The sequence below is a fragment of the Burkholderia sp. 22088 genome (genome assembly GCF_052045915.1).
GTDB classification, from domain to species: Bacteria; Pseudomonadota; Gammaproteobacteria; order Burkholderiales; family Burkholderiaceae; genus Burkholderia; species Burkholderia cepacia.
On record NZ_JBQEPY010000013.1, the window covers coordinates 168,374 to 224,372 of the forward strand.

At 67.8% G+C, this 55,999-nt stretch carries 51 protein-coding genes and 1 riboswitch (2 of these 52 cut by a window edge); of the genes, 25 read left to right on the forward strand and 26 right to left on the reverse strand.

Annotation, left to right across the window (positions count from 1 at the left end; genetic code table 11):
* Positions 1–535, forward strand: partial view of a DEAD/DEAH box helicase gene (locus ACTJLD_RS24775; protein ID WP_440659830.1) — the 3' portion only. Its footprint begins 911 nt before the window's first position; the window shows 535 of its 1,446 coding nt (coding positions 912–1,446); the start codon falls outside the window, past its left edge; it ends in the stop codon at positions 533–535.
* Here the strand turns inward: ACTJLD_RS24775 and ACTJLD_RS24780 are convergent.
* The 3 genes from ACTJLD_RS24780 to ACTJLD_RS24790 all read right to left on the reverse strand — a co-directional run bounded on the left by ACTJLD_RS24780 (position 529) and on the right by ACTJLD_RS24790 (position 3,902).
* Positions 529–1,035, reverse strand: a complete 507-nt coding sequence (locus ACTJLD_RS24780; protein ID WP_334004073.1) for a hypothetical protein — start codon at positions 1,033–1,035, stop codon at positions 529–531. The two genes, ACTJLD_RS24775 and ACTJLD_RS24780, sit on opposite strands and share 7 nt — an antisense overlap.
* Positions 1,036–1,106: 71 nt before the next feature.
* Entirely contained in the window at positions 1,107–1,934 is an 828-nt protein-coding gene (locus ACTJLD_RS24785; protein WP_027789191.1) for a ferritin-like domain-containing protein, read from the reverse strand.
* 327 nt (positions 1,935–2,261) lie between these two features.
* Positions 2,262–3,902 (reverse strand): gamma-glutamyltransferase family protein, encoded by a 1,641-nt coding sequence (locus ACTJLD_RS24790; RefSeq protein ID WP_060350321.1) that lies wholly within the window; start codon positions 3,900–3,902, stop codon positions 2,262–2,264.
* Between the two features lie 221 nt (positions 3,903–4,123).
* On the opposite strand from ACTJLD_RS24790, the gene ACTJLD_RS24795 reads away from it, so the two are divergent.
* Both ACTJLD_RS24795 and ACTJLD_RS24800 read left to right on the forward strand, forming a co-directional pair.
* A complete protein-coding gene (locus tag ACTJLD_RS24795) occupies positions 4,124–4,903 on the forward strand; it encodes a DeoR/GlpR family DNA-binding transcription regulator (RefSeq protein WP_027789189.1) in 780 nt (259 codons plus the stop codon).
* 303 nt (positions 4,904–5,206) lie between these two features.
* Complete coding sequence (locus tag ACTJLD_RS24800; protein ID WP_021160166.1) at positions 5,207–5,404, forward strand: hypothetical protein; 198 nt, start codon at positions 5,207–5,209, stop codon at positions 5,402–5,404.
* An 88-nt stretch (positions 5,405–5,492) separates the two neighbouring features.
* Here the strand turns inward: ACTJLD_RS24800 and ACTJLD_RS24805 are convergent, their stop codons facing one another.
* Entirely contained in the window at positions 5,493–5,861 is a 369-nt protein-coding gene (locus tag ACTJLD_RS24805) for a hypothetical protein (protein WP_027789188.1), read from the reverse strand.
* Positions 5,862–6,023: 162 nt separating this feature from the next.
* Between ACTJLD_RS24805 and glpD the strand changes: the two genes are divergently transcribed.
* The 3 genes from glpD to ACTJLD_RS24820 all read left to right on the forward strand — a co-directional run bounded on the left by glpD (position 6,024) and on the right by ACTJLD_RS24820 (position 9,955).
* On the forward strand, positions 6,024–7,547 hold the full coding sequence (gene glpD, locus ACTJLD_RS24810; RefSeq protein ID WP_027789187.1) for a glycerol-3-phosphate dehydrogenase: 1,524 nt from the start codon (positions 6,024–6,026) through the stop codon (positions 7,545–7,547).
* Between the two features lie 106 nt (positions 7,548–7,653).
* Positions 7,654–9,156: a glycerol kinase GlpK gene (gene glpK / locus ACTJLD_RS24815; RefSeq protein WP_027789186.1), complete on the forward strand. Its 1,503-nt coding sequence runs from the start codon at positions 7,654–7,656 to the stop codon at positions 9,154–9,156.
* Between the two features lie 82 nt (positions 9,157–9,238).
* Complete coding sequence (locus ACTJLD_RS24820; protein ID WP_021160162.1) at positions 9,239–9,955, forward strand: MIP/aquaporin family protein; 717 nt, start codon at positions 9,239–9,241, stop codon at positions 9,953–9,955.
* Between the two features lie 42 nt (positions 9,956–9,997).
* Here the strand turns inward: ACTJLD_RS24820 and ACTJLD_RS24825 are convergent, their stop codons facing one another.
* Positions 9,998–10,288 (reverse strand): hypothetical protein, encoded by a 291-nt coding sequence (locus ACTJLD_RS24825; RefSeq protein ID WP_440659831.1) that lies wholly within the window; start codon positions 10,286–10,288, stop codon positions 9,998–10,000.
* Here ACTJLD_RS24825 and ACTJLD_RS24830 point away from each other — a divergent pair.
* On the forward strand, positions 10,287–10,973 hold the full coding sequence (locus tag ACTJLD_RS24830; RefSeq protein ID WP_059699936.1) for an HAD family hydrolase: 687 nt from the start codon (positions 10,287–10,289) through the stop codon (positions 10,971–10,973). The two genes, ACTJLD_RS24825 and ACTJLD_RS24830, sit on opposite strands and share 2 nt — an antisense overlap.
* Positions 10,974–11,079: 106 nt before the next feature.
* Here ACTJLD_RS24830 and ribB read toward each other — a convergent pair whose 3' ends face one another.
* The 3 genes from ribB to ACTJLD_RS24845 all read right to left on the reverse strand — a co-directional run bounded on the left by ribB (position 11,080) and on the right by ACTJLD_RS24845 (position 14,324).
* Complete coding sequence (ribB, locus tag ACTJLD_RS24835) at positions 11,080–11,790, reverse strand: 3,4-dihydroxy-2-butanone-4-phosphate synthase (RefSeq protein WP_027789183.1); 711 nt, start codon at positions 11,788–11,790, stop codon at positions 11,080–11,082.
* A 118-nt stretch (positions 11,791–11,908) separates the two neighbouring features.
* Positions 11,909–12,057, reverse strand: a riboswitch (FMN riboswitch).
* Positions 12,058–12,245: 188 nt separating this feature from the next.
* Positions 12,246–12,938 (reverse strand): helix-turn-helix domain-containing protein, encoded by a 693-nt coding sequence (locus ACTJLD_RS24840; RefSeq protein ID WP_021160158.1) that lies wholly within the window; start codon positions 12,936–12,938, stop codon positions 12,246–12,248.
* A gap of 210 nt (positions 12,939–13,148) precedes the next feature.
* Positions 13,149–14,324, reverse strand: a complete 1,176-nt coding sequence (locus ACTJLD_RS24845; protein WP_060350337.1) for an MFS transporter — start codon at positions 14,322–14,324, stop codon at positions 13,149–13,151.
* A gap of 145 nt (positions 14,325–14,469) precedes the next feature.
* Between ACTJLD_RS24845 and ACTJLD_RS24850 the strand changes: the two genes are divergently transcribed.
* The 8 genes from ACTJLD_RS24850 (at position 14,470) to lnt (ending at position 22,789) form a co-directional block, all read left to right on the forward strand.
* Positions 14,470–15,402 carry a LysR family transcriptional regulator gene (locus ACTJLD_RS24850; protein ID WP_027789181.1) on the forward strand — a complete coding sequence of 311 codons (933 nt, stop codon included), beginning with the start codon at positions 14,470–14,472 and terminating at the stop codon, positions 15,400–15,402.
* A gap of 218 nt (positions 15,403–15,620) precedes the next feature.
* The gene (gene miaB / locus ACTJLD_RS24855) at positions 15,621–16,994 is read left to right on the forward strand and encodes a tRNA (N6-isopentenyl adenosine(37)-C2)-methylthiotransferase MiaB (RefSeq protein WP_027789180.1); all 1,374 of its coding nucleotides are present in this window, start codon (positions 15,621–15,623) and stop codon (positions 16,992–16,994) included.
* Positions 16,995–17,019: 25 nt separating this feature from the next.
* Positions 17,020–18,066, forward strand: a complete 1,047-nt coding sequence (locus tag ACTJLD_RS24860) for a PhoH family protein (RefSeq protein ID WP_059699926.1) — start codon at positions 17,020–17,022, stop codon at positions 18,064–18,066.
* Between the two features lie 147 nt (positions 18,067–18,213).
* Positions 18,214–18,990, forward strand: coding sequence for an rRNA maturation RNase YbeY (gene ybeY / locus ACTJLD_RS24865; RefSeq protein WP_027789178.1), 777 nt, complete (start codon positions 18,214–18,216; stop codon positions 18,988–18,990).
* Positions 18,991–19,002: 12 nt separating this feature from the next.
* Positions 19,003–19,635, forward strand: coding sequence for a gamma-glutamylcyclotransferase (locus ACTJLD_RS24870; protein WP_272546663.1), 633 nt, complete (start codon positions 19,003–19,005; stop codon positions 19,633–19,635).
* A 70-nt stretch (positions 19,636–19,705) separates the two neighbouring features.
* Positions 19,706–19,855 (forward strand): hypothetical protein, encoded by a 150-nt coding sequence (locus ACTJLD_RS24875; protein WP_167562603.1) that lies wholly within the window; start codon positions 19,706–19,708, stop codon positions 19,853–19,855.
* A gap of 305 nt (positions 19,856–20,160) precedes the next feature.
* Positions 20,161–21,048, forward strand: a complete 888-nt coding sequence (locus ACTJLD_RS24880; protein WP_021160150.1) for an HlyC/CorC family transporter — start codon at positions 20,161–20,163, stop codon at positions 21,046–21,048.
* 52 nt (positions 21,049–21,100) lie between these two features.
* Positions 21,101–22,789 carry an apolipoprotein N-acyltransferase gene (gene lnt, locus ACTJLD_RS24885; protein WP_060083097.1) on the forward strand — a complete coding sequence of 563 codons (1,689 nt, stop codon included), beginning with the start codon at positions 21,101–21,103 and terminating at the stop codon, positions 22,787–22,789.
* A 78-nt stretch (positions 22,790–22,867) separates the two neighbouring features.
* On the opposite strand, the gene ACTJLD_RS24890 is transcribed toward lnt, so the two are convergent.
* Entirely contained in the window at positions 22,868–24,532 is a 1,665-nt protein-coding gene (locus tag ACTJLD_RS24890) for a hypothetical protein (protein WP_440659835.1), read from the reverse strand.
* A 321-nt stretch (positions 24,533–24,853) separates the two neighbouring features.
* Between ACTJLD_RS24890 and glyQ the strand changes: the two genes are divergently transcribed.
* From glyQ to ACTJLD_RS24915, 5 genes are read left to right on the forward strand one after another with little or no spacing between them, the layout of a single operon-like run.
* Positions 24,854–25,858 (forward strand): glycine--tRNA ligase subunit alpha, encoded by a 1,005-nt coding sequence (gene glyQ, locus ACTJLD_RS24895; RefSeq protein WP_011885965.1) that lies wholly within the window; start codon positions 24,854–24,856, stop codon positions 25,856–25,858.
* Positions 25,859–25,880: 22 nt separating this feature from the next.
* Positions 25,881–27,980 (forward strand): glycine--tRNA ligase subunit beta, encoded by a 2,100-nt coding sequence (glyS, locus tag ACTJLD_RS24900; protein ID WP_124918493.1) that lies wholly within the window; start codon positions 25,881–25,883, stop codon positions 27,978–27,980.
* A gap of 10 nt (positions 27,981–27,990) precedes the next feature.
* Positions 27,991–28,554, forward strand: a complete 564-nt coding sequence (gmhB, locus tag ACTJLD_RS24905) for a D-glycero-beta-D-manno-heptose 1,7-bisphosphate 7-phosphatase (RefSeq protein WP_027789173.1) — start codon at positions 27,991–27,993, stop codon at positions 28,552–28,554.
* 43 nt (positions 28,555–28,597) lie between these two features.
* Positions 28,598–29,362 carry a lysophospholipid acyltransferase family protein gene (locus tag ACTJLD_RS24910; protein WP_021161198.1) on the forward strand — a complete coding sequence of 255 codons (765 nt, stop codon included), beginning with the start codon at positions 28,598–28,600 and terminating at the stop codon, positions 29,360–29,362.
* Positions 29,363–29,408: 46 nt separating this feature from the next.
* Entirely contained in the window at positions 29,409–30,296 is an 888-nt protein-coding gene (locus tag ACTJLD_RS24915; protein ID WP_027789172.1) for a M48 family metallopeptidase, read from the forward strand.
* 105 nt (positions 30,297–30,401) lie between these two features.
* On the opposite strand, the gene gloA is transcribed toward ACTJLD_RS24915, so the two are convergent.
* Positions 30,402–30,791, reverse strand: a complete 390-nt coding sequence (gene gloA / locus ACTJLD_RS24920; RefSeq protein WP_059525951.1) for a lactoylglutathione lyase — start codon at positions 30,789–30,791, stop codon at positions 30,402–30,404.
* A 348-nt stretch (positions 30,792–31,139) separates the two neighbouring features.
* On the opposite strand from gloA, the gene ACTJLD_RS24925 reads away from it, so the two are divergent.
* Complete coding sequence (locus ACTJLD_RS24925) at positions 31,140–32,072, forward strand: DMT family transporter (RefSeq protein ID WP_440659837.1); 933 nt, start codon at positions 31,140–31,142, stop codon at positions 32,070–32,072.
* 135 nt (positions 32,073–32,207) lie between these two features.
* Here ACTJLD_RS24925 and rsmA read toward each other — a convergent pair whose 3' ends face one another.
* The 4 genes from rsmA to ACTJLD_RS24945 are packed head-to-tail and all read right to left on the reverse strand — an operon-like array spanning position 32,208 to position 37,859.
* Complete coding sequence (gene rsmA / locus ACTJLD_RS24930; RefSeq protein ID WP_027789169.1) at positions 32,208–33,038, reverse strand: 16S rRNA (adenine(1518)-N(6)/adenine(1519)-N(6))-dimethyltransferase RsmA; 831 nt, start codon at positions 33,036–33,038, stop codon at positions 32,208–32,210.
* A 49-nt stretch (positions 33,039–33,087) separates the two neighbouring features.
* Positions 33,088–34,077, reverse strand: a complete 990-nt coding sequence (gene pdxA, locus ACTJLD_RS24935; protein WP_021161203.1) for a 4-hydroxythreonine-4-phosphate dehydrogenase PdxA — start codon at positions 34,075–34,077, stop codon at positions 33,088–33,090.
* An 11-nt stretch (positions 34,078–34,088) separates the two neighbouring features.
* Positions 34,089–35,447 (reverse strand): peptidylprolyl isomerase, encoded by a 1,359-nt coding sequence (locus ACTJLD_RS24940; protein ID WP_027789167.1) that lies wholly within the window; start codon positions 35,445–35,447, stop codon positions 34,089–34,091.
* A gap of 51 nt (positions 35,448–35,498) precedes the next feature.
* Positions 35,499–37,859: an LPS-assembly protein LptD gene (locus ACTJLD_RS24945; protein WP_059699917.1), complete on the reverse strand. Its 2,361-nt coding sequence runs from the start codon at positions 37,857–37,859 to the stop codon at positions 35,499–35,501.
* A 223-nt stretch (positions 37,860–38,082) separates the two neighbouring features.
* Between ACTJLD_RS24945 and ACTJLD_RS24950 the strand changes: the two genes are divergently transcribed.
* Together ACTJLD_RS24950 and murU are read left to right on the forward strand one after the other, a co-directional pair.
* Positions 38,083–39,132 carry an aminoglycoside phosphotransferase family protein gene (locus tag ACTJLD_RS24950; RefSeq protein ID WP_440659839.1) on the forward strand — a complete coding sequence of 350 codons (1,050 nt, stop codon included), beginning with the start codon at positions 38,083–38,085 and terminating at the stop codon, positions 39,130–39,132.
* Between the two features lie 31 nt (positions 39,133–39,163).
* Positions 39,164–39,883, forward strand: a complete 720-nt coding sequence (gene murU / locus ACTJLD_RS24955) for an N-acetylmuramate alpha-1-phosphate uridylyltransferase MurU (RefSeq protein ID WP_059699913.1) — start codon at positions 39,164–39,166, stop codon at positions 39,881–39,883.
* 272 nt (positions 39,884–40,155) lie between these two features.
* Here the strand turns inward: murU and ACTJLD_RS24960 are convergent, their stop codons facing one another.
* Entirely contained in the window at positions 40,156–42,027 is a 1,872-nt protein-coding gene (locus ACTJLD_RS24960; protein ID WP_136471228.1) for an ABCB family ABC transporter ATP-binding protein/permease, read from the reverse strand.
* 173 nt (positions 42,028–42,200) lie between these two features.
* On the opposite strand from ACTJLD_RS24960, the gene ACTJLD_RS24965 reads away from it, so the two are divergent.
* Complete coding sequence (locus ACTJLD_RS24965; protein ID WP_027789162.1) at positions 42,201–42,596, forward strand: acyl-CoA thioesterase; 396 nt, start codon at positions 42,201–42,203, stop codon at positions 42,594–42,596.
* A 47-nt stretch (positions 42,597–42,643) separates the two neighbouring features.
* Here the strand turns inward: ACTJLD_RS24965 and ACTJLD_RS24970 are convergent, their stop codons facing one another.
* Positions 42,644–43,126 (reverse strand): nitrate reductase associated protein, encoded by a 483-nt coding sequence (locus ACTJLD_RS24970; protein WP_027789161.1) that lies wholly within the window; start codon positions 43,124–43,126, stop codon positions 42,644–42,646.
* A 115-nt stretch (positions 43,127–43,241) separates the two neighbouring features.
* Here ACTJLD_RS24970 and fdhD point away from each other — a divergent pair, with 115 nt between their 5' ends.
* Positions 43,242–44,084 (forward strand): formate dehydrogenase accessory sulfurtransferase FdhD, encoded by an 843-nt coding sequence (fdhD, locus tag ACTJLD_RS24975; protein WP_371141655.1) that lies wholly within the window; start codon positions 43,242–43,244, stop codon positions 44,082–44,084.
* 51 nt (positions 44,085–44,135) lie between these two features.
* Here fdhD and ACTJLD_RS24980 read toward each other — a convergent pair whose 3' ends face one another.
* The 10 genes from ACTJLD_RS24980 to ACTJLD_RS25025 all read right to left on the reverse strand — a co-directional run.
* Positions 44,136–44,903, reverse strand: coding sequence for an enoyl-CoA hydratase (locus ACTJLD_RS24980; protein ID WP_027789159.1), 768 nt, complete (start codon positions 44,901–44,903; stop codon positions 44,136–44,138).
* Between the two features lie 92 nt (positions 44,904–44,995).
* Positions 44,996–46,195 (reverse strand): acetyl-CoA C-acyltransferase, encoded by a 1,200-nt coding sequence (locus tag ACTJLD_RS24985; RefSeq protein ID WP_048026145.1) that lies wholly within the window; start codon positions 46,193–46,195, stop codon positions 44,996–44,998.
* A gap of 26 nt (positions 46,196–46,221) precedes the next feature.
* Positions 46,222–48,657, reverse strand: coding sequence for a 3-hydroxyacyl-CoA dehydrogenase/enoyl-CoA hydratase family protein (locus ACTJLD_RS24990; protein WP_021158421.1), 2,436 nt, complete (start codon positions 48,655–48,657; stop codon positions 46,222–46,224).
* Between the two features lie 112 nt (positions 48,658–48,769).
* On the reverse strand, positions 48,770–50,557 hold the full coding sequence (locus ACTJLD_RS24995; protein WP_059699907.1) for an acyl-CoA dehydrogenase C-terminal domain-containing protein: 1,788 nt from the start codon (positions 50,555–50,557) through the stop codon (positions 48,770–48,772).
* A gap of 58 nt (positions 50,558–50,615) precedes the next feature.
* Positions 50,616–51,215, reverse strand: a complete 600-nt coding sequence (locus ACTJLD_RS25000) for a TetR/AcrR family transcriptional regulator (RefSeq protein ID WP_006751498.1) — start codon at positions 51,213–51,215, stop codon at positions 50,616–50,618.
* Between the two features lie 199 nt (positions 51,216–51,414).
* Positions 51,415–52,689, reverse strand: a complete 1,275-nt coding sequence (gene clsB / locus ACTJLD_RS25005; RefSeq protein WP_027789157.1) for a cardiolipin synthase ClsB — start codon at positions 52,687–52,689, stop codon at positions 51,415–51,417.
* Positions 52,686–53,180, reverse strand: coding sequence for a dihydroneopterin triphosphate diphosphatase (gene nudB / locus ACTJLD_RS25010; protein WP_027789156.1), 495 nt, complete (start codon positions 53,178–53,180; stop codon positions 52,686–52,688). The genes clsB and nudB overlap by 4 nt, the downstream gene beginning before the upstream one ends.
* Before the next feature lie 159 nt (positions 53,181–53,339).
* Entirely contained in the window at positions 53,340–55,142 is a 1,803-nt protein-coding gene (aspS, locus tag ACTJLD_RS25015) for an aspartate--tRNA ligase (protein WP_021158416.1), read from the reverse strand.
* A gap of 67 nt (positions 55,143–55,209) precedes the next feature.
* Positions 55,210–55,860, reverse strand: coding sequence for a DUF502 domain-containing protein (locus ACTJLD_RS25020; RefSeq protein ID WP_027789155.1), 651 nt, complete (start codon positions 55,858–55,860; stop codon positions 55,210–55,212).
* Positions 55,861–55,921: 61 nt separating this feature from the next.
* Positions 55,922–55,999, reverse strand: the final stretch of a protein-coding gene (locus ACTJLD_RS25025; RefSeq protein WP_027789154.1) for an FmdB family zinc ribbon protein. The gene runs 270 nt beyond the window's last position; only the last 78 of its 348 coding nucleotides appear in the window; its start codon lies beyond the right edge, outside the window; the stop codon is at positions 55,922–55,924.

The window sequence follows — 55,999 nt, forward strand, 5'->3', positions numbered from 1 at the left end:
TATCGCCGCGCGCGGGATCGACATCGACCAGTTGCCGCACGTCGTCAACTTCGACCTGCCGAACGTGCCGGAAGACTACGTGCACCGGATCGGCCGCACGGGCCGCGCGGGCGCGACCGGCGAAGCCGTGTCGCTCGTGTGCGTCGACGAGAAGCAGCTGCTGCGCGACATCGAGCGGCTGATCAAGCGCGAGATTCCGCAGGAAGTGATCGCGGGCTTCGAACCCGATCCGAACGCGAAGCCGGAGCCGATCCAGCAGCGCCGCGGGCAACAGCAGCCGCGCGGCGGTGGCGGCGGTGGCGGCAATCGCCAGCCGCGTGCGGGCGGCTCAGGCCAGCCGGCGGCCGCGAAACGCGACGGCAACGCACAGCCGAAAGCATCGCAGCAGAAGGCCGCGAAGCCGCGCACGCAAGGCGGCGCCGGCGGCAGCGGCGGACGCCCGGCGGGCGGCGGCAATGGCGCACGCCCCGCGAACGGCAACGCCGCGCACCCGAACCGCAACCGTTCGTCGCGCAGCGGCCAGCGCGGTCACTGAAGCCGCGCGGCCGCGCGCCGCAGGTGCTCGACCTGGCGTTGCCAGCGCTCGAGCACCGCGGCGCGCTTCCCTTCCAGCGTGAACGTGACGCCTGTCGCGAGACGCGCATAGCCGACCCGCTGCGCATCGCCATGCGCGATCGTCGCAGCGAATCCGGCCAGCCCGCCGAAGTCCCCTTCGAGCGGCTCCATCGTCAATTGCGCCTGAAAGAACGCGCCGTCCGCGACGAGCGTCAGCGCGGCCGTGCGCCGTTGCGCGATCGCGCGCGCCGCACGCGATTGCGGCCAGAGCGCAAGCAGCAGCGTGCGCGCATCGTGTGCATAGATCTCGCCGACGCCGAGCAGCGTCGTGCGCAACTGGCCGTCGTCGGTCGCGACGATCAGCGATGCGGCGAAGTCGGCATGACGCTCGAGCGCCGTGCCGTCGAACAGCGAGACGACGGCCGGCGGCCACGCATCGAACGTCCATTGTTCGAGCGCGTGGCGATGGGTATCGGTCATGATGGCGTGGCCCCGGGTGAAAAGCGGATGAACAAGCCGCAGCATACGCGCGACGGGCCGCGCCGCGGCGATCAGCGCAGGAACACGTGCCGCGTGATCTTCGTGAGCGGATAGTGGACGCCCGGCTGGATCTTCGCGGGCAGGTCGAGCGGCTTGAGCAGCATCTTCACGCACATGTCGGCCGACAGGTTGCGCCGCACCAGCTTGCTGATGCGCGCGGCGCGCTCGCGGTTGTACTGGCTGTCGCCGACGCGATCCGGATAGCGGACCGCGAACACGTGGCGCAGCGCGATCTCGGAATCCTCGTTCTTGATTTCCATCACGCGGCGCGCGAGCGCGCCGAGCACCGCGAGCCGGCCGTTGCCTTCGAGCTGGTTGTACTTCTTGAAGAACTTGAAGAAGTGCTTGTAGTGACGCACTTCGTCCGTGCGGATGTTGTCGGTGATTTCCTTCAGCACGGGCTCGTCCGAGCATTCGTTGATCGCGCGATAGAGCGTGGCCGTGCCCGTCTCGACGACGCAGCGCGCGACCATCTCGAGCGCGCGGGTCTTCTCGAATGCCTCGACCTTGCAGGTCAACGAATACTCGGCGAAGAAATTCGCGAACGCGGTATCCCAGTCGAACTCCGGCCACACGTGCGCGATGTACGCCTTCAGCGCGCGCCCGTGCTGCAATTCTTCGTGCTCCCATGCATTGTTGAGCCATGCGGAGACTTCCGGATCGTCGTTGAAGAACTGGCTCAGATTGCTCGTGTAGAGATCCGAACCGCTTTCGATGAACGACGACGCGCACAGCAGCAGCAACAGATCCTCGTTCGCGGCGGCACGCTGACGATCGATCCGGTTCAGGTCGATGTCCTCGATGCGCCACGGCATCACATGCGTCGTTTTGGTGTCCATGGTGGTGCGCTCCCAGTCGTCGCACGGGCGCCGGCCCATGCCTTCGGCACAGGCGCCGACCGACCCGCAGGCGGCGTTTTACTTGCGTTTATAGTGGATTGGTCCGGCCGAACCATGCTGGCATCTTAGCCGGACTTTGATGTTCGTGCTCCAGAGCACTGACCATACCTGACACGCGCAGTTCCACGACGTCTGTTGCCGTTCGTTAGACGAGTCCTTCAAACCGCTTGCGCCCGCTCGACGATACGGGCCGCGGCAAACGAAACGGGCGGCCGTCCGGCCGCCCGTGAAGCGCTGGAAATGCCGGTGAAAGCCGGCCGCAATCCGTCAGAAACCTGCCGCCAGGCCGTCGCGCCGGCTGTCGCTCGCGGCCACATAGCCGCGCTCGCGATCGTCGCGGTCGAGACGCCAGATGAACTGCCCGGAACCGAAATCCATGTAAGGATCGTCGATCGACTTGATCGTATGGCCGCGCGCGGCCAGCGCATCGACGGTCGCGCGATTCATCGTCGCCTCGACGTCGAGCGTGAAGTCGCGGTTGACCTTCCAGCGCGGCGCATCGCAGGCGGCCTGCGGTTGCTGCCCGTAGCCGAGCATCCGCACGACGGTCTGCAGGTGCCCCTGCGGCTGCATGTCGCCGCCCATCACGCCGAAGCTCATCACGGCTTGCGTGCGGCCGTCGGCCTCCTCGGTGACGAACGCCGGGATGATCGTGTGGAACGGCCGCTTGCCGCCCGCGACGACGTTCGGCGACGCCGGGTCCATCGAGAAGCCGTGCCCGCGATTCTGCAGCGCGATGCCGGTGCCGGGCACGACGAGCCCCGAACCGAAGCCCATGTAGTTCGACTGGATGAAGCTCACCATCATCCCGCGCTCGTCGGCCGCCGACAGGTAGATCGTGCCGCCCGAATGCGGCCGGCCGGCGCCGAAGTGCGTCGCGCGCGCGGGATCGATCAGCTTCGCGCGTTCGGCGAGATACGCGTCGTCGAGCATCTGTTCGGGCGTGACCTCCATCGCCCGCGGATCGGCGACGTAGCGATAGACATCCGCGAACGCGAGCTTCATCGCCTCGATCTGCAGATGCTGCGAGTCGACCGAATCGACCGGCCATTCCGTCACGCCCGCGTGCTCGGCGATCCCGAGCGCGATCAGCGCGGCGATGCCCTGCCCGTTCGGCGGGATCTCGTGGATCGTGTGACGGCCGAAGCGCTTGCCGATCGGCTCGACCCATTCCGGCCGGTACACTTGCAGGTCGGCCGCGGTCAGCGCGCCGCCGCCTTCGCGCGAGAACGCGGCGATGCGCTCGGCGAGCGCGCCCTCGTAGAACGCGCGGGCCCCCTCCTTCGCGAGCGTGCGCAGCGTCTGCGCATGACCGGGCAGGCACACGCGCTCGCCGACGAGCGGCGCGCGGCCGCGCGGCATGAAGGTCTCCGCGAAGCCCGGCAGCCCCTGCAGCTCGGGCACGGCGGCCGCCCACTTGTGCGCGACGATCGGCGGCACCGCATAACCGCGCTCCGCGATCTCGATCGCCGGCTCGAGCAGGTCCGCGAACGGCAGCGAACCGAACTTCGCATGCAGCGCTTCCCAGCCCGCGATCACGCCCGGTACGGTGACGGTGTCCCAGCCGCGCGTCGGCTTGTTCGCGATGCCGTTCGCCGCCTCGCCGTGGCGCTGGCGGAAATAGTCGACGTTCCACGCAGCCGGCGCGACGCCCGACGCGTTCAGCCCGGACAGCCGCTCGCCGTCCCACACGAGCGCGAACGCGTCGCCGCCGAGCCCGCACGACACGGGCTCGACGACCGTGATCGCAGCCGCGGCGGCCAGCGCCGCGTCGACCGCGTTGCCGCCCTTCCACAGCATCCGGAGCCCGGCCTGCGCGGCGAGCGGGTGCGACGTCGACACGACGTTGCGCGCGAACACCGGAATGCGAGTCGTCGGATACGGGTTGTGCCAGTTGAAGCCAGTCATCGGTTCCACCTCGTCGAAAGCTGAATGAAGCGCCGGGCGCGCACCCGCGCGCGCGGGCAGTCCGCCATTGCAGCGCGATCAGCGCAATCGCACAAATTCATTTGTCACATGAATCAATGCAATTTCCGCATGAATTGCAGGCGACCCTGCCGGCCATACCGGCCTAACGGCGTTGCCGCCCTTACAATACCCGCTCCGTCTCACGACACGACCACCGAGCCATGACCCGAGATCCCCGCCTCACCCTCAACGCGCGCCAGCAGGAACTGCTCGAATGGGTGCAGCGCGACGGCTTCGTGACCGTCGACGATCTCGCCGCGCACTTCGCGGTGACGCCGCAGACGATCCGCCGCGACGTGAACTGGCTCGCCGACCTGAACCTGCTGCGCCGCTATCACGGCGGCGCGAGCCTGCCGACCAGCTCGGAGAACGTGTCGTACACGGCGCGCCAGCGGATGTTCCATGACGAGAAGCGGCGCATCGCGGCGCTCGCGGCGTCGCACATTCCCGACCAGGCGTCGCTGTTCATCAACCTCGGCACGACCACCGAGGAAGTCGCACGCGCGCTGAACCGCCACCACGGGCTGCACGTGATCACGAACAACCTGAACGTCGCGTCGATGATGAGCGGCTACCCCGACTGCGAGGTGCTGATCACGGGCGGCATCGTGCGGCCGTGGGACAAGGGGATCGTCGGCGAACTCGCGATCGACTTCATCCGCCAGTTCAAGGTCGACTACGCGATCATCGGCACGTCGGCGATCGAGGCCGACGGCACGCTGCGCGACTTCGACACGCGCGAGGTGCGTGTGGCCGAGGCGATCATGCAGCATGCGCGCACGGTCTACCTCGTCGCCGATCATTCGAAGGTCGGCCGCCCGGCGCTGGTGCGCCAGGGCCACCTGAGCCAGGTGCACGCACTCTTCACCGACAAGCCGCTGCCGCCGGAGATGGCCGACGCGGTGGCGACCGCCGGCACGCAGGTGTACGTCGCGGAGTGACGGCCGCGATGCTGCACCGCACCTGAAACTTCAAGTGAAATCAAGAAGTTGGCGCTGCGAGCAAACCGCTTGCGCGGGGCCCGGCTGTCAAACGGAAAATTAACGGGGCACGATTTGTGGTTGCCCGCATGCTCGACTAGACTCCAGTTCCCCGGCCCGTCCGACCGTTCCGCCTGTGCCAGGGCGCGGACGAATGGCATGGCCGGCGAATGCAGCTTTTCCCCCCAAACCATACCCCGCTGGGTATCGCGCGTCGGCAGGTGCGCCGGCCGCGCGGGCTGACTGGTCGCCATGGAGAGAACGATGCTGAGTCCGCATGAATTCGCCACGCTATTGCTTGTGAAGGACGCTCCCGATCAAACCTCGATGGATCGGGACGAAATCGACGCACTGCTCGAACAGCAGCTCGTCCGCCTGGAAGGGCTCGGATCGGGGCGCAAATACTGCGTGACCGAAACCGGCGACGCCGCGCTGCGATCCATCAAATACCGCTATTCGTAAAACCACACCGTTGCCGACCTGACCGCGCGGCCCGAATTCCGGGCCGCGCGGCCGTTCCTGCTTCCCCGCCTCGTCGTCCTCAGCTGCGTCAGCCGCCGCGCAGCGTCGGATCGACCGCCGCCCGCCAGCTGATGGCCTGCGCGCGCGCGCCGTTGAAATACGCGATCCAGCCGGCACGCGCCGCCGCGTCGGGCGCCGCGTAGTGCGTCGAAAGTTCGTTTACGAACGCACAATAGTTCGCTTCGGTCAGCCCGCGATACCGTTTCGCCACGTACGCGTCGTACAGCGTCGAATAGACCGGCTGCGCGTCCGCGCCCCAGTCGCGCGCCGCGCCGCCGCACGACGTCTGCAGGTCGACGAACGACGGCGTGCGCCAGTTGCCGACGAGCGGCGGCATACCGGCACTGCACCCCGCCAGAAGGACGGCGCACACGCCGGCCCACATCCCAATACGCATGATTCACCTCGCGAAACGGTCGATTCCGCCAGTATCGTCCGGGATCGCACGGCGCGCTACTGGCCCCGCTTTATCGAACTTTACTTTTTCGATTTCGTTCGTTAAATTTCGAATTCGAACATTTTCTGTTCAACCATTTCCCTCAGACGATAAGGACAGCAGGTGACCCAACCGAATCGCTACGATCTGCTCGTCGTCGGCGGCGGCATCAACGGCGCGGGCATCGCGCGCGATGCGGCCGGCCGCGGCCTGTCGGTCCTGCTCTGCGAGCAGGACGATCTCGCGTCGCACACGTCGTCGTGCAGCACGAAGCTGATTCACGGCGGCCTGCGCTACCTCGAGTACAACGAGTTCGGGCTCGTGCGCAAGGCGCTGCAGGAGCGCGAGACGCTGCTGCGCGCGGCGCCGCACATCATGGGGCCGCTGCGTTTCGTGATGCCGCACATGCCGAACCTGCGTCCGGCCTGGCTGATCCGTCTCGGCCTGTTCCTCTACGATCACCTCGCGAAACGCGAACTGCTGCCCGGCTCGCGCGGCATCGACATGCGCCGCCATGCGGCCGGCGCGCCGCTGATCGATTCGATCAAGCGCGGTTTCGTCTATTCGGACGGCTGGGTCGACGACGCGCGCCTCGTCGTGCTGAACGCGCTGGACGCGAAGGAGCGCGGCGCCGAGATCCTGACGCGCACGAAGCTGGTATCCGCCGAACGTCGCGGCGACGAATGGGAAGCGCGGCTGCAGAACGCCGACGGTTCGATCCGCGTCGTGCATGCGCGCGCGATCGCGAACGCGGCCGGCCCGTGGGTCGGCGAACTGCTGCACGGCGCGCTCGGCCGCGGCGCACATCACAGCGTGCGGCTGGTGAAGGGCAGCCACATCGTCACGCGCCGCCTGTTCGATCACGATCACGCGTACATCTTCCAGAACCCGGACAAGCGGATCATCTTCGCGATTCCGTACGAACACGATTTCACGCTGATCGGCACGACCGACGTCGAATACACGAGCGATCCCGCGAAGGTCGCGATCGATCGCGACGAGACGCAGTACCTGTGCGATTCGATCAACCGCTACTTCAAGCGCAAGATCTCGCCGGCCGACGTGCACTGGACCTACTCGGGCGTGCGCCCGCTGCTGGAAGACGAGAACGCCGCGAACGCATCGGCCGTCACGCGCGACTACCGCCTCGAAATGGACGAAGGCGCGGGTGCGCCGCTGCTGTCGGTGTTCGGCGGCAAGATCACGACGTTCCGCAAGCTCGCGGAAGAAGCCGGCGACATGCTGAGCCGCGCGCTCGGCCGCGACGCGAAGACCTGGACGGCCGGCGTCGCGCTGCCGGGCGGCGACATCGCGAACGCGAAGTTCGACGTGTTCGCCGCCGCGTTCGCGAAACGCCACCCGTGGCTGCCCGCCGCGCTCGCGCGCCGCTATGCGCGTGCGTACGGCACGCGCGCGGAGCGCGTGATCGACGGCGCGAAGTCGCTCGCCGATCTCGGCACCGAAATCGCCCCGGGCATCCACGACGCCGAGCTGCGCTACCTGCGCGACACCGAATGGGCGACCTGCGCGCAGGACGTGCTGTGGCGCCGCTCGAAGCTCGGCCTGCACGTCGCGCCGGGCACGCTCGACGCGGTGACGGCCGCGGTCGACGCGTGGTTCGCCGCCGCGCACGCGCCGCAGGCCTGACCCGAATGCAGTAGCAGTTGCCGTACCGACGTTGACTCACCGACGCGCCGCCCCACATGCGGCGCGCATCACAACTAAGCCAAATCCACGGATGGAGATGAGAGACATGCAGGATCAGTACATCCTCGCGCTTGACCAGGGCACCACGAGTTCCCGCGCGATGCTGTTCGATCGCCAGGGCAATATCGTATCGATCGCCCAGAAGGAATTCGAGCAGATCTACCCGCAACCCGGCTGGGTCGAGCACGACCCGCAGGAAATCTGGTCGACGCAAGCCGGCGTCGCCGCCGAAGCCGTCACGCGCACGGGCCTGAACGGCACGTCGATCGCCGCGATCGGCATCACCAACCAGCGCGAAACCACGATCGTCTGGGATCGCGAGACCGGCCAGCCCGTCTACAACGCGATCGTCTGGCAGGATCGCCGCACGGCCGACTTCTGCGATTCGCTGAAAGCACAGGGCCTCGAGGCGAAGGTGCGCGCGAAGACCGGCCTGCCGATCGACTCGTACTTCTCCGGGACCAAGATCCGCTGGATCCTCGACAACGTGCCGGGCGCACGCGAGAAGGCCAGGCAGGGCAAGCTCGCATTCGGTACCGTCGACAGCTGGCTCGTATGGAACTTCACGAAGCATGAACTGCACGTGACCGACGTGACGAACGCGTCGCGCACGATGCTGTTCAACATCCACACGCGCGAGTGGGACAGCGAACTGCTCGAGCTGCTCGACATCCCGCGCAGCATGCTGCCGGACGTGAAGGCATCGTCGGAAATCTACGGTCACACGAAGACCACCGTGTTCGCGTCGAAGATCCCGCTCGCGGGCATCGCGGGCGATCAGCAGGCGGCGCTGTTCGGCCAGATGTGCACGCAGTCCGGCATGGTGAAGAACACCTACGGCACCGGCTGCTTCCTGATGATGAACACCGGCGACAAGCCGATCGAATCGAAGAACAACCTCGTCACGACGATCGCCTGGCAGATCGGCGACAACGTGCAGTACGCGCTGGAAGGCAGCATCTTCATCGCGGGCGCGGTGGTGCAGTGGCTGCGCGACGGCGTCGGCATCATCAAGTCGGCCGCCGAAATCGAGGCGCTCGCCGCGAGCGTGCCGCACACCGACGGCGTCTACCTGGTGCCCGCGTTCGCCGGCCTCGGCGCGCCGCACTGGAACGCACGGGCGCGCGGCTCGGTGTTCGGCGTCACGCGCGGCACGACCTCCGCGCACCTCGCACGGGCGGCGCTCGATTCGATCGCGTACCAGTCGCTCGACGTGCTGGCCGCGATGGAAGCCGATTCGGGCATCAGCATCGGCGAGCTGCGCGTCGACGGCGGCGCGAGCGCGAACGACCTGCTGATGCAGTTCCAGGCCGACCTGCTCGGCGTCGACGCGGTGCGTCCGCAGATCACCGAGACGACCGCGCTCGGCGCGGCCTACCTCGCGGGCCTCGCGATCGGCTACTGGAAGAACCTCGACGAAGTGCGCAGCCAGTGGCAGCTCGATCGCCGCTTCTCGCCGTCGATGCCGAAGGAGCAGGTCGAAAGCTGCATGGCCGGCTGGCAGCGCGCGGTACGCGCCGCGAAGGCGTGGGCCGACGATACCCAGTAATCGTCAGCCATCCAGACGAAATACAACAACACCGGCGGACCGCGCTCGCGCGCGAGTCCGCGATGACATACGAGAGACAACCATGTCACCTTATATTGCAGAGTTCATCGGCACAGCGATCCTCGTGCTGCTCGGCAACGGCGCGGTCGCAAACGTGCTGCTTGCAAAGACCAAGGGCAAAGGCGCGGACCTGATCGTGATCGTGATGGGCTGGGCGATGGCCGTATTCGTCGCCGTCTACGTGACCGCGTCGTTCAGCGGCGCGCACCTGAACCCGATCGTCACCATCAGTCTCGCGCTCGCGGGCAAGTTCGCGTGGTCGAAAGTCGGCGGCTACATCCTCGCGCAGATGCTCGGCGGGATGGCGGGCGCCCTGCTCGTGTGGCTCGCGTATCGCCAGCACTTCGCGAAGGAAGCCGATGCGGACCTGAAGCTCGCGGTGTTCTGCACGGCGCCCGCGATCCGCAGCGTCACGCACAACGTGCTGACCGAAGCGATCTGCACGTTCGTGCTGATCCTCGGCGTGCTGTACCTCGCGTCGCCGCAGGTCGGCCTCGGCGCGCTCGACGCGCTGCCCGTCGGCCTGCTCGTGCTCGGCATCGGCATTTCGCTCGGCGGCCCGACCGGCTACGCGATGAGCCCCGCGCGCGACCTGTCGCCGCGCATCATGCACGCGCTGCTGCCGATCCCCGGCAAGCGCGACAGCGACTGGCGCTATGCATGGGTGCCCGTCGTCGGCCCGCTGCTGGGCGGCGCCGCGGCGGCCGGCCTGTACCTGCACCTGCACGCGATGGCCTGATCTCGGCCTGACCGAAGCGCGCGGCCTCCAGCGCCGCGCGCTTCATGCTCCTTTCTTCGCGCCGCCTCCGCCACGTTCGCGCTGGCGGTCGCCCCCGGCCGACACCGGCGACTTCCGCCTCACGCCCGCATCCGCCGCGCCCCCCGGGTTCACGTCGATCCCGCGTTCGACCAGCATGCTCGCCACGCGCATTTCCTCGACGAACCCCGCCGCGCGGCCGAATCCGCGCACGGCATCGGGAAAACTTGCCGAAGCGTCGCGCGGCACGCGCGTGAAAGCACGTATGATGGCGAATTGATCTGCGTCGCCGACATTCCGCTTCTTCACCACCATGCTCGATCACCTCATCTGCGACTGCGACGGCGTGCTCGTCGACAGCGAAGTCATCGCCGACCGCGTGCTGCTCGAAACGCTGTCCTCCACGTTCCCGAACATCGATTTCGAAGCCGCCGCGAAGTCGGCGTTCGGCCAGCAGACGTCGCGCTTCCTGACCGGGATCGAATCCCGCTTCGGGATCGAGATGCCCGCCAACTTCATCGAAACGATCGAGCACAACATCGAGAGCGCGCTGGCGCAATCGCTCGCGCCGATCACCGGCGTGCGCGACGCGCTGCTGCAGGTGAGCCTGCCGGCGGCCGTCGTGTCGAACAGCCGGCTCGCGCGCGTGCGCAGTTCGCTGAAGCGCGCATCGCTCACCGAGATCTTCGGCGATCGCGTGTTCAGCTCCGAGCAGGTGGCGCGGCCGAAACCCTACCCCGACGTCTACCTGCATGCGGCGCAAACGCTCGGCGTCGCGCCGGCGCGCTGCATCGTCGTCGAAGACAGCGTGTCCGGGCTGAATGCCGCGCGTGCGGCAGGCATGAAGACGATCGCGTTCGTCGGCGCGAGCCACATCCCCGACAACTACGCGGACGCGCTGCGCGCGATGGGCATCACGCGGATCATGCGCAGGATGGACGAGCTGCCGGCGTTCGTCGAAGCCGGCATGCGCGGCGAATTCGGGGACGTACAGTCCTGACGGTCGTTCCGGCCCGGTCAGGCTGACCGGGCCTGTCCGGCGTGCGCCGCTTCACGCACGCCGTGCCACGGGCGCATGAACGCGCCCGCTTTCCCCTTCCCTTCACTCAGGCCGGTTCGCAGCAGCGCTCGCGCGCGGCGGCCAGCGCCTCGCGGAACTCGACGAGTTCCGCGATCGTCAGCATCGGCAGCCCGTGCCGCTGCGCGAAACGCTCGACATCGTCGCCGCGCGTCATCGTGCCATCGGGATTCATCAGCTCGCACAGCACGCCGGCCGGCTTCAGGCCCGCGAGGATCGACAGGTCGACCGTGCCTTCGGTGTGACCGCGGCGTGCGAGCACACCGCCCGGCTGCGCACGCAACGGAAACACGTGGCCGGGGCGCACGATGTCGTGCGGCTTCGCCCCTTCGGCGATCGCCGCGCGGATCGTCGTCACGCGATCGGCCGCCGATACGCCCGTATGCACGCCTTCGCGTGCCTCGATCGAGACGGTGAACGCGGTGCCGTTGCGGCTCTCGTTGGTCTGCACCATCGGCGGCAGCTCGAGCGCGCGCACCGTGTCGTCGGTCAGGCACAGGCACACGATGCCGCTGCACTCGCGGATCAGCAGCGCCATCGTCTCGGGCGTGATGCGCTCGGCGGCAACGATCAGGTCGGCTTCGTTCTCGCGGTCGTGGTCGTCCTGCAGCACGACCGCACGGCCTGCGCGCATCGCATCGAGCGCGGCGGCGATGCGCGGCGGCACCGGTTCGGAATCCAGCAACGGGAGATCGGCAAAGGCGTCGGCAGGTGCCGACGAAACGGACATCAAGGACATGTGAAACGCTCCTCGCAAATACGGTTTGGGCGAAAAACGTTTCAGGGCATTGCAAACAGACAGAACGACAACCCGCTTCACGCATGTGGCGAAGCGGCCCTGGCGGACATGACTATCTGCACATCTTCTCTCATCCGGACTGTGACCGTCGGCTCTGGCATTCGACCAGATCTGCTGACCCCGCGCGGATGCGCGGGCGCTCGCGGGCTCGCCGGCTTACGCCAGCCTACCGCCGGTGGGGAATTTCGCCCCGCCCTGAAGACGCACTGATTGCCGGACGGGACAACCCCGTCAGCGGCGGGCCAAGCATACAACAGCTGCGCGCGCGGCGCAGTGAACTCCAGCTAAAACCTTACCGACGACCCCGTCTAACGGCATCGTCCGAACGGCCGACGGACGGCCCGCGATCCCGCCCGAACGAGGGGAACGCGGCCCGCTCCGGACGGCCTGCGCGATCAGCCGGCCGCATGCGCGGCGTGTGCCGCATCGGGCACGAGCCAGCGCGGCGGCACCTCGGGGCTCACCGTCACGCGAAACGCGCGCGCCTCGCTGTCGCCCGGGTTGCGCAGGCTGTACGGCTGGTCGGCATCGAACACGATCGCATCGCCGGTCGCGAGCAACTGGCGGCGGTCGTGCACGCTGACTTCCAGCGTGCCCTCGCTGACGACGAGGTTGACCGTCGTGCCGGGCGCGCGGCGTGCGCCGGGCTCCGTGTGCAGCGGCGCGATCCGCAGCTCGTGGAATTCGGCCGCGGCCGGCTCGCCTTCCGGATAAAGCGCGCGCGCCGAGAAGCGGCCGTTCGAGCTGACGACGCGCGACGCGCGCTCGGCCGCCAGGTGCTCGAAGCCGTTCACCGCATGGCGGCGCAGGAAGGCGGCGACCGAAACCTTCAGCGCCGCGGCGATCTTGCAGAGGACCTTGATCGACGGCACGCTGCGCGCCGACTCGATCTGCGCGAGCATCGCGCGCGACACGCCGGACAGCCGCGCGAGCGCATCGAGCGACAACTGCCGCTCGGCACGCAACCGCGCGAGGTTCACGCCGACGACCTGCTCGAGAACATCGAGCGACGCGGACGCCCGCGCATCGGCGGCATCGCCGGACTCGAAGGAAGACACGTCGCGCACGAGCGCCAGGGATGAAGACATAGCATTGCCTCCGGGCCGCTGTGCGGCCCTGCGTATGGGGTAAGCCGGGATGGGGAATCGGGTTGCGCCAGCAACGGCGCGTATCGAAACGCTATCACCCGGCCTTGCACCGGCAAACGAAGTTATCTTCACACCGTTATCAGCATCGCGGAGGAATGCGTTTCTCGCGCCCCGTTTCCTGCCGCTATCGCGTCGCGCCGCGGGGCTCGCTCATTGCGCCGCCGGTGCCGCACCGCGCGCCGGCCCGCGCGTGTCGAGCCGCATCGCGAACCACGTGACGACGAGCGCCGCGAACGTCACCGCGACGGCGACCCACGGCAGCGCATCGAGCGCGAGGCCGTGTTCCAGCGCAAGGCCGCCGAGCCACGCGCCGCCCGCATTGCCGACGTTGAACGCGCCGATGTTGAGCGTCGACGCGAGATGCGGCGCGCTCGCGGCCTTCTCGACCATGCGCGCCTGCAGCGGCGGCACCGTCGCGAACGCGGCGATCCCCCACACGAACACGGTGACGGCGGCCGCGACCGGCAGGTGGCTCGTCTTCGCGAAGACGGCCATCACGGCCATCAGCGCGACGAGGATCGCGATCAGCGACGGCATCAGCGCGCGGTCGGCGAACTTGCCGCCGAGCGTGTTGCCGATCGTCAGCCCCGCGCCGAACAGCACGAGGATCAGCGCGACCGAGCGCGGCGAGAAACCCGACACGGTCTCGAGGATCGGCGCGATGTACGTGAACACGACGAACACGCCGCCGAAGCCGAGCACGGTCATCAACAGCGCGAGCCACACCTGCGGCTCCTTCAGCACGCGCACTTCGTGGCCGAGGCCGGCCGGCCCGCTGTCGTGACGGTTCGGCACGAGCGCGGCGACGCCGCCGAGCGCCAGCACGCCGAGCACGGCGACGATCCAGAACGACGCGCGCCAGCCGAGCAGTTGCCCGACGAACGTGCCGAACGGCACGCCGAGCACATTCGACAGCGTGAGCCCCGTGAACATCAGCGCGATCGCGCTCGCGCGCTTGTCGGCCGGCACGAGCGACGCGGCGACCACCGCGCCGATCCCGAAGAACGACCCGTGCGCGAACGACGTGACGACACGCGCGACCATCAGCATCGCGTAGCCGGACGCGGTCGCGCACAGCACGTTGCCGACGATGAAGATCGCCATCAGCAGCTGCAGCGCGGCCTTGCGCGGCATGCGGCTCGTCAGCACCGCGAGCAGCGGCGCGCCGGCCGCGACACCGAGCGCGTAGCCGGTGACCAGCAGGCCGGCCGACGGCAGCGACACGGCCAGGTCGTGCGCTACTTCGGGCAGCAGGCCCATGATGATGAACTCGGTGGTACCGATGGCGAAGGCGCTGATCGCAAGCGCCAGTAACGGAATGGGCATGACGTTCTCCGAAAAGACGGCGGACGCGGCGTCCGGTCGGTGCCGCACCGCACAAAAGGCAGGATGTGCGCATTGTCCCGAAGACATCGATATTTGATAATTGGCGTGGCGTTTGAACCATTTTCAAATATTTCTGGAAAATCGCATGGACCGACTGGGCGATATCCGGCTGTTCGTCGAGGCGGCCGAACTGGGCAGCCTGTCCGCCGCCGGGCGCAAGCTGAACCTCACGCCGGCCGCCGCGAGCGCGCGCCTCGCGAAGCTCGAGGCGGCGGTCGCCACCCGGTTGTTCGACCGATCGACCCGGCAGTTGCGGCTCACCGACGAGGGCCGCCTGTACCTGAACGGCTGCCGGCAGGCGTTGCAGGCGCTCGACGACGCAAATGCGCTGCTCCAGGCCGGCCGCAACGTGGTCGCCGGCCGGGTGCGGCTGTCGGCGACGTCCGATTTCGGCCGTCGCCGGCTGCTCGACTGGCTCGACGAATTCAACGCGCTTCACCCGGACGTGACGTTCTCGCTGACGGCGTCCGACTCGACGGTGAACCTGTGGCAGGACGAGATCGACCTCGCGATCCGCTTCGCCGCACCGCCCGACGGCGCGCTGATCGCCCGCCGGCTCGCCGCGGACCGGCGCGTGCCGTGCGCGGCGCCGTCGTTCGTCGAACGCCACGGCGTGCCGCGCGATCCGCACGATCTGGCCCGCTTTCCATGCAACGTGATCACGGTCGCGTCCGGGCCGATGAACACGTGGCGCTTCACGCGCGGCGACGACACGCAGACCTGCACGGTGCCGCTCGCCACCGCGTTCGAGACCAACGACGGCGGCCTCGCCCGCGAATGGGCGCTGCGCGGCCGCGGCATCGTGCTGAACTCGATCTGGGATGTCGCCGACGACATCCGCGCCGGGCGGCTCAAGGTCCTGCTGCCCGACTGGCGGCACCAGAGCGCGCCGCTGCACGCGATCTATCCCGGCAAGCGCTACATGGCGCCGCGCGTGCGCGTGCTGCTCGACTTTCTCGCCGAACGCTTCGCGCGCGAGGAAGCCGCGCACGACGACCTGCTGAACGCGTGCCGCTGACGGCCGGCGCATCGCGGATCGAGGGTCGGAACGCGCCGGCCGGCGTCGCGCGGCCGCAACCCGCCGCCCGTCCCGGGCAGCGTGAAAAGCTATAATGGAAAGCTTTCCCGACGGCTTTTCACATGCTGGCTGCGCGCCATCCGCGTGCAGCGCGCGCGGCCGTCCCGATTCACTCTTGACGACGCCCCCAGGTCAACCACTGCGAACGGCGAATCCCCATGACCAAGAAAGTTTACGTAAAGACCTTCGGCTGCCAGATGAACGAGTACGACTCGGACAAGATGGTGGACGTGCTGAATGCGGCCGAAGGCCTCGAAAAGACCGACACGCCTGAAGACGCGGACATCATCCTGTTCAACACGTGCTCGGTGCGCGAGAAGGCGCAGGAGAAGGTGTTCTCCGATCTCGGCCGCGTGCGCGAGCTGAAGGAAGCGAAGCCCGGCCTGCTGATCGGCGTCGGCGGCTGCGTCGCGAGCCAGGAAGGCGCATCGATCGTGTCGCGTGCGCCGTACGTCGACCTCGTGTTCGGCCCGCAAACCCTGCACCGCCTGCCGCAGATGATCGACGCGCGCCGCGAGAGCGGCCGCGCGCAGGTCGACATCACCTTCCCCGAGATCGAGAAGTTCGACCACCTGCCGCCGGCGCGCGTCGAGGGGCCGAGCGCGTTCGTGTCGATCATGGAAGGCTGCTCGAAGTACTGCAGCTACTGCGTGGTGCCGTACACGCGCGGCGATGAAGTGTCGCGTCCGCTCGACGACGTGCTGACCGAAGTGGCCGGCCTCGCCGACCAGGGCGTGCGCGAAGTCACGCTGCTCGGCCAGAACGTGAATGCCTATCGGGGCGCGCTGGCGGCCGGCTCGTCCGAGATCGCCGATTTCGCGACGCTGATCGAATACGTCGCCGACATCCCCGGCATCGAGCGGATCCGCTACACGACGTCGCACCCGAAGGAATTCACGCAGCGCCTGATCGACACCTACGCGAAGGTGCCGAAGCTCGTGAGCCACCTGCACCTGCCCGTGCAGCACGGCTCCGACCGCATCCTGATGGCGATGAAGCGCGGCTACACGGTGCTCGAATACAAGTCGGTGATCCGCAAGCTGCGCGCGATCCGCCCGGACCTGTCGCTGTCGACCGACATGATCGTCGGCTTCCCCGGCGAGACCGAGGAGGATTTCGACAAGATGATGGCGCTCGTGCACGAGATGAGCTACGACACCAGCTTCTCGTTCATCTACAGCCCGCGCCCCGGCACGCCGGCCGCGAACCTGCACGACGACACGCCGCGCGAGGTCAAGCTCAAACGCCTGCAACATCTTCAGGCGACCATCGAGGAAAACGTCGCACGCATCAGCCAGTCGATGGTCGGGAAGGTCGAGCGGATCCTCGTCGAGGGCCCGTCGCGCAAGGACCCGAACGAACTCGCGGGCCGCACCGAGAACAACCGGGTCGTGAATTTCCCGGCGCCGCTCGCGTCGCACCCGCGCCTGATCGGCCAGATGATCGACGTGAAGATCAACCACGCGTACCCGCATTCGCTGCGCGGCGAGCTCGTGCTCGTGAGCGACGACGCGAGCGCGGCCACGCACTGACGTTCCACTGGAGCCCGACGCCACTTTGAAGCCGACCCAAGCACTGGAATTCGTCGCGCCGCGCGACGACAACGCGCGCCTCGCCAACCTCTGCGGCCCGCTCGACGAGAACCTGCGGCAGATCGAACAGGCGCTCGACGTCACGCTGTCGCGACGCGGCCACCGGATCGCGATCCGCGGGCGCGGCGCCAAGCTCGCGCTCGCCGCGCTCGAGAACTTCTACAACCGCGCGCGCGATGCGCTGTCGGTCGACGACATCCAGCTCGCGCTGGTCGAAGTGCGCCACACGGGCGGCAACGGCCGCCAGGACACGATCGACGTGCGCTTCCGCGGCGACCCCGACCATCCGTTCGACGACCCCGTCGTCCAGCTCGACGCCAGCGAGCCGGACGAGGAGCCCGCGCCGAAGCTCTACACGCGGCGTGCCGACCTGCGCGGCCGCACGCCGGCGCAGCGCGAATACCTGAAGCAGATCCTGTCGCACGACGTGACGTTCGGCATCGGGCCGGCCGGCACCGGCAAGACCTACCTCGCGGTCGCCTGCGCGGTCGACGCGCTCGAGCGCGATCAGGTCAAGCGGATCGTGCTGACGCGCCCGGCCGTCGAGGCCGGCGAGCGGCTCGGCTTCCTGCCGGGCGATCTCGCGCAGAAGGTCGACCCGTACCTGCGTCCGCTGTACGACGCGCTGTACGACCTGCTCGGTTTCGACAAGACGGCGAAGATGTTCGAACGCCAGATGATCGAGATCGCGCCGCTCGCGTACATGCGCGGCCGCACGCTGAACCACGCGTTCATCATCCTCGACGAGGCGCAGAACACGACGCCCGAGCAGATGAAGATGTTCCTCACGCGGATCGGCTTCGGCTCGAAGGCGGTCGTGACCGGCGACACGAGCCAGGTCGACCTGCCGCGCGGCCACAAGAGCGGCCTCGTCGAGGCGCAGCAGGTGCTCGGCGGCGTGCGCGGCATCGCGCTCACGCGCTTCACGAGCGCGGACGTCGTGCGCCATCCGCTCGTCGCGCGCATCGTCGAGGCGTACGACGAATTCCACGCGCAGCACCAGGACGGCTGACCGGCCGGCGGCACCTGCACGCCGCCCCGGCCTGACAGCCCGGCCCGGCCCGCCAGACGGCGCGCCGGGCTTTTTTTCGCCTGCGTGAATTCGGGTGCGATCGGCCGTTTGGTGTATCCTCAACGCGTCCCAATCGCCGCACGCGTCATGAAATCCTCCCGTTCCCGCAAGTCCGGGCGCGCCCAGTCCGCCGCGCCCGCCTCCCCCCGCCTTTCGCTGTTCGATGCGAAAGGCAAGGCCCGGACCGTCAACGCGCAAGGGCTGCGCATCGACTTCCCCGACGGCCGCAGCCTGATGTTCGACCTGTCGGGCAGCTCCGGGGAAGCCGCCGTCGCGATCGTCGCGCAGCACAACGATCCGGCCATGCGCGCGAAGATCGCGCTGCAGCCCGAGCACTACGACAGCGTGACGCTGCACGTGGGCGCCGAGCCCGCACCGCGCGAGGACGACACCGAAGACGCACTGCGCGAGCCGGAGCTCGACCTGTCCGTGCAGTACGGCGACGAGATCACGAGCGACGTGCGCAAGACGCTGCCCAAGCGCAAGCTGATCGCCGAATGGCTCGAACCGGCGCTGTTCGCCAGCGCACAGTTCACGGTGCGCTTCGTCGGCGAAGAAGAAGGCCGCACGCTGAACGCCGGCTACCGCCACAAGGACTATCCGACCAACGTGTTGACCTTCGCGTACGACGCGGCGCCCGACGGCACCGTGATCGGCGACCTCGTGCTGTGCTGCCCGGTCGTCGAGAAGGAAGCGCACGACCAGGACAAGCCGCTCACCGCGCATTACGCGCACCTGCTGGTGCACGGCGCGCTGCACGCGCAGGGCTACGACCACGAGACGAGCGACGAGGACGCAGCCGAAATGGAAGCGCTCGAAGTCGACATCCTCGCGAAGCTGGGCTTCCCGAACCCGTACCAGTAAGCCGTCCGCACGATGCGCAACGCCGCGACGCTCTCGCCCGCCTACCCGCCGTCGATCGGCGACGGGCGCCTGCTGACGGAAGACGAACTCGCGGCGTCGCTCGCGCACACGATGCGCGACTGGGACGGCCACCAGGATCTGTGGCTGTTCGGCTATGGCTCGCTGATCTGGAACCCGGGGCTGCCGACCGTCGCAGCCATACGCGGCAAGGTGCACGGCTATCATCGCGGGCTCTACCTGTGGTCGCGCGTGAACCGCGGCACACCCGAACGCCCCGGCCTCGTGCTCGCGCTCGATCGCGGCGGCTCGTGCTCGGGCATCGCGTTCCGGCTCGCCGGCCCGACCGCGCAACCGCACCTCGAAACGTTGTGGAAACGCGAGATGCCGATGGGTTCGTACCGGCCCGCATGGCTGCCGTGCTCGCTCGAGAACGGCGAGCGCGTAAACGCACTCGCGTTCGTGATGCGCCGCGAAGCGCCGACCTATACGGGCAAGCTGTCCGATCCCGTCGTCAAGGAAGTGTTCAGTTGCGCGGCCGGCCGCTACGGCACGACGCTCGACTACGTCAGCCGCACGGTCGACGCGCTGCGCGCGAGCGGCATCCCCGATCGCGCGCTGGAAGGGCTGCTCGCGCGATGCCGGTGACGCGGCACGGCGCCCGGCTCGCCGCCACGCGCTGCCGCGCCGTGGGCACATTCTTGCGAGGGCAAGACCGATGAAATCGTCTCGCTGGTCGCGTTGCAGGGTTGCCGCGCTGATCGTCGCCGCGAGCGTCGCGCTGTCCGGCTGCGGAATACTCGGCTGCGGCGGCGCCGCGACCAACGGCGCGGCCGCCGGCGGCTGCTCGGCCGGCATGCGGTTCTGAACCGCGGCCGGGCGAAGCCCGCGTGCGGCAGAATGCCGCCGCTCACTGCCTCGGCCGAACGCTTTTCCGCGTCACGGCTCCGCTTCCCACCCGCACCCGTTTTTTTCGCCGCTGCCCCGCCGCCCTTTTCTGGGATAGGATGGACGCGAGGACGATGTCGCGCCCGGCGCGGCCGTCCGAGAGCGGGGCCCGTACGCGCTGCCCACCCTGGCCGTGCGGCCGGTGTGACACGGTCGCGTCGTGCCCTTGGTGTATCCTTGCCTACTCCGTGACAGCGCGCTCCGGCATGACCCGGGCGCACCACCATGAACGATTCGTATCCCAGTCGTAAGCCAACCGACAAACCGCAAGAAAAGCGCTCGCTGCTCGAGCGCCTGACCGACTTCATCTCGCCCGAGCCCGAATCCCGCGGCGAGCTGCTGGAAATCCTCCAGGACGCCCACGAACGCAACCTGATCGACGCCGATTCGCTGTCGATGATCGAAGGCGTGTTCCAGGTGTCCGACCTGTGCGCGCGCGACATCATGGTGCCGCGCGCACAGATGGACGCGATCAACATCGCCGACAAGCCCGAGGATTTCATCCCGTTCGTCCTCGAAAAGGCGCACTCGCGCTACCCCGTGTACGAGGAGAACCGCGACAACGTCATTGGCGTGCTGCTCGCGAAGGATCTGCTGCGTTTCTATGCCGAAGAGGAATTCGACGTGCGCGGGATGCTGCGCCCGGCCGTGTTCATTCCCGAATCGAAGCGCCTGAACGTGCTGCTGCACGACTTCCGCGTGAACCGCAACCACCTCGCGATCGTCGTCGACGAATACGGCGGCGTCGCGGGCCTGATCACGATCGAGGACGTGCTCGAGCAGATCGTCGGCGACATCGAGGACGAATACGATTTCGACGAGGAAGCCGGCAACATCATCTCGGGGCCCGACGGCCGCTACCGTGTGCGTGCGCTCACCGAGATCGAACAGTTCAACGAGACGTTCGGCACCGATTTCCCGGATGACGAAGTCGATACGATCGGCGGGCTGATCACGCATCATTTCGGCCGCGTCCCGCATCGCGGCGAGAAGCTGCAGCTCGGCAACCTCGTGTTCGAGATCCAGCGCGGCGATGCGCGCCAGGTCCACGTGCTGCTGGTGCGCCGCAACCCGCTCGCCAGCCGTCGCGCCGAAACCTCGCACGAGGACTGACCGTCGCGCGCCAGCCGCGCGTTCCACAACCGCTCGCCCACTTTCGCTTCACATGGACGATCCGATCCTGTCCCGCCCGGCTGGCGGCCTTCTCGCGCCGCCTCCCGGGCGCGCGCTGCCGCGCTGGCACTACCCGGCCGCGCTGCTCGCCGGCGCCGCCAATACGCTCAGCTTCGCGCCGACGCCGCATGGCGGCTGGCTGCAACTCGTCGTATTCGTCTGGTTTTTCGCGCAGCTCACGCGCACCGCGAGCTGGCGCAGCGCCGCGCTCACCGGCGGCGCGTTCGGCTTCGGCAACTTCATCAGCGGCATCTGGTGGCTCTACATCAGCATGCACGTCTACGGCGAGATGGCCGCGCCGCTCGCGGGCGGCGCGCTCGTGCTGTTCTCGCTGTACCTGTCGCTGTACCCGGCGTTCTCCGCCGGGCTGTGGTCGTTCTGCGCAGGCCATGCGTGGCATCGCCGCACGCCCGACCCGCGGCCGTTTTCGCCGACCTGGCACGGCGCATTCGCATTCGCGAGCGCATGGGCACTCGGCGAGTGGCTGCGCGGTACCGTCTTCACCGGCTTCCCGTGGCTCGCAAGCGGTTATCCGCAGGTCGACGGCCCGTTCGCGGGCTTCGCGCCGGTCGCCGGGGTGTACGGGATCGCGTGGGTGCTGGCCTTGTTCGCCGCGCTCGTCGTGCAGGCCCTCGCCGCCGCCCGGCCGTCGCCGCTCGCCGAACCCCGTGCCGGCAATGCGCGCGTGCGCATCGCCGCGCCGGCCGGCATCGCGGTCGCGCTGATCGCGGCCGGTCTCGGGCTGTCGCAGGTCACGTGGACCGTGCCCGCGAACGCGCCGCTCACCGTGCGGCTGCTGCAGGGCAACGTGAAGCAGGACATCAAGTTCGAGGAAGCGGGCATCGACGCGGCGATCAAGATGTACACGCAGATGATCGTCGAGAAGCCGGCCGACCTGATCGTCACGCCCGAAACCGCGATCGCGGTGATGATCCAGGAGTTGCCCGAGCCGTTCGCCGTCGCGATCCGCAAGTTCAGCGACACGACGGGCTCGGCCGTGCTGTTCGGCGCGGTCGGCGCATCGGTGACCGAGGACGGCCACTACGTCGACTATACGAACAGCCTGTACGGCGTGACGCCGAATTCGCGCGACATCTATCACTACGACAAGCACCACCTCGTGCCCTTCGGCGAATTCATCCCGTGGGGCTTCCGGTGGTTCGTCGACCTGATGAAGATGCCGCTCGGCGACTTCGCGCGCGGCGCGCCGGTGCAGAAGCCGTTCCTCGTGCACAACCAGCCGGTGATGGCCGACATCTGCTATGAGGACTTGTTCGGCGAGGAAATCGCCGCGACGATCCGCGACAACCCGCAGCCGCCGGGCGTGCTCGTCAACGTGACGAACCTCGCGTGGTTCGGCGACACGATCGCGCTCGACCAGCACCTGCAGATCGCGCGGATGCGCTCGCTCGAGACGGGCCGGCCGATGCTGCGCTCGACCAACACGGGGATGACGGCCGCGATCGATGCGCGCGGCCGCGTGCTCGGCCAGCTGAAGCCGTTCACGATCGGCTCGCTCGACGTGCGGATCGAAGGCACGAGCGGCTTCACGCCTTACGTGACGAGCGGCAACAACATCGTGCTCGCGGTGTCGTTCGTGCTGCTCGCGTTCGGCTTCACGTTCGGCCCCGGGCTGCGCCGGCGCAACGGCCGGAACAACGGCGACGCCCCGCAGCAATGATGCGGCAAGCCGCCGCTGCGCAGCGCGTAGTGGCGGCCGCCGCATGCAGCGGCCCTCGAGCGCGAACCGGCTGGCCGCTCAGCCCTGCCGGGCCGACTCCGCCGACACTGCCGTCTGAACCGGCTGCGCAGAAAGGCGCCGCAGGTCGCGGCTCACCTTCTCCATCACCGGCTCCCACGCGCCGAACGCCGGCTGCCGGTACAGTGTCGCGGTCGGGTACCACGGACTGTCCGTGCGTTCGAGCAGCCAAGGCCAGTGCGGATTCACGTCGAGCAGCACCCACGTGCGCGCGCCGAGCGCGCCTGCCAGGTGCGCGACCGACGTGCACACGGTGATCACCAGATCCAGCGCGCCGATGAACGCGGCCGTATCGTCGAAGCTCGTCAGTTCCGCCGTGAAATCCTCGATCGCGAAGCCGGCCGCGCGCGCCGCCGCGACATCCGCCTGCGCACCCGGCTGCAGCGAATGAAACGCGACGCCGTCGATCCCGCGAAACGCGTCGGCATAACGCTCGAGCCCGACGCGCCGGAACGGATTGCGCTGATGCCCCGCGCTGCCCGTCCACACGAGCCCGACCTTCAGCCGGCTGTCGCCCGCGAGCCGCGCGCGCCACGCGTCGCGCGCGAGCGGATCGGCACGCAGGTACGGCACCGACGACGCGAGCGTCGACGCTTCCATGCCGAGCATCAGCGGCAGGCCGATCAGCGGTATTTCGTAATCGAAGGCGGGCAGCACGTCGACGCCGCCGCCCGCGCTGAACGCATCCGCATGCGCGCCGAGGCTGCGCTGCATCAGCGTGCCCACCTGCGGGAACGTATTCCATATGAGCCGGCCGCCCTCGCGATGCACGCGCTCGGCGAGCGGCGCGACGAAGCGGCAGAACTGCAGCACGTCGCCGAGCCCCTGCTCGCCCCACACGAGCAGCGTCTTGCCGGCAAGCGGCTCGCCCTGCCAGCGCGGGCCCGGCAGCACCGGCCGGCGGCCGCGCAACTCGCCCGCGCCGTCCCAGCGCGCCTCGTGGCCGCGCCAGCCGGCCGCGTGGTTGCCGCGCACGAGCTGGATGATCGCCAGGTTGAAACGGTAGGACGCGTCGTCGGGCGCCAGCTCGCACGCGCGCGCCGCGAAGCGCTCGGCATCGTCCCAGCGCTGCGCCTCCTTCATCGCCATCGCGACGTTGTTCATCGCGAGCGCGTTGTCAGGCGCGAGCTCCACGAGCCGCGCGGCGCACGCGAGCGCGCCGTCCAGGTCGTGCGTCGCGATCCGCGCGACGACGAGGTTGATCCATGCCTGCACGTCGCGCGGATCGGCGCGCACGGCCGCGTCGAGCAGCGCGATCTCCTCCGCGCGGTCGCTGCCCGACAGCCGCAGCGCGATCGCGAGGTTGTTGCGCAGCGACGGCCGCCCGGCGTCGAGCGCCAGCGCCGCGCGATACGGCGCCACGGCGTCCGCGTGACGACCCGCCATCTGCAGCGCGTAGCCGAGATTGAAGTACGCGGTCGCGCCCGGCTGCACGCGCGCCGCGCATTCGGCGAGCGCGACCGCATCGGCCGTGCGCTGCCGCGTGAGGAGCGCGCCGGTGAGCTGCGCGAGCGCATCGGCGTCGACCGCATGCAGGTGCGCGGCGGCGGCCAGCCACAGATCGTGCGCGGCGGCCTCGCCGCGCGCTTGCGCGTCGGCGGCCTGCCCGAGCAGCGCGAGGAAGGGCGGAAGCAGCGGAATGAGGATGTCGGTCGGATCGTCCATGCAGTCGGGATCGGCAAGCGGTGGCGCGGCACGCGCCGCGCGCACCGCAATACGCGCATCTTAACGCCCGTGCGAAGCCGTGCGGCACGCGCGTCGCGACCTGCCGCGCGCGGCCGCCCGGTGCGCGCCGGCCGCGCCCGCGCAGGCCGCCCGGACGGGGCCGACGGCACGCCCGCCCGCGTTCCGGCCGCATCCGCTCGCCGATCCGGTAAAATTACGCGTTTCAGCACACTAACAAGCCGCGCCGCCGCGCGAGCCGACTCTCCGGGCCCCGCCCGGAGAGTCGCCCGCAACGGAGCGCCAGCGCCACGAAGGCTCTTCATGCTTACGTTTCAGCAAATCATCCTGACGCTGCAGTCCTACTGGGACAAGCAGGGTTGCGCCCTGCTCCAGCCCATCGACATGGAAGTCGGTGCAGGCACGTCGCACGTGCACACGTTCCTGCGCGCGGTCGGCCCCGAGCCGTGGCGCGCCGCGTACGTGCAGCCGTCGCGCCGCCCGAAGGACGGCCGCTACGGCGAGAACCCGAACCGCCTGCAGCACTACTACCAGTACCAGGTCGTGCTCAAGCCGGCACCGGAAAACATCCTCGACCTGTACCTCGGCTCGCTCGAGGCGCTCGGCTTCGACCTGCAGCAGAACGACGTCCGCTTCGTCGAGGACGACTGGGAAAACCCGACGCTCGGCGCGTGGGGCCTCGGCTGGGAAGTGTGGCTGAACGGGATGGAAGTCACGCAATTCACGTATTTCCAGCAGGTCGGCGGCCTCGACTGCAAGCCGGTGCTCGGCGAGATCACGTACGGCCTCGAGCGCCTCGCGATGTACCTGCAGAAGGTCGAGAACGTGTACGACCTCGTGTGGACCGAGTGGGAAGAGCAAGGCCCGAACGGCCCCGAGCTGCGCCGCCTGTCGTACGGCGACGTCTACCACCAGAACGAGGTCGAGCAGTCGACCTACAACTTCGAGCACGCGAACGTCGACCTGCTGTTCACGTTCTTCAACAGCTACGAAGCGGAAGCGAAGAAGATGATCGACGCGCAGCTCGCGCTGCCCGCGTACGAGCTCGTGCTCAAGGCCGGCCACACGTTCAACCTGCTGGATGCGCGCGGCGCGATCTCGGTCACCGAACGCGCGGCGTACATCGGCCGCATCCGCGCGCTGTCGCGTCTCGTCGCACAGGCCTACTACGACTCGCGCGAGAAGCTCGGCTTCCCGATGCTCGGCAACCCGCCGGGCGTGCCGGGCCTCACCACCGACGCCCAGGACGCCGCCCAGCCGGCATGGGCGCCGCCGCTCAAGGTCGAACGCAAGATCGATCAGGACTGACGAGACGAGATTCAATCCAGACATGACGCACAATCATCCCGCCCCCCTGCTCGTCGAACTGCTGACTGAAGAGCTGCCGCCGAAGGCCCTCGCGCGCCTCGGCGACGCGTTCGCCGAAGGCCTCGCGCAACGCCTCGCGGCACGCGACCTCGTCGACGGCGAACTCGTGTTCGAACGCTACGCCACGCCGCGCCGCCTCGCCGTCGTCGTGCAGAACGTGCGCGCCGTCGCACCTGAAAAGCAGGTCCGCGAAAAGGTCCTGCCCGTGTCGGTCGCGCTCGACGCCGAAGGCAAGCCGACCGCCCCGCTCGCGAAGAAGCTCGCGGCGCTCGGCCACCCGAACCTGTCGATCGCCGATCTCGAGCGCGCGCAGGACGGCAAGGCCGAAGCGTTCTTCATCAACTATTCGGCAGCCGGCGCGACGCTCGCCGACGGCCTGCAGGCCGCGCTCGACGAAACGCTCGAGAAGCTGCCGATCCCGAAGGTGATGACCTACCAGCGCCCGGACGGCTCCGACGTGAAGTTCGTGCGCCCGGTGCATCGCCTGACGGTGCTGCACGACGACCGCATCGTGCCCGTCACCGCATTCGGCGTCGACGCCGGCGACACGACGCTCGGCCACCGCTTCCTGTCCGACGGCCTCGTCGCGATCCAGCATGCACGCGCGTACGCCGACACGCTGCGCGACAAGGGCCGCGTGATCGCGCACTTCGCCGATCGCCGCGAAACGATCCGCACGCAGCTGAACGAACACGCGAACGGCGATTCCGTCGTGATGCCCGAAGCACTGCTCGACGAAGTGACGTCGCTGGTCGAATGGCCGGTCGTCTACCCGTGCCGCTTCGAGGACGAATTCCTGCAGGTTCCGCAGGAATGCCTGATCCTCACGATGCAGACGAACCAGAAGTATTTCGCGCTGACCGACGTCGGCGGCAAGCTGCGCTCGCGCTTCCTGATCGTGTCGAACATCGAGACGAAGACGCCGGGCGAGATCATCGAAGGCAACGAGCGCGTCGTGCGCCCGCGCCTCGCCGATGCGAAGTTCTTCTTCGAGCAGGACAAGAAGAAGCCGCTCGCCGACCGCGTGCCGCAGCTCGCGAACGTCGTGTATCACAACAAGCTCGGTTCGGCGCTCGCGCGCGTCGAGCGCCTCGAGGCGCTGGCCGGCGAGATCGCCCCCGCGATCGGCGCCGACGCCGCGCACGCGAAGCGCGCCGCGCGCCTCGCGAAGGCCGACCTGCTGACCGACATGGTCGGCGAGTTCCCGGAACTGCAGGGCACGATGGGCACGTACTACGCGCGCCACGACGGCGAAGCCGACGACGTCGCGCTCGCCTGCGCCGAGCACTACCAGCCGCGTTTCTCCGGCGACGCACTGCCGACCACGCCCGTGTCGACCGCCGTCGCGCTCGCCGACAAGCTCGAGACGATCGTCGGCATCTGGGGGATCGGCCTCGCGCCGACCGGCGAGAAGGATCCGTTCGCGCTGCGCCGCCACGCACTCGGCGTGCTGCGCCTGCTGCTCGAGAAGCAGCTGCCGCTCGATCTCGTGTCGCTGCTGCGCACGGCCCATGCACGCTTCGAAGGCGTGCCGGGCGTCGCCGAATCGACCGACGCGATCCTCGCGTTCTTCATGGATCGCCTGCGCGGCCTGCTGCGTGAGCGCGGCTATTCGGCCGGCGAAATCGATGCGGTGCTGAGCCTGAACCCGACGCGCGTCGACGATCTCGTCGCGCGCCTCGACGCGGTGCGCGAATTCACGCACCTCGCGGAAGCCGAAGCGCTCGCGGCCGCGAACAAGCGGATCTCGAACATCCTGAAGAAGTCGGACGGCGGCGCGAACGGTGCGGTGCAGCCGACGCTGCTCGTCGAGGCCGCCGAGAAGGCGCTGCACGAACAGCTCGCGGCCGTGACGCCGCACGTGCAGTCGCAGCTCGAGGCGCGTGCGTACACGGGCGCGCTGTCGGCGCTCGCCGCGCTGCGCGCACCGGTCGACACGTTCTTCAACGACGTGATGGTCAACGCGGAAGATCCGGCACTGCGCGCGAACCGTCTCGCGCTGCTGTCCGCGCTGCACCAGCAGATGAACTGCGTCGCCGACATCTCGAAGCTCGCCGCATAAGGGCCGCACGATGCCGACCAGCCCCAACCGAAAGCTCGTCGTCCTCGACCGGGACGGCGTGATCAACGTCGATTCGGATGCGTTCATCAAGACGCCCGACGAATGGATCGCGCTGCCCGGCGCCCTCGAGGCGATTGCCCGGCTCAACCACGCGGGGTATCGCGTGGTCGTCGCGACCAACCAGTCCGGCATCGGTCGCGGGCTGTTCGACATGGCCGCGCTCAACGAGATGCACCTGAAGATGCATCGCGCGGCGGCCGCGGTCGGTGCGCGGATCGACGCGGTGTTCTTCTGCCCGCACACGGCCGAGGATCACTGCGACTGCCGCAAGCCGAAGCCCGGGATGATGCAGATGATCGCCGAGCGCTTCGAGATCGATCCCGATCACACGCCGGTGGTCGGCGATTCGCTGCGCGACCTGCAGGCTGGCGTCGCGGTCGGCTTCCAGCCGTACCTCGTGCTCACCGGCAAGGGCAAGAAGACGCTCGCCGCCGGTAACCTGCCGCCCGGCACGAAGGTCCACGACGACCTGCGCGCGTTCGCGCTCGATTTCCTTTCACACGAACACGAGTGATGCGGCCGCCGCGCGCATCCTCCCTAACGCCAGACTTACGCCGATGCGCTTCGTCCGCTCCCTGCTGCTGCTGATCTACTTCGTCGTGTACACGGTGCCGTACGCCACCGCGTGCTTCATCGCCTTTCCGTTCATGCGCGCCGACGCGCGCTACTGGATGGCGGCCGGCTGGTGCAAGTCCACGCTGTGGGTCGTGCGCTGGCTGAACGGCATCCGCTACCGGATCGAAGGCTACGAGAACCTGCCCGACGGCCCGGCCGTGCTGCTGTCGAAGCACCAGTCCGCATGGGAAACGCTCGCGTTTCCCGCGCTGATGCCGAAACCGCTCTGCTACGTGTTCAAGCGCGAGCTGCTGTACGTGCCGTTCTTCGGCTGGGCGCTCGGGCTGCTGCACATGGTCAACATCAACCGCAAGGAAGGCAAGAACGCGTTCACGTCGGTGATCCGCCAGGGCAAGAAGCGCCTGTCGGAAGGCGCATGGATGATCATGTTCCCGGAAGGCACGCGCACGCCGGTCGGCAAGCAGGGCAAGTACAAGACGGGTGGCGCGCGCTTCGCGATCGAAACCGGCGCACCCGTCGTACCGATCGCGCACAATGCAGGCCGGGTGTGGCCGCGCAACTCGTTCACGAAATTCCCGGGCGTCGTCACCGTGTCGATCGGCAAGCCGATTCCCAGCGAGGGGCTGACGCCCGATGCATTGAACTCGCAGGTCGAAGCATGGATCGAAGCGGAAATGCGCCGGATCGATCCGGATTCGTATCGCCAGGCGGGCAACGCCGGCACGCGCGATGCCGCGCGTGTCTGACGCCCCCGGGTGGCAGCCGTTGCGTACGACAAAAAGAAGCGAACTGATGAAACAGCGTCCGCGGCCACGGCCTGCCGTCGTGGCCCTCGATCATCGCCAGATGGATCTGCCGCTCTTCGACGGGCCGGCCGCCGCGCCGTCGGCGCCCGCTGCCCCGCCCGCGCCGACCGAAGCGGCCCCCGCTGCGCCCCTCGATCCGGGCCCCGCGCCCGACCGCTCGCGCGTGCGGACGTTCGCACTCGACAGCCGCGTGCTCGAATACCGCCTGAAGCGCTCGGCGCGCCGGACGATCGGCTTCACGATCGACGGCAGCGGGCTGTCGATCACCGCGCCGCGCTGGGTCACGCTCGCCGACATCGAAGCCGCGATCGCCGAGAAACAACGCTGGATCTTCGCGAAGCTCGCCGAGTGGAAGACGCGCACCGAGCAGCGCGCGCTGCCGCAGATCGACTGGCGCGACGGCGCGCAGCTGCCCTATCTCGGCAAGACGGTGACGATCGCGCTCGGCGCGGGCGCCGTCGCATTCGACGCCGATGCATTGCGGCTCTCGCTGCCGCTGCCCGTGCAGGCCGACATGCAGCAGATCAAGGATCGCGTGCAGGGCTGGCTGCAGGGCGAAGCCCGGCGGATCTTCGGTGAACGCCTCGCGGTGTACGCGGAGAAGCTCGGCGTCACGTATTCGATGTATGCGCTGTCGTCGGCCGCGACGCGCTGGGGCAGTTGCTCGAGCGACGGCAAGATCCGCCTGAACTGGCGGCTGATCCATTTCCCGATGTCGATCATCGACTACGTCGTCGCGCACGAGCTGTCGCACCTGCGCGAAATGAACCATAGCCCGGCCTTCTGGCAGACCGTCGAGTCGATCTTCCCCGAGTTCCGCGAAGCGCGCCACACGCTCAAGCATCACCCGCCCGAGCTGCTGCCGTCGCTTTGACGCGCACGGCTTCGCCGCCAACGAAAAAGGGCGATGCGGGTCATTCCGCATCGCCCTTTTTTGCCGCCGCGCACATCGCACGCCACGGCCCGGTTCATCCGGCGCTCAGTGCGCCTTTTTCTGAATGAACTCGATCTTGTAGCCGTCCGGATCCTCGACGAACGCGATCACGGTCGTGCCGTGCTTCATCGGGCCCGCTTCGCGCGTGACCTTGCCGCCTTGCGCCTTGATCCTGTCGCAGGCCGCGTACGCGTCGTCGACTTCCAGCGCCAGATGGCCGAAACCCGTGCCGAGGTCGTAGGACGGGGTATCCCAGTTATGGGTCAGTTCGATCACCGTGTTGTTGCTTTCATCGCCGTAGCCGACGAATGCGAGCGTGAACTTGCCTTCCGGATAGTCGTCGCGGCGCAGCACCTTCATGCCGAGCAATTCGGTGTAGAACTTGATCGAGCGGTCGAGATCGCCGACTCGCAGCATCGTATGCAGCAATCGCATGTGTTGTACTCCTGTGGGGACTTTCCAGAACCGGGAACTCTACCAGAGTCGGGTGAACTTCGCCGGGGGCGCCCAGCTGGGGGCGCCTGGCCGGGGACGCCCGGCGGGTAACGCCTGCCGGCGCAAGGGCAACGCGGAAAACAGCACGCCCCTGCTCGCCCGACTACCGTGCGGATCGGGTAACATCCTTCCACCTCGCACCAAAAGCGGGCATGCGACCCACCGCCCGAACGCGACCACCCACTCCCCCTATCGCCACACTGCCGTGCGACACCGCCGATTCGAGCGCGCCGGATGCGCCACCCTCCCGATCTCGCAGCCGCCGTACCGAACCGGCGAGGTTCGCCGATGAGTGCACTCGCTGCCCCCGTGCGCCGCGCGCTCGACATGCGCGCCGTCGGCCTGATGCTGCTGCTGTGCGCGATCTGGGGCTTCCAGCAGGTCGCGATCAAGAGCACGAACGCCGCGATCGCGCCGATGTTCCAGGCCGGGCTGCGCTCGGTGATCGCGGCGGTGCTGCTGTGGGGCTGGGCCCGCTCGCGCGGTACGCCGCTGTTTCAGGCGGACGGCACGTTCGGCGCGGGCCTCGCGGCCGGCGCGCTGTTCGCCGGCGAATTCATCTGCGTGTTTTTCGGGCTGACGCTGACGAGCGCATCGCACATGGCGATCTTCCTGTACACGGCGCCGTGCTTCACCGCGCTCGGCCTGCACCTGTTCGCACCCGGCGAACGGCTGCAGCGCACGCAGTGGGCCGGCGTCGGCCTGGCATTCGCCGGTATCGCGCTCGCGTTCGCGGACGGCTTCCTGAAGCCGCGCGCGCCCGGCGCATCCGTGCTGGCCGGGCTCGCCGGCGACGCGCTCGGGATCCTCGGCGGCGCGATGTGGGCCGCGACGACCGTCGTCGTGCGCTCGACGGCGCTCGCATGGGCGAGCGCGAGCAAGACGCTGTTCTACCAGCTCGCGGTATCGGCGGTCGTGCTGGTCGCGCTGGCCGCACTGTTCGGCCAGGTCTCGTTCGCGCACGTCACGCCGGTCGCGGTCGCGAGCCTCGCGTACCAGTCGGTGATCGTCGCGTTCGTCAGCTACCTGTCGTGGTTCTGGCTGCTGACGCGCTACAGCGCATCACGTCTGTCCGTCTTCACGTTCCTGTCGCCGCTGTTCGGCGTCGCGTTCGGCGTGCTGCTGCTCGGCGAATCGGTCGGCTGGCGCTTCATGTCGGCGACCGCGCTCGTGCTGACGGGCATCGCGCTCGTCAACGCGCCGCCGCGCCGGCGCGCGTAACGACACCCGGTGGCCGCCCGGTCGCGGCCCGGCATCGACGAATACGGCGCGGGGAAAATGAAAAAGGCTGCCCGCCAGGGCAGCCTCGTGAACCTCGAGCCGGCGTGCGACGCGCGCATGACGCACGCGCTACCGTTACTCCGCGGCCTTGCGCACCTTCGCCAGCGCCTGCGCCACGCCGACGTACTCGGCCACGCTCACATCCTCCGCACGGCGCGCGAGATCGAAGCCGAGCGCATCGAAATCGATCGTCTCGCGATAGTCGCCGAGCGTATTGCGCAGCATCTTGCGGCGCTGCGAGAACGCCGCGGTGACGATTTCGCCGAGCAGCCCGGGATCGACATCCGGCAGTTCGTGCGGCTCGTACGGAATCATCCGGACGATCGCCGAATCGACCTTCGGCGGCGGCTGGAACGATTCCGGCGGCACGTCGAGCATCTTTTCCATCACGTAGCGGTACTGCAGCATCACCGACAGACGCGAAAACGCCTTCGTGCCCGGCTCCGCGACCATCCGTTCGACGACTTCGTTCTGCAGCATGAAGTGCTGGTCGATGACCGCGTCGGCGAACGTCATCAGGTGAAACAGCAGCGGGCTGGAAATGTTGTACGGCAGGTTGCCGACGATCCGCAACGACGGCTTGTCGCCGGGTGCCGCGAGCGAGCGGAAGTCGAACGCGAGCGCGTCGCCCGCATGCAGTTCGAGCAGCGCGCCGAAGCGCTGCTGCAGGCGCCCGATCAGGTCGCGGTCGAGCTCGACCGCATGCAGCGGCGACTCGGGCGTCGCGAGGCGCGCGATCAGCGGCTCGGTCAGCGCGCCGAGCCCGGGGCCGATCTCGACCATGCGCTGGCCGCGCGCGGGGCCGATCGTCGCGACGATCGAGTCGATCACGCCGTGATCGACGAGGAAGTTCTGCCCGAAGCGCTTGCGCGCGAAATGGCCTTGGTGCTGTCTGCTGTTCGACATCGACTGAGTAAAACGAAAAATACGACGAATGAGGTAAAGCCGGGCCGCGTCAGGCGGTGCGGCGATGGCGCGCCATCGTGACGGCGGTGTCGAGCGCGGCGATCATGCTGCCCGGATCCGCGCGGCCCGTGCCGGCCAGATCGAGTGCCGTGCCGTGATCGACCGACGTACGGATGATCGGCAGCCCGAGCGTCACGTTGATGCCCTCGCCGAACGTCGCGTACTTCAGCACGGGCAGGCCCTGGTCATGGAACATCGCGAGCACGCAATCGGCATCGGCGAGGTGACGCGGCTGGAACAGCGTGTCGGCCGGATACGGGCCGCGCGCGTCGATGCCCTGCGCGTTCGCGCGGGCCAGTGCCGGCGAGATCACGTCGATCTCCTCGCGGCCGAGATAACCGTTCTCGCCCGCGTGCGGGTTCAGGCCCGTCACGAGAATGCGCGGCGCGGCCAGACCGAAGTCGCGCCGCAGGTCGCGATCGATGATCGCGAGCGTCTCGACGAGCCCGTCGACCGTCAGTGCGGCCGACACGTCCTTCAGCGGCAGGTGCGTGGTCGCGAGCGCCACGCGCAGCGGCCGGTGGCCGGTACCGGCCAGCATCATCACGACACGCGGCGTATGCGTACGCTCCGCCAGGTACTCGGTATGGCCGGTGAACGGCACGCCCGCATCGTTGATCGTGCTCTTCTGCAACGGCGCGGTGACGATCGCGTCGTACCGGCCCGCCAGCGCGCCGTCGATTGCCGCGTCGAGCAACCCGAGCACGTAAGGGCCGTTCGCCGCGTCCAGCCTGCCCGCCTGCGCGGGCACGGCGAGCGCGTGATGCGCGACCGACACCGGCCCGCTGCCGGCCAGCGTGGCCCGGTCGGCGCCGACGGCCGCCGCACGCGCGTCGAGCAGCGCCGCATCGCCGAGCACGGTGAAATGCGCGTCGGGCCAGCGCTGCGCGGCATCACGCAGCGCCTGCACGGTCAGTTCCGGGCCGACCCCCGCGGGTTCGCCGGTCGTGATCGCGATCTGCAGCGCGGGCGTGGTCATCGGAAGCTCGCTCAGTTCGCCGGGCCGACGCCGCCGATCTTGTACTGCACGTACGACGAATCGCGCAGCTCGCGCAGCCAGTCGGCATACGCCTGCTCGGCCTTGCGCTGGCCGATCGCCTGACGCGCGATATCCATCTGCTGCTGCACCGAACCTTCCGCTTCGCGGCGGCCCAGCACCTGGATCAGGTGATAGCCGTACTCGGTACGGATCGGCTGGCTGATCTGGCCGTCCTGCAGGTTGTTCATCGCGCGCTCGAATTCCGGCACGGTCTCGCCCGGGCTGATCCAGCCGAGATCGCCGCCCTGCGACGCCGAACCGTCCTGCGAATACGTGCGCGCGAACTTCGCGAAATCGCCGCCGGCCTCGACCTGGTTGCGGATGTCGGCCAGTTGCTGGCGCGCCTGGCCTTCGGACTTGCCTTCGCCCACGCGCAACAGGATGTGGCGCACGTGCGTCTGGACGATCTTCGGTGCCGCGGCCGACGCGCCCTGGCTCTGGCGACGATCGACGAGACGCACGATCTCGAAGCCGTCCGGCACGCGGATCAGCGTCGGGTTGACCTGGCCCGGGCGCAGCTTCGATGCGGCGTCGACGACGTCGGCCGGCAGCGCGCTCGGCGACTTGAAGCCGAGGTCACCGCCCTTCTTCGCGTCGTTCGCTTCCGAATTGTTCTTCGCGAGCTTCTCGAAATCGGCACCCGACTTCGCCTGCTGCAGCAACGCGTCAGCCTTCTTCTGCGCGGCTTCGATGTCGGCCTGCGGCGCGTTGGTCGGTGCCTTGATGAAGATGTGCTGGAAGCGCAGGTCCTGCTGCTGCGACGCGTTCGGCCCGCGCTGGCTCGCGATGTAGTTCGCGACCTCGGCGTCCGACACGGTGATCTTGCCGTCGACCTCGCGCTCGCGCAGCTTCGACAGCATCAGTTCGGTGCGCGCATCGCTCGTGAAGATGCTCCAGGGCACGCCTTGCGCCTCGAGACGCGCGCGGTACTGGTCGAGCGTCATGCCGTTCGCCTGCGCGAGGCGCTGCAGCGTGGACTGTACCGTCGCGTCGTCGATGCGGATCCCGTCGTCCTTGGCCTTCTGCACCTGGATACGCTCGAGCACCATCTGGTTCAGCACCTGCGCGCGCAACTGGTCGGTCGGCGGCACGGGGGCGTTCTGCTGCTGCAGCCGGCGCGCGATCAGGCCGGCCCGCTGGTCGAGTTCGCGGCCGGTGATCACGTCGTTGTTGACGACCGCGACGACTTCGTCGGCGAGCTGCGCACCTTGCGAACCGAGCGCCTGCGCCGCGGCCGGCGCAGAGGCGAGCAGCGCGGCCGCCGCAGCGAGGCTGGACACGACTGCCGCGAAACGAAGGGTTTTCTTCATTGCCACTGGAACTCCATTGAAATCGTGCTGACCGGTGCAGACAAGCCGGCGTTACTCGTAGTTGCTGAAGCGGGACATCGGCGGCGGCGGCGGCGGCAGCGGCGTGTAGCCCGGCACCCCGGCGCGGAACGCGGACACGAGGCCGTTGTCGACGGTCGACAGGCCCTTGAGCGTGAGCTGCATCATGAAGCGCGTCGACGAATTCTGCTGTCCGGACGAATTGATACCGTTCGCCGCCCGCTGCACCCCGACCCCGAGCGCCCAGCAATCCGCGTCGTATTGTAAGCCGACCAGACCGTCGACCACGCGATCGCCGGCGAGATCGTAGTTGAAGCGGCCGATCGCATACAGGCGGCGCGTGAGCGGCCATTGCGCGGACACCAGGAACTGGTTGATCGGCTGGTTGTCGAGCGTGGTGTTCGCACGCGTATAGCGGTAGCCGACGTTGATCACGCGGCGCTCGCCCGGGCTGTAGCCGAAACCGACGCTCGACTTCACGAGCTGGTTGTTGTTCTGGTTGTACTGGAACGCCGTCTCGGACATGAAACCCGAACCGAGCTTCAGCGCGGCCCCGACGATCAGGTCCGAGTGGCGCGCCAGCACCGCACTCTGCCCGGCATTCAGCGTGACGCGCTGATCGGCGAAGTAGTACTGCTGCGCGATCACGAAACGCGCACGCTCGTCGCCGGTGCGCGGATCGATGAAGCGCGACGTCAGGCCGGCCGTGATGCGGTTCGCATCGGCGATCCGGTCGTTGCCGACGAACGTGTTCGGCTGGTAGATCTCCGCGAGGCCGAAGTCCGATTCCGCGGTGTCGAACAGCGGCGCGTTCGACTGGTCGCGATACGGCGTGTACACGTAGTACAGGCGCGGCTCGAGGGTCTGGATGAAATCCTGGCCGAACAGGCGCACCGAGCGGTCGAAGATCAGGCCCGAATCGAAGCTCACGGTCGGGATCGACTCGGTGAAGCGCTTCGGGCTGTTCGGCGTTTTCGACGACAGGTAGTTCAGGTCGTACGACGCGAAGTGGTACTGGACCTTCGGCACGACGAAGTAGCCGGGGCCGTACACGCCGTACGCGATGTACGGGTTGAAGACGACCCGGTCGCCTTCGGTCGCGTCGGCCGTCGTGATGCGGAACCGCGAATAGTCGGCTTCCGCGCCGAAGTCGAAGCCGCCGACGTTGTACTTCGTGTACTTCACGTTCAACTGCGGCTCGCGGCTGTACGGCGCGATCGACGGCGGCAGCGTCTGCCAGTGCTGGTAGCGCGCGAGCACCGACCACGGGCCGTTGTTGTACGTGAGGCCCGCTTCCTGCTGGTACAGCGTCTGCGTCCCGTTGATGAACTGGTTCGACGAACCCAGTTGCTCGGGATACAGATTGTCCGAGACCTTGTTGTAGTAGACGTAGCCGCCGAAACCGCCGCCGAAGTTCTGCTGGTGCTGCCAGTAGATCGCGTAGCGGTTGCGGTGCTCGAGCCGATCATCCGGCAGGTAATTGGCCGTGAACGTGCCCGAATACGACGGCGACAGGTAGCGAAACGTCGCCTCGGTCATCACGCCGCGCCGCGAGATGATGCGCGGCGTGAGCGTCAGGTCGCGGTTCGGCGCGATGTTGAAGTAGTACGGCAGCGTCAGCTCGAAGCCGTTGCTCGAGTTCACCGAGAACGTCGGCGGCAGCAGGCCGCTGCGCCGCTCGCCCGACAGCGGGAACGTCATCCACGGGCTTGCGAAGATCGGCACGCCCTGGAAGAACAGCACGCCGTTGCGCGCGGTGCCTTCATCGGCGCCCGTATCGAAGTCGAAGCGGCTGCCCTTGATGTACCACGCGGGGTTCGTCGAGCACTGGCACGCGGTATAGGTACCGTTGACGAACACCGAGCGCTCGTTGTCGACCATGTCGACACGCTCCGCGCTGCCCGAGCCGCCCGTCACGTTGAAGTGATACTTCGGCGCCGTCATGAAGCCCTGGTTCGCCTCGATCTTCAGGTGCGCCTCGGGGCCCGCGAACGACGTGCCGGAATTGATCACCCTGACCTGGCCGTACGCATCGGCCATGTCCGTATCCTGATCGTAGTGGATCGCGTCGGCCTTCACGACGGCGTCACCGCGCCGCAGCTCGGCCGAACCCTTCGCGGCGAGATCCTGCTCGGCGGTGCCGCTCGTGTGGTCGGCGATCACGAAGGCGGCCGGCTTCGCGCCCTCCTTCAGCGGGCGATCCTCGAGCTGGGGCGCGAGACGCAGATCCCACGGCGAGTCGAGCGGCTGCGGCTGCGCGGCCGCGCCCGACAGCTGCGCGTACGACACGGCCGGCACGAGGCCGGGCACGGCCAGGAGCGCGAGCGCGAGCCGCCGTTTGCGCGGCACCCCGTCACCGGGGAAAACATTCGGGAATAGCGGTTTGGGCGGCATCTATCGTTTGGCGAATCGCCCCTTGTCAGCCGCGCCGTCGCGGCACATTCGCGCACGGCGGGCCGCGCCGTCGCACCGCGACTGCGGCTGAGCGCAAACCGGGGAGGCGATCGGGTGGCGGCGCGACAGGCGGCGGGCCTGCACGGCGGAAAGCTGACGCGGGGTGCGTCAAAAAAGTCGTGGGGTATTATATGGCAAGACGTTCCCCCCTCCTCCGAGTTTCATGACGCCCCCATCCGCCGCATCCCAGCCCGACGCCCGCCTCGAAGCGCTCACCGCGTGGCTGCACCCGCTCGCCGAGCGCTACGCGCTCGACCTGTCGACCCTCGCGCCCGCATCGTCGGACGCCAGTTTCCGCCGCTATTTCCGGATTGCGTCGGCCACGAGCGCCGGCGGCACGCTGATCGCCGTCGACGCGCCGCCGCCCGAGAAGTGCCGCGAGTTCGTCCAGGTCGCGCAGCTGCTCGCCGCGGCCGGCGACCACGTGCCGGACGTGCTGGCCCACGATTTCGACGCGGGTTTCATGCTCGTGACCGATCTCGGCCGCACGCCGTACATCTCGGTGCTCGATCCGGCCGACCCGGCCGCCGCGAAACCGCTGATGCGCGAAGCACTCGACGCGCTGATCCGCTTCCAGCTCACGTCGAAACCCGACGTGCTGCCGCCGTTCGACGAGGCGTTCCTGCGCCGCGAGATGGAGCTGATGCCCGAATGGTTCGTCGGCCGCCACCTCGGCAAGCCCGTCACCGACGCGATGCGTGGCACGCTCGACCGCACCTTCACGCTGCTGGTCGCGAGCGCCCACGCGCAGCCGCAGGGTTTCATGCTGCGCGACTTCATGCCGCGCAACCTGATGGTGTGCGAGCCGAACCCGGGCATCCTCGACTTCCAGGACGCCGTCTACGGGCCGCTGACGTACGACGTCGTGTCGCTGCTGCGCGACGCCTTCATCAGCTGGGACGAGGAGTTCGAGCTCGACTGCTTCGCGTACTACTGGGAAAAGGCGAAAAAGGCCGGGCTGCCGGTCGATCCCGATTTCGGCGAGTTCTACCGCCAGCTCGAATGGATGGGGCTGCAGCGCCACATCAAGGTGCTCGGCCTGTTCGCGCGCATCAATTACCGCGACGGCAAGCCCCATTACCTGAACGACCTGCCGCGCTTCATCGCGTATGCGCGCAAGGTCGCGCTGCGCTACCGCCCGCTCGTGCCGTTCGCGAAGCTGCTCGACGAGCTCGAGGGCAACGCGCCGGCCGACGTGGGCTATACGTTCTGATCGTTCCGACTCTCCTGACACCCGGCCGAACATGAGCAACACCCTGACGACGGCGATGATCTTCGCCGCCGGGCGCGGCGAACGGATGCGCCCGCTCACCGACACCCGCCCGAAGCCGCTCCTCGAAGCGGGCGGCAAGCCGCTGATCGCGTGGCAGATCGAAGCGCTCGCACGCGCGGGTATCGAGACGATCGTGATCAACCACGCGTGGCTCGGCGAACAGATCGAGGCTGCGCTCGGCGACGGGTCGCGCTGGGGCGTACGGCTCGCGTACTCGGCCGAAGGCGAGGCACTGGAAACCGCGGGCGGCATCGCGCAGGCGTTGCCGCTGCTCGAGCGCGACGGACAACCGGCCGTGTTCGCGGCGGTCAGCGGCGACGTGTACTGCGCCTTCGACTACCGGACGCTCGCGCCGCGCGCCGCCCGAATGGCCGCGCTCGACGCGCCGGCGATGCACCTCGTGATGGTGCCGAACCCGCCGTTCCACCCGGCCGGCGACTTCGCGCTCGGCGACGACGGCCGCCTGGCGCTCGACGGCGCCGCGCGCTTCACGTTCGGCAACATCGGCCTGTACGACACGCGGATGTTCCGCGATCTCGCGCCCGGCACGCGGCGCGCGCTGACGCCGTACTATCGCGCGGCGATCGAAGCCGGCCGCGCGAGCGGCGAACTGTACGAAGGTATTTGGGAGAACGTCGGCACGCCCGCGCAGCTCGGCGAGCTCGACGCGCGGCTGCGCGCCGCGGGCTGATCGTTTCGCGGCTGGGTGGCTGAGCGGCTGAGCGGCTGAGCGGCTGAGCGGCGGTTCGGCGGTTCGGCGGTTCGGCGGTTCGGCGGTTCGGCGGTTCGGCGGTTCGGCGGTTCGGCGGTTCGGCGGTCGATACCCCGACTCGTCAACGACCGCGCGACCGATCGGCGCCGGACCAAGCTCCAGGATCCGATGTCGCCGACGCTCCGCCGAGTCACCCGGCCCTGACGGCACCACACTGCCCGTTCCTGCCGCGCACCGCGCAATACCCGCGCCTACGCGGCCTCGGCCTCTTCCCCGCCCGCCGCCGCGCGCTGCTGCTGCAGCGCCCACATCTGCGCATACAACCCGTCGGCGCGCACGAGTTCGTCGTGCGTGCCCCGCTCGACGATCCGCCCGTGATCCATCACGAGGATCTGCTGCGCGTGCACGACCGTCGACAGCCGGTGCGCGATCACGAGCGTCGTGCGATGCCGCGCGATCTGGTCGAGCTCGTGCTGGATCGCCCGCTCCGAGCGCGAATCGAGCGCCGAAGTCGCCTCGTCGAACAGCAGCACCGGCGGATCCTTCAACAGCGTGCGCGCGATCGCGACGCGCTGCTTCTCGCCGCCAGACAACTTCAGCCCGCGCTCGCCGACCGGCGTGTCATAACCCTTCGGCAAGCTTTCGATGAAATCGTGGATGTGCGCGGCGCGCGCGGCCGCGATCACCTCGTCGCGGGTCGCGCTCGGTCGGCCGTACGCGATGTTGTAGTAGATCGAGTCGTTGAACAGCACGGTGTCCTGCGGCACGATCCCGATCGACGCACGCAACGAATCCTGCGTGACGTCGCGGATATCCTGGCCGTCGATCCGGATCGCGCCGCCCACCTGCCGGTCGAGATCGTAGAAACGAAACAGCAGCCGCGACAGCGTCGACTTCCCGGAGCCGCTGTGGCCGACCACCGCGGTCGTCGTGCCCGCGTCGATCGTGAAGGACACGTCGTGCAGGATCGGCCGCGACGCCTCGTACGCGAAATTCACATGCTCGAAGCGCACCTGCGCGCCGGCGACCGCGAGCGGCCGCGCATCGGGCAGGTCGGCCACTTCCTTCGCGGCCGACAGCAGCCCGAACATCCGGTCCATGTCGGTGAGGCTCTGCTTCAGCTCGCGATAGACAACGCCGAGAAAGTTCAGCGGAATGTACAGCTGCAGCATGAACGTGTTGATCAGCACGAGATCGCCGAGCGTCAGCTTGCCCGCGAGCACCCCCTGCGTCGCGCGCCACAGGATGAACACGAGCCCCGTGCCGATGATCGCCTGCTGGCCGAAGTTCAGCACCGACAGCGAATTCTGCGAGCGGATCGCGGCTTTCCGGTAGCGCTTGAGATTCTCGTCGTAGCGCTGCGCCTCCCACTCCTCGTTGCCGAAATACTTGACCGTCTCGTAGTTGATCAACGAATCGATCGCCCGTGAGTTCGCGCGCGAATCGAGTTCGTTCATCGTGCGGCGGAAATGCGTACGCCAGTTGGTGACCTTCACCGTGAACACGATGTACGTGACCAGCGCCGCGAACGTCACGTACGCGTAATACGCCTCGTACTTGACCACGAAGAAGCCGAGCACGAGCCCGACCTCGACGAGCGTCGGCAGGATGCTGTACAGCGAATACGAGATCAGTTGCTGGATGCCGCGCGTGCCGCGCTCGATGTCGCGCGACATGCCGCCCGTCTGGCGTTCGAGATGGAACCGCAGCGACAGCCCGTGCAGGTGCCGGAACACCTGCAGCGCGAGCTGGCGCACCGCGCTCTCGGTGACCTTCGAGAACAGGATCTCGCGCAGCTCGGTGAACAGCGACGTCGACAGCCGCACGAGCGCATACGCGACGACCAGCAACCCGACGCCGCCCGCGAGCACGATGCCGGCCGACTGTTCGGCGCGGCCGAGCGCGGTGATCTGCTGGACGTAGGACAGGTGGTCGACGATGCGCTTCATCACGACCGGCACGCCGAGGTTCGCGACCTTCGCGCCGATCAGGCAGCCGAGCGCGAGCGCGACGCGCCATTTGTAGGTGGTCAGGTACGGCAGCAGCGACCGGATGGTCTGCCAGTCGTTGCGGGGCCCGGTCGAAGCCGGCGCGGGCTCGCCGGAAGCAGGAAATCGGCGCATGAGGGGAAGGATCGGCGGCGGTGCCGGGCGCGTGATCGGCGGCCGGCTCGCTCACTTTCTCGTACAATTTGCGAACGTTGTATTGTCGCAGAAGCCGCTTCGCGCCGCTGCCGGCGCCCTCGCCGGCCGGCCTGCGCGCGGCGGCATGTTTCTTACAGGATGAAAGCCCCGCCATGACCGATTCGACCCTCGAACTCCCGCAAAAACAGCCCGCGCTGCGCGTCGTCCCGCAACCGCACGACGCGAACGTCCACGGCGACGTGTTCGGCGGCTGGATCATGTCGCAGGTCGACATCGCCGGCTCGATCCCCGCGAGCCAGCGCGCGAACGGTCGCGTCGCGACGGTCGCGGTCAACTCGTTCGTGTTCAAGCAGCCGGTGTTCGTCGGCGATCTGCTGAGCTTCTACGCGACCATCATGCGCACCGGCAACACGTCGATCACGGTCGACGTCGAGGTGTACGCGCAGCGCATGCGCCTGATGGGTGAAATCGTGAAGGTCACCGAAGCGACGCTCACCTACGTCGCGACCGGCCCCGACCGCAAGCCGCGGCAACTGCCGCCGCTCTGACGGACGAGCGCCGAACGGCGCTCCCCCTCCACCCGGCTGCGGCCACCTCAGTGCGTGGCCGTCAGCCCGAACTCCCGCATCGCGGGCAGGAAATCGTGGTTCAGCTTCGGCTTGCGCGACAGCTTCACCAGCACGTAGCGCTGGAACGGCGCAAGCCGCTGCCACTGCGCGAGCCCGGGCGCCGTCAGCCCGGCCAGCGCGCTCTGCTGCACGAGCGACTCCGGCACGATGTCGGTGGCGCGCCAGGCCGGCTGCTCGTCCGGCTGGAACCACGAGGGTTCCAGATCCGCATGCGTACGCAGCATTTCGAACAGCGCGTGATCGAAGTTGGGCTCGATCGCGGTGTCGTCGTCGGCCGGAAAGCGTGCGAGCAGCTTGCGGTCCTCGAGCGGCAGCAGTTGCCACTGTTCCAGCGAAATCCGCAGACCGAAACGGTCGAGATTGAAACGCACGATCATCGGGATGTACGTGAAGTTTTCCGACGATTCGTGTTCGAAGGCGAATAGCAGTGGAGCGTCGCTGAGTCCCATGATCGTTACCTGATGTGGCGGATGCCGGCGCGGCCGGCTTGCCTGGGGTATTTTAGAACCTCTGCGCGCGGGCGGCGGATACGAATGCCGCCGCCCGCGCGCCGAATCAACGGGAGTGCTCGTGAATCCGACCGAATCCGGTGAAATGCGCGACGAACCGCGCGGCGCGATCGAACTGTCCGTACGCCGCACGCGCGGCGGCGCCGTCGAAACCGCGCACGACTACGTGGGCCAGGAATGGCCCGTCGCACTCGTCTTCAACGGCATCTCGCACGCGGTGATGATGTGTACGCCGTGCGACCTCGAAGCGTTCGCGGTCGGTTTCGCGATCTCGGAAGGGATCGTCGCGCGCGGCAGCGACATCAAGGACATCGAGGTGATCCTGCACGCCGACGCCCCGCTGCCGCATGCGGAAGTCCACCTGGAGGTCGTCCAGCAGGCGTTCGCCGCGCTGAAGGACCGGCGCCGCGCGCTCGCGGGGCGCACCGGCTGCGGCGTATGCGGGATCGAAAGCATCGACCTGCTCGACCTCGCGCCCGAGCGCGTGCCCGATACGGGCTTTCTCGCGCGCCTCGCCCCCGACGCGCTGACGCGCGCGGCGCAGGCGCTGCCGGCGCATCAGGCGCTCACGCGGCTCACGGGCGGCCTGCACGCGGCTGCGTGGTGCGACGCAACAGGCGCGATCCGGATGGCGTTCGAGGACGTCGGCCGCCACAACGCGCTCGACAAGCTGATCGGCTCGCTCGTGCTGTCGCGCGCCGACGCGACCGACGGCTTCGTGTTCCTGTCGAGCCGCGCGAGCTACGAGCTCGTGCGCAAGGCCGCACGGGTCGGCATCCCGATGGTGGCGACGATCTCCGCGCCGTCGTCGCTCGCGATCGAAATCGCGAAAGCAGCCGGCCTGCGGCTCGTCAGCTTCTGCCGCGAAACCGGCCACGTCGACTACGGCACGGCCTGATCGCGTTCGCGGCGGCGCGCCGGCGAGCCATCGCCGGCGCGGCCTGCTCCGTCAGTCGAACTGACGGAAATCCGGCTTGCGCTTCTCGAAGAACGCCGTCATCGCCTCGCGCGCTTCGGGCGCGCGCAGCATCGCGGCGAAGTGGCCCGCCTCCTCGGCCATCCGCGCGGACGTCGCCACACCGCCCGTATCCTTCAGCAGCGCCTTCGTCACGCGCAGCGATGCCGCCGGCAGCGCCGCGAGCTTCGCCGCCTGCTTCGCCGCGAACGCGTCGAGCTCGGCCGCCGGCAGCACGCGGTTGACGATGCCGATGCGGTGCGCTTCCAGCGCGTCGAACGCCTCGCCGAGCAGCAGCTTCTCGGCGGCGACCTGATGGCCGGCCAGGCGCGGCAGCAGCACGCTCGACGCGGCTTCCGGGCACAGGCCGAGCTGCGCGAACGGCAGCGAGAACGTCGCGGTGTCGGCTGCGTACACCAGATCGCAGTGCAGCAGCATCGTCACGCCGACGCCGATCGCGAGGCCCGGCACGGCGGCCACGATCGGCTTGCTCGCGGTGCTGATCCGCGCAAGGAACTGGAACACCGGAGCGGTGTCGTCCTTCGGCGGCGCCTTCATGAAATCCTCGAGATCGTTCCCCGCGGTGAAATTGCCGTCGCTGCCGCGCAGCAGGATCACGCGGATCGCCTTGTCTTCCTGCGCGTCGGCGAGCGCATCGGCCATCGTCTGGTACATCGCCGCCGTCAGCGCGTTCTTCTTCGCCGGGCGCGAGATCGTGATCGTCATCACGCCTTCGGCGCGTTCCACTTGAATTTCAGCCACAACCGTCTCCTTTGACTTTCCTCTACCGGAACGAAAAAACGGTGCGCAAGCTTGTGGCCCGCGCACCGTCGTCGCTTTGCGTCGTGTCCTGCTTACAGGCGTTCGATGATGCCCGCGGCACCCATGCCGGTGCCGACGCACATCGTGACCATCCCGTACTTCAGGTTACGGCGGCGCAGGCCGTGCACGACGGTCGCCGCGCGGATCGCGCCGGTCGCGCCGAGCGGGTGGCCGAGTGCGATCGCGCCGCCCATCGGGTTGACCTTCGACGGGTCGAGGCCGAGGTCGCGCATCACCGCCAGCGATTGCGCGGCGAACGCTTCGTTCAGCTCGATCCAGTCGAGATCGTCCTGCTTCAGGCCGGCGGCCTTCAGCGCGGCCGGAATCGCTTCCTTCGGGCCGATGCCCATGATTTCCGGCGGCACGCCGCGTACCGCGAAGCTCACGAAGCGCGCGAGCGGCGTCAGGTTGAATTCCTTCAGCACCTTCTCCGACACGACGAGCAGCGCACCCGCGCCGTCCGACGTCTGCGAGCTGTTGCCGGCCGTAACCGAGCCCTTGTTCGCGAATACCGTGCGCAGCTTCGCGAGGCCTTCGATCGACGTGTCCGCGCGCGGACCTTCGTCGAGCTTGATCTCGCGCGTCTTCACGTCGACTTCGCCGGTCGCGAGGTTCGGGAAACGCTCGGTGATCGTGTACGCGGCGATCTCGTCGTTGAACTCGCCGGCCTGCTGCGCGGCAAGCGCCTTGCGGTGCGACTCGACCGAGAACGCGTCCTGGTCTTCGCGGCTCACCTTCCACTGCTCGGCGACGCGCTCGGCCGTCAGGCCCATCCCGTATGCGATGCCGAAGTCTTCATTGCGATCGAAGATGTGCGGCGACATCGACGGCTTGTTGCCCATCATCGGCACCATGCTCATCGATTCGCAGCCGCCCGCGAAGATCGCGTCCGATTCACCGACGCGGATGCGGTCGGCCGCCATCGCGAGCGCCGTGATGCCCGACGCGCAGAAGCGGTTGACCGTCACGCCGCCGACCGTCTGCGGCAGGCCCGCGAGCAGCGCGCCCATCCGCGCGACGTTCAGGCCCTGTTCGGCTTCCGGAATCGCGCAGCCGATGATCGCGTCCTCGATCAGCTTCGTGTCGAAGCCCGGAACCTGCGCAACCGCCGACTTGATCGCGTGGACCAGCAGCTCGTCCGGGCGCGTGTTCTTGAAGACACCGCGCGGAGCCTTGCCGATCGGCGTGCGGCTGGCGGCGACGATGTATGCGTCTTGCAATTGTTTGCTCATTTGAGACTCCTTGCCTTATCGCTCGCTCAGTTACGCACCGGCTTGCCGGTCTGCAACATGCCCATGATCCGTTCCTGCGTCTTCTGCGTGCCGAGCAGCTCGACGAACGCGCGGCGCTCCAGCGCGAGCAGCCACTGCTCGTCGACGAGGCTGCCGGCTTCGACGTCGCCGCCGCACACGGCTTCGGCGATGCGGCTCGCGATCAGGTAGTCGTGGTCGCTGATGAAGCGGCCGTCGCGCATGTTGACGAGCGATGCCTTGATCGTCGCGATCGCCGAGCGGCCCGCGACCGGCACGTCCTTCGCACGCAGCGGTGCGCGGTAGCCGGTGGCGGCCAGCGCACGCGCTTCCTTCTTCGCGGTGTCGAGCAGTTCGAACACGTTGAAGACGATCGTGTCGGACGGCTTCACGTAGCCCATCGCACGCGCATCGTGCGCGGAGGCCGAGACCTTCGCCATCGCCGCGTTCTCGAACGACTTCGTGACGAACTTCAGGATGTCGGTGGTCGCGTTCGCGGCCGTCGCGGCGTCCGCTGCGCGCAGCGCCGCTTCCTTCAGGCCGCCGCCCGCCGGCACGAGGCCGACACCCACTTCGACGAGGCCGATGTAGCTCTCGACGTGGACGACGCGCTTCGCGCTGTGCAGCATCAGCTCGCACCCGCCGCCGAGCGCGATGCCCGACACGGCCGCGACGACCGGCACGTTCGCGTACTTCACGCGCAGCATGCCTTCCTGGAACTTCTTCACGAACGGCTCGATACCCTTCGCGCCGCCCATCATGAACGCGGGCATCGCCTCTTCGAGGTTCGCGCCGGCCGAGAACGGGCCGCCCGGCGTGCCGAGCTTCAGCGACGTCGGCTGCCAGATCACCACGCCCTTGTAGTCCTTCTCCGCGAGTTCGATCGCCTGCACGAGGCCGTCGATCACGCTCGGTCCGATCGTGTTCATCTTCGACTTGAACGACACGATCACGACGTCGTCTTCACCCGCACGATCGTCGACCCATGCGCGCACCGCGTCGGTCTCGAACAGCGTCTTGCCGTACGTCTTCGGATCGGCGCCCGCTTCGCCGAGCAGCGGCGCGCGGAATACCTGCTTGTCGTAGACCGCGAGGTCCGAACGCGGCACGAAGCGCTTCGCAGCCGGTGCCCACGAGCCTTCGGCCGTGTGCACGCCGCCCTTCTCGGCAACCGCGCCTTCGAGCACCCACGACGGCAGCGGCACGTTCGCGAGCGCCTTGCCGGCCGCGATGTCTTCCTGCACCCACTCGGCGACCTGCTTCCAGCCGGCGGCCTGCCAGCCTTCGAACGGGCCTTCGTTCCAGCCGAAGCCCCAGCGGATCGCGAGGTCGACGTCGCGCGCGTTGTCGGCGATCGATTCGAGATGCACGCCGATGTAGTGGAACACGTCGCGGAAAATCGACCACAGGAACTGCGCGTGCGGATGGTCCGTCTCGCGCAGCAGCTTCAGGCGTTCCGCTGGCGGGCGCTTCAGGATGCGGCCGACGGTTTCGTCAGCCTTCGCGCCCGAGTCGACATAGGTGCCCGTCTTCGCGTCGAGCACCTTGATCGCCTTGCCTTCCTTCTTGTAGAAACCGCCGCCCGTCTTCTGGCCGAGCGCGCCCTGCTTCACCAGTTCGGCGAGCACGGCGGGCGTCTGGTAGACCGGGAAGAACGGATCGTCGGCGAGGTTGTCCTGCATCGTCTTGATCACGTGCGCCATCGTGTCGAGGCCGACCACGTCCGCGGTGCGGAACGTCGCCGACTTCGCGCGGCCGAGGCGGCTGCCCGTCAGGTCGTCGACTTCGTCGAAGCGCAGGCCGAACTTCGCGGCCTCGGTGATCACCGCGAGGATCGAGAAGATGCCGACGCGGTTCGCGATGAAGTTCGGCGTGTCCTTCGCGCGCACGACGCCCTTGCCGACGATGCTCGTCAGGAAGGTTTCGAGCTGGTCGAGGATCTCCGGGCGCGTATGCGCGGTCGGGATCAGCTCGACGAGGTGCATGTAGCGCGGCGGGTTGAAGAAGTGCACGCCGCAGAAGCGCGACTTCAGCTCGTCCGAGAAACCTTCGGACAGCTTCGTGATCGACAGGCCCGACGTGTTGGTCGCGAAGATCGCGTTCGGCGCGATGTGCGGCGCGACCTTCTTGTACAGGTCGTGCTTCCAGTCCATCCGCTCGGCGATCGCTTCGATCACGACGTCGCACTCGGCGAGCTTCGCGATGTCGTCTTCGTAGTTCGCGGCTTCGAGGTATTTCGCGTCGTCCTTCACGCCGAACGGCGCGGGCGACAGCTTCTTGAGGTTCTCGATCGCCTTCAGCGCGATCGCGTTTTTCGGGCCTTCCTTGGCCGGCAGGTCGAACAGCAGCACCGGCACGCGCGCGTTGATGAGGTGCGCGGCGATCTGCGCGCCCATCACGCCGGCGCCCAGCACGGCGACCTTGCGAATCAGGAAATTGCTCACGGGATGTCTCCGGATAGTGTCGTGCAGCGCGGAGGTTGGGGCTGCACGGAGAAGTGAGTACCAGGAACCGATGCATCCGGGCGGCGCGCCTCGCGCCCCGCCCGGACTCGCGTCAGAACAGCGATTCGTCGACTTCCATCATCGTCTTCGAACCGGCGCGTGCGGCGCGGATCGTCGACGCCGTCTCGGGCAGCAGGCGCGCGAAGTAGAAGCGGGCCGTCGCGAGCTTCGACTTGTAGAACGGATCGCCCGACGCTTCCTTGTCGAGGGCGAGGCGTGCCATGCGCGCCCAGAAGTACGAGAACACCAGGTGGCCGACGGTGCGCAGGTACGGCACGGCGGCGGCACCGACTTCGTCGGGGTTCTGCATCGCCTTCATGCCGATTTCCATCGTCAGCTTCTGCACCTTGTCGCCGATGTCGGCGAGCGGGTTGATGAACTCGGCCATTTCCGGCTTCACGCCTTCGGCTTCCGCGAATTCCGTCACGAGCTTGCCGAACTTCTTCAGCTTCGCGCCCATGTCGCCGAGCACCTTGCGGCCCAGCAGGTCGAGCGACTGGATCGAGTTCGTGCCTTCGTAGATCATGTTGATCCGCGCGTCGCGCACGTACTGCTCCATGCCCCACTCGGAGATGAAGCCGTGGCCGCCGTAGATCTGCATCGCGTGGTTGGTCGACTCGAACGCGTTGTCGGTCAGGAACGCCTTGATGATCGGCGTGAGCAGCGCGACGAGATCGGCCGCTTCCTTGCGCACCGCTTCGTCGGCGTGCGACAGTTCCTTGTCGATCTGCAGCGCGGACCAGTACGTGAACGCGCGTGCGCCTTCCGCGTAGGCCTTCTGCGTGAGCAGCATGCGACGCACGTCCGGGTGCACGATGATCGGGTCGGCCGGTTTGTCCGGTGCCTTCGGGCCCGTCAGCGAACGCATCTGCAGGCGTTCCTTCGCGTACGTGAGCGAGTTCTGGTACGCGACTTCCGTGAGGCCGAGGCCCTGCATGCCGACGCCGAGACGCGCGGCATTCATCATCACGAACATCGCGTTCAAGCCCTTGTTCGGCTCGCCGACCATCCAGCCCTTCGCGCCGTCGAGGTTCATCACGCACGTCGAGTTGCCGTGGATGCCCATCTTGTGCTCGATCGAGCCGCACTTGATGCCGTTGCGCTCGCCCGGCTCGCCCGACGCGTCCGGAATGAACTTCGGCACGATGAACAGCGAGATCCCCTTCGTGCCCTGCGGCGCGTCCGGCAGGCGCGCGAGCACGAGGTGGATGATGTTCTTCGACATGTCGTGCTCGCCGCTCGAGATGAAGATCTTCGTGCCGCTGATCGAGTACGAACCGTCGCCGTTCGGTTCGGCCTTGGTGCGCAGGATGCCGAGGTCGGTGCCGCAGTGCGGCTCGGTCAGGCACATCGTGCCCGTCCATTCGCCCGACACGAGCTTCGGCAGGTATTGCTTCTGGAGTTCCGGCGCGCCGTGCGCGTGCAGGCATTCGTACGCGCCGTGCGACAGGCCCGGATACATCGTCCATGCCTGGTTCGCCGAGTTCAGCATTTCGTAGAGCGCGTTGTTCACGAACGCGGGCAGGCCCTGGCCGCCGTAGTCCGGATCGCAGCCGAGCGCCGGCCAGCCGGCCTCGACGTATTGCCGGTAGGCCTCCTTGAAGCCGGTCGGGGTCTTCACGACGCCGTCGCCTTCATACGTGCAGCCTTCGCGGTCGCCGACCTGGTTCAGCGGGAACAGTACCTCGGAGCAGAACTTGCCCGCTTCCTCGAGGACCTGGTTGATCGTGTCGGCGTCGAGGTCCGCATGCTTGGGCATTTGCTTGACTTCGGCTTCGACGTTCAGAAGCTCGTGCAACACGAATTGCATGTCGCGCAGCGGCGCGGCGTACTGTCCCATGACTCTCTCCAAAGGTGGGCAAAACGGCTCGAGCTCCTGGCGGGCGGATCACGCGCCGCTAACGGCTCTCGCTCTGATACGAAACAATCGTCTTTTCCAGCGCGGCCCACGTGAGGCGCACGGCATCCGGCGAATGCAGGAAACGTGCGTCGTGATGCAGGCCGAGCGTGAAGCTGTACAACTCGAAGAGCATCAGGTCCGGATCGGTATCCGCACGCAGATGGCCTTCTTCCTTCGCCTGCGAAATGGCCCGCAGCATCGCGGCACGCCAGGCCGTCACGCTCGCGATCAACTGCTCGCGCACGGGGCTGTCAGGCCGGTCGTCGTACTCGACGGCCCCGCTGATGTAGATGCATCCGGTCGTCACCTCCTGGATGCGCTTCTCCGTCCAGCGGGCCAGCATCGCCCGAAGGCGCGGCAAGCCTCGCGGCTCGCGCAGGCTCGGAAAGAACACCTCGTTTTCGAAACGATGGTGATACTCGCGGACGACCTCGACCTGCAGGTCCTCGCGCGATCCGAAGTGCGCGAACACGCCGCTCTTGCTCATCTGCATGCGCTCGGCCAGCAGGCCGATCGTCAGCCCCTCCAGCCCGTCACGGCTGGCGAGGTCCAAAGCAGCTTCAAGTATCGCGGCACGCGTCTGTTCGCCTTTTCGCATAGCTATTTCTGTAACCGTTCGGGGGTTCGAATAAAATCGAACGGCCGTACTATTATTGAGTGCGGCCGCTCGCGAAACAAGGAAATTATTAGAAACCGGTGTCTAACCGAGCCGCTATTTTGCGCGATTCCGGCGGGACCGGAGCGGCTTTTCCGCACGAACGTGCGGACAGATTTTTGAAGCGAACGCTTAGTCTGCGTCAGTCGTAACCACCGACCGTCAGCGCCTTCATCACGACACGATACGCCGTATAGGCAAGCCAGTTCAGCATGCGCTCGATGCGCGGGCGCGCGGCGAATCGGGCGGGGTCGATTTCCCGGCCGTCGGCAAACGCGGCCGCGATCGCGTCGCGCAGTTCGTTCGTGACAGCATCGTAGCGCACCAGCACGACATTCGCCTCATTGTTCAACATCAGGCTCAGCGCGTCCAGATTCGACGAACCGACCGTCGCCCAGTTGTCGTCGATCACGGCCACCTTGCCGTGCAGCATCGTCTTGTCGTACTCGGCCACGCGCACGCCCGCGCGCAGCAGCGCGTGATACAGGAACGGCACGGCCGTATCGAGTGCCGCGAATTCCTTGCGGCCGATCAGGATCCGCACGTCGACGCCGCGCCGCGCGGCGCCCGCCAGCGCACGGCGCAGCTTGCGCCCCGGCATGAAGTACGGATTGGCCAGCAGGATCCGCTGGCGTGCCTGGCCGATCGCCGCGAGATACGCCTTCTCGATCGCGCGACGGTTCACGACGTTGTCGCGCGCGACGAACGCGACGCTCGGCTCCGTCACGACCCGCAGCGCGCCGGCCTTGATCCAGCGATGGCTGCGCATCCAGCGCCGGAACATGTCGGGGAACGCTTCCCCGCCATGCAGCCCGGCTGCATATTGCGCATACGGCTTGTGGCCGAACATGATCCGGTGCCACTGCAATTCGAACGCGGCGCGCACGTCCGACACCGCGGGCCCCGCCATCTCGACCGCGAAATCCCAGCGCGGAAACGGCAGCGTCGCACCGCCCTGCGCGTAGTCGTCGACGATATTGATGCCGCCGCAGAATGCAACCGCGTGATCGATCACCGCGAGCTTGCGATGCGTGCGCGAGAAGCCGAAGCGGCCGAACAGGAAACGGTTGTAGATGCAGTGCTCGACGCCGGCCGCCACCCACGTGTCGAACAGCGGCAGGCGCGCGGTGCCGATGCCGTCGGTGATCACGCGCACGCGCACGCCGCGCTGCGCCGCGCGGATCAGCGCGTCCGACACCGGCCGGCCGGCCGCGTCGTCGCAGAAGATGTAGGTTTCGAGCATCACCTGCTCGCGGGCGGCATCGATCCGCTCGATCAGTGCCCGGAAGAATGCGCCGCCGCCCTCGCACAGCCGCACGGTGTTGCCCGACGTAAAGGCGAGCCGCGACGCGGAACCGCGTTCCTGCAGGAACATCTGCCGCAATTGCGCGAAGCGCTTGCGGGCTTCCGCCGTCATGCGGACGAGCCGTGCGGCGCGCGCGAGAGTGCCACGCGCGCGGGCAATTGCAGGATCGCCTCGGCATTCGACGGCGAGAAGCAGCGCGCGGCCGCCTCGCGGAACGGCAGCCACGCATGGTCGACGTGCTCGCGCGGCGACAGCGTCACGTCGACGCGATGCGGCACGCACAGGCCGAACCAGTGTTCGGTGTTGCGCGTGACGCCCGGCGCATAGCGGTGCAGGTATTGCGGATAGATCGTGTACTCGATCCGGTGGCGCCAGTCGACGAGCGCGCTGGCCGGCACATCCGCGGTGCCGACCGCAATGCCGGTTTCCTCGGCCACTTCGCGCGCGGCGGTGACCGCGAGCGGCTCGTCGAGCGCGTCCTTCGAGCCGGTCACCGATTGCCAGAAATCGGGCTGGTCGGCACGCTTGATCACGAGCACATCGAGGTCGGGCGTGTAGATCACGACAAGAACGGATTCGGGGATTTTCGGCGGCTTCGTCATCTTTGTTTCATGCAGCACGGGGCCGCGCGCCGGGCACAGGCTCCGAACGGGCGGCAAGTGCTGCGACTGTACCGCAAAAAACGAAAAAGGCGCATCGCTGCGCCTTTTTCATGAGCGTCGTGTGCGCGCGAACGCACACACGACCGGATGCGAAGCGCGTTACGCCTTCGGCTGCTCCGGCTGACGCAGGCGGATGTGCAGTTCGCGCAGCTGACGCTCGTCGACCGGGCTCGGTGCCTGCGTGAGCAGATCCTGCGCACGTTGCGTCTTCGGGAACGCGATCACGTCGCGGATCGAATCGGCGCCGGCCATCATCGTGACGATGCGGTCGAGACCGAACGCGATACCGCCGTGCGGCGGCGCGCCGTACTGCAGTGCATCCAGCAGGAAGCCGAACTTGAGCTGAGCCTCTTCCGCGCCGATCTTCAGCGCACGGAACACCTTGCTCTGCACTTCCTCCTGATAGATACGCACCGAGCCGCCGCCGATTTCCCAGCCGTTCAGCACCATGTCGTAGGCCTTTGCGAGGCAGCGGCCCGGGTCGGTCTCGAGGTACTCGAGGTGCTCGTCCTTCGGGCTCGTGAACGGGTGGTGCGCAGCGACGTAGCGCGCATCTTCGTCGTCGTATTCGAACATCGGGAAGTCGACGACCCACAGCGGCTTCCAGCCGGCCTGGACCAGACCGTTCGCCTTGCCGAACTCCGAATGGCCGATCTTCAGGCGCAGCGCGCCGAGGCTGTCGTTGACGACCTTCGCGCGGTCGGCCGCGAAGAAGATGATGTCGCCGTCTTCAGCGCCGGTGCGCTCGAGGATCGCCGCGATCGACGCGTCGTGCAGGTTCTTGACGATCGGGCTCTGCAGGCCGTCACGGCCCTTCGCCTTCTCGTTGACCTTGATCCATGCGAGGCCCTTCGCGCCGTAGATGCGCACGAATTCGGTGTAGCCGTCGATGTCGCCGCGCGACAGCTCGCCGCCCTTCGGCACGCGCAGCGCCGCGACACGGCCGTCCTTCGCGTTGGCCGGCGTGCTGAACACCTTGAAGTCGACGTCCTTCATCGCGTCGGTCAGCTCGGTGAATTCGAGCTGCACGCGCAGGTCCGGCTTGTCCGAACCGAAACGCGCCATCGCTTCCGAGTACGGCATCACCGGGAATTTCGCGTCGAGTTCGACGTCGATCGTCGTCTTGAAGATGTGACGGATCATGTCTTCGAACAGGTCACGGATTTCCTGCTCGCCGAGGAACGACGTTTCGCAGTCGATCTGCGTGAATTCCGGCTGACGGTCGGCACGGAGGTCTTCGTCGCGGAAGCACTTGGTGATCTGGTAGTAACGGTCGAAGTTCGCGACCATCAGCAGCTGCTTGAACAGCTGCGGCGACTGCGGCAGCGCGAAGAACTGGCCCGCGTTCACGCGCGACGGCACGAGGTAGTCGCGTGCGCCTTCCGGCGTGCTCTTCGTCAGCATCGGCGTTTCGATGTCGATGAAGCCCTGCTCGTCGAGGTACTTGCGCGCTTCGATCGCGACGCGGTAGCGCAGGCGCAGGTTGTGCTGCATCTGCGGGCGGCGCAGGTCGAGCACGCGGTGCGTGAGGCGCGTCGTTTCCGACAGGTTGTCGTCGTCGAGCTGGAACGGCGGCGTGACCGACGCGTTCAGCACGTTCAGTTCATGACACAGCACTTCGATCTTGCCGCTCTTCAGGCCGGCGTTGACCGTACCGTCCGGACGGTTGCGCACGAGGCCCTTGATCTGCACGCAGAACTCGTTGCGCACGCCTTCGGCAGTCGCGAACATTTCCGCGCGATCCGGGTCGCACACCACCTGCACGAGGCCTTCACGATCGCGCAGGTCGATGAAGATCACACCGCCGTGATCGCGGCGGCGCTGCACCCAGCCGCACAGCGACACGGTTTGGCCCAGCAGGTGTTCGGTCACGAGACCGCAGTATTCAGTACGCATCGACATGATGTTTGCTTTCGTTCGGTTTGATCAACGGGTGCCGCAACGCGCGGCCCGGGCGATGATTCTTTACTTACAGCGGCGGCTCGACGGGGCGGCGCGCAGGCGCCGGAACCGGCGCCGGGGGCGCCACCACGCCCATCGAGACGATGTACTTGAGCGCGGCATCGACCGACATGTCGAGTTCGATGACTTCGCTCTTCGGCAGCATCAGGAAGAAGCCCGACGTCGGGTTCGGCGTCGTCGGAATATAGACGCTCACGTATTCTTCCGTCAGATGATTGAGCACGTCGCCGCCCGGCGTGCCGGTCAGAAACGCGATCGTATACGAGCCGCGACGCGGGTATTCGATCAGCAGCGCCTTGCGGAACGCGTTGCCGCTGCTCGACAGCAGCGTGTCCGACACCTGCTTGACGCTCGTGTAGATCGGCCCGACGACCGGGATGTGACGCACCACGGCGTTCCACCACGTGACGAGCTTCTGGCCGATGAAGTTCCGCGTGGCCAGCCCGACGACGAAGATGAACGCGAGCGTCAGCACCGCGCCGATCCCCGGCAAGTGGAAGCCGAGCATCCGCTCGGGCTGCCACGATTCGGGCAGCAGCAGCAGTGTCTGGTCCATCGTGCCGATGATGAGACCGAGCACCCACAGCGTGATCGCGAGCGGGACGAGAACCAGCAGGCCGGTCAGAAACACCGATTTCAGGGTCGTCTTTTTCATCATCTGCCGTCAATGAACCGCGCCGGCGGCGCGGGTTGGTCGCAGCCCGGCCGGGCCGCGACGGTCAACTGCTGGCGGCGGGCGCGGCTGCCGGGGCAGGCGCAGCGCTCGTCGTCGTGCTTTCGGAACTGCTCGATGCCGC

What these genes read in the sequence shown, in the direction of transcription:
- ACTJLD_RS25020 (WP_027789155.1), bottom strand. Translation starts at nt 55,860, where the DNA reads ATGATGAAAAAGACGACCCTGAAATCGGTGTTTCTGACCGGCCTGCTG.
- lnt (WP_060083097.1), top strand. Translation starts at nt 21,101, where the DNA reads ATGGACGATCCGATCCTGTCCCGCCCGGCTGGCGGCCTTCTCGCGCCG.
- ACTJLD_RS24780 (WP_334004073.1), bottom strand. Translation starts at nt 1,035, where the DNA reads ATGACCGATACCCATCGCCACGCGCTCGAACAATGGACGTTCGATGCG.
- ACTJLD_RS24790 (WP_060350321.1), bottom strand. Translation starts at nt 3,902, where the DNA reads ATGACTGGCTTCAACTGGCACAACCCGTATCCGACGACTCGCATTCCG.
- ACTJLD_RS24985 (WP_048026145.1), bottom strand. Translation starts at nt 46,195, where the DNA reads ATGAGCAAACAATTGCAAGACGCATACATCGTCGCCGCCAGCCGCACG.
- ACTJLD_RS24950 (WP_440659839.1), top strand. Translation starts at nt 38,083, where the DNA reads ATGACGCCCCCATCCGCCGCATCCCAGCCCGACGCCCGCCTCGAAGCG.
- ACTJLD_RS24830 (WP_059699936.1), top strand. Translation starts at nt 10,287, where the DNA reads ATGCTCGATCACCTCATCTGCGACTGCGACGGCGTGCTCGTCGACAGC.
- ACTJLD_RS24945 (WP_059699917.1), bottom strand. Translation starts at nt 37,859, where the DNA reads ATGCCGCCCAAACCGCTATTCCCGAATGTTTTCCCCGGTGACGGGGTG.
- murU (WP_059699913.1), top strand. Translation starts at nt 39,164, where the DNA reads ATGAGCAACACCCTGACGACGGCGATGATCTTCGCCGCCGGGCGCGGC.
- nudB (WP_027789156.1), bottom strand. Translation starts at nt 53,180, where the DNA reads ATGACGAAGCCGCCGAAAATCCCCGAATCCGTTCTTGTCGTGATCTAC.
- ACTJLD_RS24820 (WP_021160162.1), top strand. Translation starts at nt 9,239, where the DNA reads ATGTCACCTTATATTGCAGAGTTCATCGGCACAGCGATCCTCGTGCTG.
- glyS (WP_124918493.1), top strand. Translation starts at nt 25,881, where the DNA reads ATGACGCACAATCATCCCGCCCCCCTGCTCGTCGAACTGCTGACTGAA.
- ACTJLD_RS24940 (WP_027789167.1), bottom strand. Translation starts at nt 35,447, where the DNA reads ATGAAGAAAACCCTTCGTTTCGCGGCAGTCGTGTCCAGCCTCGCTGCG.
- rsmA (WP_027789169.1), bottom strand. Translation starts at nt 33,038, where the DNA reads ATGTCGAACAGCAGACAGCACCAAGGCCATTTCGCGCGCAAGCGCTTC.
- ybeY (WP_027789178.1), top strand. Translation starts at nt 18,214, where the DNA reads ATGAAATCCTCCCGTTCCCGCAAGTCCGGGCGCGCCCAGTCCGCCGCG.
- ACTJLD_RS24795 (WP_027789189.1), top strand. Translation starts at nt 4,124, where the DNA reads ATGACCCGAGATCCCCGCCTCACCCTCAACGCGCGCCAGCAGGAACTG.
- ACTJLD_RS24970 (WP_027789161.1), bottom strand. Translation starts at nt 43,126, where the DNA reads ATGGGACTCAGCGACGCTCCACTGCTATTCGCCTTCGAACACGAATCG.
- ACTJLD_RS24845 (WP_060350337.1), bottom strand. Translation starts at nt 14,324, where the DNA reads ATGCCCATTCCGTTACTGGCGCTTGCGATCAGCGCCTTCGCCATCGGT.
- ACTJLD_RS25000 (WP_006751498.1), bottom strand. Translation starts at nt 51,215, where the DNA reads ATGCGAAAAGGCGAACAGACGCGTGCCGCGATACTTGAAGCTGCTTTG.
- ACTJLD_RS24965 (WP_027789162.1), top strand. Translation starts at nt 42,201, where the DNA reads ATGACCGATTCGACCCTCGAACTCCCGCAAAAACAGCCCGCGCTGCGC.
- aspS (WP_021158416.1), bottom strand. Translation starts at nt 55,142, where the DNA reads ATGTCGATGCGTACTGAATACTGCGGTCTCGTGACCGAACACCTGCTG.
- ACTJLD_RS24915 (WP_027789172.1), top strand. Translation starts at nt 29,409, where the DNA reads ATGAAACAGCGTCCGCGGCCACGGCCTGCCGTCGTGGCCCTCGATCAT.
- ACTJLD_RS24960 (WP_136471228.1), bottom strand. Translation starts at nt 42,027, where the DNA reads ATGCGCCGATTTCCTGCTTCCGGCGAGCCCGCGCCGGCTTCGACCGGG.
- ACTJLD_RS24840 (WP_021160158.1), bottom strand. Translation starts at nt 12,938, where the DNA reads ATGTCTTCATCCCTGGCGCTCGTGCGCGACGTGTCTTCCTTCGAGTCC.
- clsB (WP_027789157.1), bottom strand. Translation starts at nt 52,689, where the DNA reads ATGACGGCGGAAGCCCGCAAGCGCTTCGCGCAATTGCGGCAGATGTTC.
- gloA (WP_059525951.1), bottom strand. Translation starts at nt 30,791, where the DNA reads ATGCGATTGCTGCATACGATGCTGCGAGTCGGCGATCTCGACCGCTCG.
- ACTJLD_RS24890 (WP_440659835.1), bottom strand. Translation starts at nt 24,532, where the DNA reads ATGGACGATCCGACCGACATCCTCATTCCGCTGCTTCCGCCCTTCCTC.
- ACTJLD_RS24925 (WP_440659837.1), top strand. Translation starts at nt 31,140, where the DNA reads ATGAGTGCACTCGCTGCCCCCGTGCGCCGCGCGCTCGACATGCGCGCC.
- ACTJLD_RS24805 (WP_027789188.1), bottom strand. Translation starts at nt 5,861, where the DNA reads ATGCGTATTGGGATGTGGGCCGGCGTGTGCGCCGTCCTTCTGGCGGGG.
- ACTJLD_RS24800 (WP_021160166.1), top strand. Translation starts at nt 5,207, where the DNA reads ATGCTGAGTCCGCATGAATTCGCCACGCTATTGCTTGTGAAGGACGCT.
- ACTJLD_RS24910 (WP_021161198.1), top strand. Translation starts at nt 28,598, where the DNA reads ATGCGCTTCGTCCGCTCCCTGCTGCTGCTGATCTACTTCGTCGTGTAC.
- pdxA (WP_021161203.1), bottom strand. Translation starts at nt 34,077, where the DNA reads ATGACCACGCCCGCGCTGCAGATCGCGATCACGACCGGCGAACCCGCG.
- ACTJLD_RS24850 (WP_027789181.1), top strand. Translation starts at nt 14,470, where the DNA reads ATGGACCGACTGGGCGATATCCGGCTGTTCGTCGAGGCGGCCGAACTG.
- miaB (WP_027789180.1), top strand. Translation starts at nt 15,621, where the DNA reads ATGACCAAGAAAGTTTACGTAAAGACCTTCGGCTGCCAGATGAACGAG.
- glpK (WP_027789186.1), top strand. Translation starts at nt 7,654, where the DNA reads ATGCAGGATCAGTACATCCTCGCGCTTGACCAGGGCACCACGAGTTCC.
- gmhB (WP_027789173.1), top strand. Translation starts at nt 27,991, where the DNA reads ATGCCGACCAGCCCCAACCGAAAGCTCGTCGTCCTCGACCGGGACGGC.
- glyQ (WP_011885965.1), top strand. Translation starts at nt 24,854, where the DNA reads ATGCTTACGTTTCAGCAAATCATCCTGACGCTGCAGTCCTACTGGGAC.
- ACTJLD_RS24825 (WP_440659831.1), bottom strand. Translation starts at nt 10,288, where the DNA reads ATGGTGGTGAAGAAGCGGAATGTCGGCGACGCAGATCAATTCGCCATC.
- ACTJLD_RS24870 (WP_272546663.1), top strand. Translation starts at nt 19,003, where the DNA reads ATGCGCAACGCCGCGACGCTCTCGCCCGCCTACCCGCCGTCGATCGGC.
- ribB (WP_027789183.1), bottom strand. Translation starts at nt 11,790, where the DNA reads ATGTCCTTGATGTCCGTTTCGTCGGCACCTGCCGACGCCTTTGCCGAT.
- ACTJLD_RS24995 (WP_059699907.1), bottom strand. Translation starts at nt 50,557, where the DNA reads ATGGGACAGTACGCCGCGCCGCTGCGCGACATGCAATTCGTGTTGCAC.
- ACTJLD_RS24875 (WP_167562603.1), top strand. Translation starts at nt 19,706, where the DNA reads ATGAAATCGTCTCGCTGGTCGCGTTGCAGGGTTGCCGCGCTGATCGTC.
- ACTJLD_RS24880 (WP_021160150.1), top strand. Translation starts at nt 20,161, where the DNA reads ATGAACGATTCGTATCCCAGTCGTAAGCCAACCGACAAACCGCAAGAA.
- ACTJLD_RS24785 (WP_027789191.1), bottom strand. Translation starts at nt 1,934, where the DNA reads ATGGACACCAAAACGACGCATGTGATGCCGTGGCGCATCGAGGACATC.